Genomic DNA, 57,671 nt, shown 5'->3' with positions numbered 1-57,671 from the left:
GCTCACGATGCAGGACATTAGTCTTGCGACTGTCGAGCCGCGCGTATTGCGTGAAAGTATCAGCCTGCGTGCCAGTGCCGTACCACAGCAAACCGTATTTTTAGACCTTACCGATGGTGGCCGAGTAGAAGAACGTTTTGTGCAGCAGGGCAGCTACGTAGAAAAGGGCGAACCTTTGGTACAACTGAGCAATACCAATTTGCAGTTGGACCTTATTAGTCGGGAAGCTCAGGTCACTGAACAGATGAACTTTCTGCGTAACACCCAGATGACCATGGAAACCAACCGGCTTAACTTACAGCGCGACATTCTGGATCTGAAATATCAAATTCAGACGCTAAAACGCCATATTGCTCAAAGCGAGGAATTACACGCCCGCTCGATGGTGTCAGATGAAGAGTTGACCAGCCTGCGTGAAAAACTGGATTACCAGCAAGGCCTGCTCGAACTGGCTCGTCAACGTCAAAACACGGAAGAAACAATTCGCGAGCTGCAATTAAACCAGCTTGAAGACAGTGTCGGCATGCTGACCCGTAACCTGGAGTTTGCCCGCCAGAATGTCAATAACTTACTGATTCGTGCGCCTATTAGCGGTTATTTGAGTGAATTTAACGTTGAAAAAGGCGAATCGCGCGCAGCTGGTAGTCGCCTGGGTCAGATTGATTTACCTGAACGCTACAAGTTGGTCGCCAGCATTGACGAGTTTTATCTTAACCGGATTCAATTGGGTATGGCTGCCAGCGCTGAGGTTGGAGGAAAAACACTGGCTTTACAGGTGGATCGTATCGATAGTCGGGTCACTAATAGCCAGTTTCAAATCGAGTTTAACCTCACCGACGACATTCAGATGACCCGCGGCCAGTCGTTTAACCTGACGTTGCACCTGGAAAAAGATGAACAGCAACGCTTGGCGATTCCGCGTGGCCCGTTTTTACAGGAAGGTGGCGGGCATTTTGTTTATGTGTTTGACGAAGACTCGCTTAGCGCTGTGCGGACTCCAGTGCGTCTGGGACGTCAGACCCCGCAATGGGTTGAAATTTTAGAAGGTGTGTCTGAGGGCACAAAAATCATTACATCTAGCTATCGCGACTTCCAACAAGCCGATAGTATTCAGTTACAACAATAAGGATAACCGCCATGACAGATTCACTCATCAGCCTGGATAAAGTGTCTCGTGTATTTCGTACCGAGCAGCTTGAAACCACGGCTTTGAATGCCATTAACCTGAATATCCAGGCCGGTGACTTTGTCGCTATTATGGGGCCTTCAGGTTGTGGTAAGTCGACTCTGCTGAGTATCTTAGGCATGCTTGATTCACCAACCTCTGGTGCGTATCAGTTTAAAGGTACCGACATTGCTGCTTATAATGAGCGTAAGCTGGCAGATCTGCGGAAATCTGCGCTTGGCTTTGTGTTCCAGAGTTTTAACCTGATTGACGAGCTGAGCGTACGTGAGAACGTAGAGCTGCCACTGCAATATCTTGGCCAGCCCCGGCAACAGCGCCGCGCCCGTGCTGAGGAAATTCTTAAACGAATGAACATTGATCATCGTGCTGACCATCGGCCGATTCAGCTCTCCGGCGGTCAGCAACAGCGGGTGGCCGTGGCGCGGGCACTGGTGATTAATCCGGCGGTTATTCTCGCCGATGAGCCCACCGGTAACCTCGACTCGAAGAACAGTGACGATGTGATGCAGCTATTACGGCAGTTGAATAAAGAGGGCACCACCATTGTTATGGTCACTCACTCTGAGCATGAAGCCCGTTATGCCAGCCGCATTGTGCGTATGCTGGATGGACGTATTGTCTCTGAAAACGTGAGCGATAACGTTAGTTATAGCAACAATGAGGTCGCTGGTGAGGTGAGCCATGCGTGAGCAAGTCTCTATGTTTACCAGTTATATAAAAACCGGCTTGCGCGCGCTATTGCGCCAAAAAGTTCACCTAGCGCTGAATTTAATTGGACTATCGGTAGGTTTAGCCGCTGCTGTATTGATATTGCTTTATGTGCAGTTCGAGCGTGGTTATGACCAGATGCACCCAGAGGCCGAGCAGACCTATCGGGTTGAACAATTCTTTGTGCCGCTGGAGCAACGGTTCCCCATCAGCAGCCCGGCCATCATTGATGAGTTTCAGGCGTTTGACTCGCGCATTGAAGGCACCCGAATGTTTAAAGATTCGGTGAATGTACGTCCGCAAAGCGCACGGTTGCCACTAGAGCTTGATTCCCTCGCCATAGAACCTAACTTTGCTGATTATTTTACCTTTGACACTATCGCGGGTGATTTTGACCGGATGCTCAGTGACCCCGGTTATATAGCCTTGTCGCTCGAACAGTCCCGACGTTTGTTTGGGCGTAGCGACAGTGTTGGCGAAAGACTGACCAGTGAGAATAGGGTGTTCAAGGTGGCTGCTATTGTTGAGTTTCCGGAGCAAAGTCATTTTCACGTGGATTCCTTACGTTTAGTCTCTGACAAGAGTCTCAGCGAACCTTTGAGTCTGAACAACGCTTATGTGTATGTGCGGATTCCGGCTGATGTTCATCTTGAAAGGCTAGTGGAAAGTGTGTCGCAGGCGCTGAATAATAAGGCCTATAACGGTCGGACTATGTCGCATATTCGCTTACGCGGCCTCACCGACATTCACCTGCATTCGCAACTGGCGCATGAATTTAAAACCAATGGTTCGCAGGCAACCTTGCTAACGGCGTCAGTGCTGGCTGGGTTACTGCTGTTGGTCGCGAGTATTAATTTTATCAACATGAGTATTGCCCGCTCGGGTAACCGCGCCAAAGAGGTTGGTGTGCGAAAAACATTAGGCGCTAGCCGCTGGCAGTTATTTAGTCAGTTTATGGTTGAGTCGCTGATGGTGACTTTCATTGCCGGCTTTATTGCCGCGGTGATAGTAGAGCTCAGTGTTGGTGCCTTTAGTGGTTTGGTCAACCGGCCGATTAACCTTGAGTATTTTGGGAGCTTCGGCGCGTTGCTGTTGCTGTGCAGTACCATGATTGGTTTGTTAGCGGGTATTTACCCCGCGCTGTTTATCTCGGCGTTTAATGCCAAACGGGTACTTAGCGGCGATTTGCAGTGCGGTACCACTGCGGTGTGGGTACGCAAGGGGTTATTGGTGGCGCAGGGCGCTATTACCGTCGCGTTGCTGATTGGTAGCGCGATACTTCAGCAGCAGCTCGATATTCTGCTCAATCAGGACACGGGTTATCAAACCGAAACGCGGCTGATGGTGCATGGCATTAATAACGAGCAACTGTTGTGGTCAGACAATCAAAGCTTGATGACGGATATCGCCGCAGTACCTGGCGTGCAGGCAGCAAGTGCAATGGATATTGACCTTACCCAAACATACTCTCAAGTGTCATCGCTGCGCATTCCGGGTCAGACCGAAGCAGATAGCTTACCACCCGTGGCGAGTTTGGGTGCTGGCTACAATTTTGCTGAAACCATCGGATTGCGTTTACTGGCAGGGCGCGACTTCGATTCCGAGCGTCAGACAGACTGGTTTACCACGGGCGAATTGCGAGGCACCGCGTCGGCAATTATTACTGCGTCACTGGCGCGTCAGGCGGGCTACAATAACCCGGATGAAGTCATTGGTAAGCACTGGATGGTTGATGACATGATGCCGACGGAACTTCATATTGTCGGCGTTGTTGATGACTTTCAGGTTGGCACTGCGCTACGGCGAATGGAACCCGCGGTTATCATTGCCGGACGTTCACCGATGGCATTTGGCAATATGATCATTCACCTGGAACCCGCCACGGCGCTGAGCACACGCGCGGAAATTGAAACCATGTTGCAGCAACGACTCAACCGCATGGATATACGTACCTCCTGGCTCGGCGCTGATTTTACTGCCATGTACCACAACCAGGAGCGGCAGCGTACCATTATTATGCTGTTTGCGGGCTTAGCGATACTCCTCACTTGCGTTGGGCTCTTTGGTCTTGCTGCATTCAGCGCAGAGCAACGCTGCAAAGAAGTCGCGATGCGAAAAGTACTTGGTGCCAAGCGCATGCAAATCGTCAATACATTGGCTAAAGAGTATATGGTGCTTATGGCTATCAGCGTTTTAGTTGCATTGCCCGGCACCTACTTTTTAGTTGAGTGGTGGCTTTCTGGCTTTAATGTACGTGCAAGCCAAAGCGCATTTTTATATATAGGCGCCGCGGCACTTACCTTTGCTATTTGCTGGCTCACAGTGGCAGGTATTAGTATGCGGGTGGCTAGCCGTAAGCCCGGGTTGGTGTTGCGCCAGTTTTGATGAGGATTTTACCTGAAAAGAAAAATTAAGTTCTGCTCATTAAAGTGCAGGGAGCCAGCGGTAAAGGCTCCCTGAATTTTTCATAAAAATTCTGACGCCAGAAAAACGATAAGGGCTGCCACGCAGGGGAACAGCAGAAACCATTGCGGGCGCAGCAATATGCCAGTAGCAGTGCTGATATAAAACAACAGCCATAAAACCCATTGGCTTTCTGTAAAAATCCCTGATGCCAGAACAAGCAATGTTCCTGTCAGCGCTTTAAAAAAGGCGTAAATAACACTTTTTCCCAACTGCACCGATTGACTCTCGGGCAGGCTGGTGAGGTACAGTTGATACTGTTTTCTAAGTGCCTGGGTCCCGAATAAGCTACTTGCCAATAATAATGCGCTAACAAAGCTGACTAAATTGAGGAGATAAGGTTGTACCTCCGGCTCTAGCTGCGAGGCGCTGAGGCGGGTCAGGGCTATAAGCAGTAATAGCGACACCAGTCTTAATTTCTCCCCGTTAGGTGATGCGATGTCGGCTTGTAAAAGGAATCGATAAAACCCCTCTGGCCAGTTGCCGAGCTTTATTGAGAAGGTTGGTATCAACCGTTCGGCTACAATTACGGCACCCCATAGCATTAGCCATTCAGGTTTAGTCAGCTCATAAGGTAAGACGAAAGCAAGAAACGGAAAAATGAGCAGGCTGAGCCATGGCAGTTTATTTTTAACGGCTATAATGGCGTAATAAGCTGCGAGCACCACAACACCCGATAAAGGGATGAGCTCCTTCCAAAGCACCCAGTCGCCGGATATCAGTCTGCCGCTTTGCTGAAACAACACAATGAGCAGCAGTACTAATGGACCGAGGATAAAGAAGTTTGCGCCGTACATCATCAACCCAAGATTACTAGCGGATTTGACCACCGGCTTAATGGGAAGCGATTTCAGGTAAAGTTGGTAATGAGTGGCGCAAATGCCAGCACGCTGAAAACTCACCCAACTAAACAGCAAGAGCAGATAGCCCCATAGCGTGTTCAGAAAGACCGGAGCGCTGGTTTCAGGGCTGGCCATGACGCCTATCGACAGAAGCGGCATCATTATCAGAGCGGGCAGAGCAAGAGGAAACAAAGCCACTAAGCCCGTACTAATTTGCCGTAAGCTGTCGAGCCATTGCTTTAACGACTGGTGATAAACTCTAACCCGAAATAACCAGTAGCTCACATGCCACCGCTAATCAGGTTTTGCAGCGGAATATGCTGCACGTCACTATTATCCCAAAACTCACTTTCGTGGCTTGCCATGACAATCTGACCCGGATAATTGATAATAAGCTCTTTAAGTGTCTCGCGGGACCGCTCATCCAGCCCATTACTGGGCTCATCTAAAAGCAATAAGCCGGGTTGATGCATTAAAGCGGTGATTAAACTCAGTTTCTTATAATTGCCTAAGGATAAATTTGCCACTTTAGTGGTTAAATATTCCTCTAACCCGAATTTTGTTATCCACGTTTCGTAAGCACGACAACCGAACTGAAGCGCATGAAAATTCAGGAGTTCCTTGAGCGTCATAAAAGTGGGTAAGGCGACTTTGCTGGCGCTTATTCCAATGTTTTGCTTACTGCCCGGCAGAACAACACTTTGCTGTTGAAAGGTAATATTGCCTTCCCGGGGTGTGATCAGGCCTGCGGCCAATAACAACAGCGTGGTTTTACCCACTCCGTTGGGGCCGGTAACGCACACGCGGGGCGCTTCAATCGTTAAGGATAAATTGCGAAAGACACACTGATGTCCGTGGTACTGGCTGACCTGATTGAAAACTAACAAAGGTGTTAATCCCTTAACTGACTGATAATGCTTTTATATAGTGCCTTTTTGTAATAAGAAATAATACCCTAACGGTAGGGTTCAACCGGTTAATTGCTCTACTATGCGGCAACCAGCTTCTTAACCTTGAGTTCTTTGCGATGTTGCTCAGCATGCCAGAGTTCATATTGGGACTGTTGCTTTAGCCAGCTTTCTGCCGAAGTATTAAATGCAATTGAGAGTCTGATAGCCATTTCAGGGCTAATACCAGCCTTGCCGTTCAGAACAGCACTTAACGTTTTTCGGCTTACGCCCAAAGCTTCCGCAGCAGCGGTTACAGATAAGCCAAGAGGTTCGAGACAAAGCTCCCGTACAACTTCGCCAGGGTGGGGTGGATTGTGCATTAACATAGGAATACCTCAGTGATAATCTTCATAATTTACTATTTCGGCGTCTCCATCCTCAAATCGGAAGGTCACGCGCCAGTTTCCGCTAACTGTCACTGACCAAATTCCAGAGCGGTTACCGGAAAGCTCATGGAGTCGAAGACCTGGTAAATCCATATCTTGAGCGCTTGATGCCGCATTAAGCCTACCAAGAATAAGTTGGAGTCTCTTTTCATGAGCGGCCTGGATTCCTGCGGTGCTACCGAACCTGAAGAACTTAGCCAAACCTTTGTGTTTGAAGTTTCGGATCACAACTGAACTGTAACTTGTAACGTATCGGGTGTCAATTTTTCCAGCTTCTGCATATTACGCATGTGCACCTTGCCCGAAAAGTCATTCATCGTCGGGCTCTTCCCGAATTCGTAAAAAGCTGGCAAAGCGTGGCACTCCGTTATTGGTGTAGCCATGGTATTTGTAGGTTATTGTACTACCTATAGGCGGAGGGTTCGCCCGTTCGGCATCGGTGAATCCGGTGCCAATAGAAAACTCAATACCTTGTTGGTTGCGCACTCGCAGAGCGCCGAGCATATCTGTATATTTGCCTTTGCCGGGTAAATGCGAAATCACTACAGCTTCGTCGTCGAAATAGGGCTTTAACTTCAATAACGAACTGCTTCTGCCGGTTTGGTGAGTTGCCTTTGCCAAGTGCAGCATCAGGCCTTCCGCCCCATGCTCAACCACGGCCTGAAGATGTTCGCTTAGCGCATGGTTGGAATGAAACCGCTGTTGTTTTACCGCCTTAATGTGTTCTGCATCTATTTGCCCGATAAGGTTTGAGTAGTTTTTGTAACGCTGCTCAAATGGAAGCGCTTTATCGGGCATATCAAACACCATATAACTGACCTGACGCCAGGCGTTATTGTCAGGAATCTGAGTTCGCACAATTGAGCTTAAGTTTTCGAAGTTCTGGCGTTGTGTCCATAATTCTCCGTCTAGCCAGACCGCGGGTAATGGCGCTGTAAACCAATCAGGAGCTGATATCGGGTTGCCTTGCCGGGTCAGCAGTTGTTCGCCGGTCCAGATGGCCCTTATACCGTCATATTTTTCACTGACTAAGTAGTCTTTAACCGGGGTGGTCGTGTCCTGTTCATACACTTTTGCCAGCTGGGTTTGCGGTGAATCTTGTAAAGCCAGTGCCGGACAGGCGAAAAAGGCGGTGAGATAAAGAACAACTGCATAAACGAGATGAACTTTAAAGAGTTTTGGCATCCTTGCCTCCTTACTTTCCAGTTAGTTCCAGCGCCTCTGCGCCAGCGTTTCGTTTAGATACTAGCACTGGGTATTAAAGTTAGCAGCGTGGTAATGTCGTATTCTGAAAGAGGCAACATCTTAATGAACGCTGGTGGCTGTATCATAAAACGCCATTAACTCAGGTTGGTGTTCCCGAGCAGAGCTTGCAAACCGACTTTTGAACTACAGCATGAATCGAATACGAAAAAATACCGTATAAGAACATGAAACTCGAAAAACGGTGGTTCTAATGTCAGAGCAAAACTCGAAACTTGTTATTTTTTATGATGGCGGATGCCCCTTGTGCGTTAAGGAGATGCGGCATTTAAGGAAACTGGATGAACAAAGAAAAATCCAGTTTGAGAATATTAATGAGCCGGACTTTAATCAGCGCTACCCTGCGGTGGATGTCGCTAAAGCGAACCAGTATCTGCACGGGCAGAGCCGCTCTGGTGAAATGATTTACGGACTGGATGTCACCCACGCTGCCTGGTCGCAGGTAGATAAAGGCTGGATGATTGCGCCGCTGCGCTGGCCAGCTATTCGTTGGTTTGCTGATAAAGCCTACTTATTCTTTGCGCGCTACCGCAACCGCATTTCAAAGCTCTTAACAGGTAAAGAACGTTGCTCGCAGTGCTCTATTGACTGATATACTTGAACCGAAAAAAATTATAATAAGAGTATTTTCAACATGAAAAAGCGATATTTAGCCTTACTGCTAACACCAATAGCAGGCGTTGCAGCTCAACAACTCTCTGAGCAAGCTCCTAAAGTTACGGCACAGCAATTTGTGAATTTGCAGCAAGGAGAAACAGCACACCCTGGGTTTCGTCGAGCGCACGCGAAAGGCATTTGTGTCACGGGCGAATTCCGCTCTAATGGAAAATTAGTGGAGTATTCAGAAGCGTCGCTATTTGAAACCGGCGCAATACCTTTTACCGGACGGTTTTCGGTAGCCGGTAATAACCCAACCGCGCCCGATTTGAAAGCTCCGGTACGCAGTTTTGCTTTGAGCTTTGCCACGAGCTCGACCGAGCAATGGCGTATTGCAATGAATACTCCGCCAGTTATGGCGGTTAAAGATCCTCATACTTTTTATCAGCAAATTCAGGCCATTCAGGCTGGCTCCGAAGCAATACAAGCGTTTTTTGCGGAGCATCCGGAAACCAGCGAATTTTTGAATTGGAAAGCCCAGTACCAGCCTAGTGGCAGTTTTGCCGCCGAAATCTACAACAGCATTAACGCGTTTTATTTGGTTAACTCCGCGGGTGAAAAGCAAGCCGTGCGCTGGGCTATGCAGCCAAGTGTTGCTGTCTCAGCTGACAATTTAGAGGGCGTGGATGCGCTGCATGAAGAAATTACTCATCGGGTAGCGAAAGAAAATGTCGTTTTTGACTGGGTTTTTACCTTGGCAAATGATGAAGATGACGAGAATAATCCGACCCAGGCATGGCCGGACAGTCGAAAGCAGATTATTGCCGGGCAGGTAGTCATTACCGCAGTAACGCCACAGCTAGAGGGCGAATGTCATGGTATCAATTACGACCCACTGGTGCTGCCAACGGGTATTGAAGCAACGCGCGACCCGATACTTCGAGCTCGCTCTGCTGCTTATGCGGAGTCCTATCGACGCAGAGCAAAAGAAGCGTTAATGGGTGAGTTGGAGGAACCGGGCAATGAGTAATACACAAAAGTTTTCGTTATCGATGCGCTTGTTTCACTGGGCAATGGCAGCTTTGATTATTTCGATGCTGGCGGCGGGTTTATTAATGGTTCGTTCACTGGAACCCTGGCAGTTGACTATTTTGACGGTACATAAAGCCTTCGGTGTTGTGGCTGCCGTGCTGGTTATTGCCCGCTTAGTGAATCGTTTTTTTCATCAGATTCCGGCATTGCCAAATGATTTATCTAATCTGCAAAAATTTGTCGCTCAGGCTGCTCATTGGCTACTCTATTTACTGTTGTTCGCCATGCCAATTTCAGGGTATCTAATGCAATATTTTGCGGCGCGGCCAGCTGATGTCTTTGGCTGGTTCCGCTTGCCGGCGGCACTGAATGTGGATATCCAGACCTATGCGCTTTTTCGAGAGTTGCACGGCTGGCTGGCGTTAGCATTGGTTGCTTTAGTTGCCTTGCATATTGCAGCGGCTTTGCATCACCATTTTATTCGCAAAGATAATGTTCTGAAGAGCATGCTTTAGTCGGGTATAAACTACCGCTGTTTATACTGTGTTGGACAGTAGCCGCGGGACACTCCAGCGGGACGCAGTTTGCGATGCTTAGTATTGCGTCCCGAAACCCGTTCGCGCCAGAGTCGAAAGCTGCTGGGTTTTAGCTGAGAGCGCATAAACTTAATGACCTGTTTTTCTTTTAGGCCAAACTGCTCTTCAATGGCTTCAAATGGCGTGCGGTCTTCCCACGCCATTTCGATAATTCGGGATTGCTCCGATTCAGTAAGTTCCATAAACAGCCCACTTAAATGCTTTCATTGAGTTACGCTTACGCGCTTTAATCGGATCTTTATTTTGCTTAACGAAACCTCTGATTGAAGCTGACGACTGGGCGCTTTGGTGGTTAAATAAGACTAATCGATATCAGGAACAAGCAGTAACTGTCATGGCCGACACGCAGTACATAACCAAAAATCGCCTTTCTCAGGAAGTAAACCAAGTCCGTTTATGGGCTGCTATTATCGGCGCTCCTATTGCGGGCTTTTGGGTGTATCAATTGCCAAACTTCTGGTGGATTATTGGGTTAGTTTATCTATTCGCTATTATTGGTGCGGCATCCACTAAGCGCTCGAGTGCTAAAGGCGAATTAAAAACCCTGAAGCTTTTAAAGAAGCAGATTCATGTTTTGGCGGAGCATCTTAAGAAAAACCGGGCATCAACCTGGATAGATGGCGTAGTGTTTTTCTCTCACCGCAGCGCGCGGGTTAAGTTGTCTTCTCCGCCCAGTGTACCGGTTATTGAGCGCAAAGGCTTGGTTGAGTATATTTTGAATTATCAGCCTAAACGCCTGCCTGCGAATCTTGAGAAAGTTGTTCAGCAATTAATCACGCTTAAACAAGTGCTAGAGAAATGAATCAAAACCAAAGCTCCAAAGAAAAATTTAATCAATACATTATAAAAATTCCGAAATGGTTTCGATTTGCCCTGGTCTTTCTTCCCTATTTGGCCTTGTTTTATTTTGATTTAGGATTTTGGGGACAGTTATATGGGGCTATGCTGGTTTTGTTGGCTTTTTATATTCACCCTGACGCTTTTGCAAGTAACTCCCATAACATAAGCGAAGTAAAAAATATGATGGCCTTGCTTGATGTACAAGGTGAGCAATTGCGGGTCGGTCTTGAGCAAGTGCCAGCTAAAAAGTTAAAGCGAGTGGCTGTTGGTGAATACGATAAAAACTTCGCTATTTTGAGCTTCCCTTTTAATTACCAAATCAGCCATCATTATGTGTTTCCAATTCAGCAATTTGATTCCGTCCAGAACTTCTTTAAGACGAACTACCCTCAGGTTGAGCTAATCACCTAATTCTTCACACCTTTGCCATAACTTATTAACAAAACAGTAACAAAGTTCTTTTAATGTGGCCTTGCGTGTGGTAGTTATGAATTGTGGCTTTTTTGTTAAAAAACAGATTTGTCACAGCGCTAATACCATAATTAGAAAAGTTGTATCAAAAAGAACAGAGGTCATACCATGGATAATTCAGAAGAACTGCAAAAGGTAAATGACAAGTCTGGTAAAGGTCGCGCCGGAAAACGTAAGTGGCGTGAAATAGAACAACTGAAGGAAAAGTACCGGTTACGGGAAGAACTCTCTGATATGGACTACTCGCTAGATCTCGATTTGGAAGAAATCGAATTATAAAAAAGAACGCCGTCTGGGTAACCTCAGACGGCGTTTTTGCTTTTCGGCTTACTGCTCTTTAGTTATCAAAGAGCTCAGCGAATTTGTGCCAGCATTTGTTTTAATGCTTTCGGCGCACCGGCTGCTATGTTGCCTGACTGAATGTAGTTGTGGCCGCCCTGAAAGTCGCTGACGATGCCTCCGGCTTCGCGCACCAATAATTCGCCGGCCAACATATCCCAGGGCTTAAGACCCATTTCCCAGAATGCATCGTGGCGTGCGGCAGCAACGTAGGCTAAATCTAGTGCGGCTGCGCCCGCACGACGAATATCGGCGCAATGCTCAAACAAGGTACTGAACATTTCCAAATATTCGGGCATACGGCTTTTCATTTTAAACGGGAAGCCGGTGGCCAGAATGGCGCCTTTCAATTCTACTTTAGGTGAAATACGCAAGCGACGACCATTTAACTGCGCACCCGCGCCGCGAGTTGCGGTGAACAATTCTTCGCGCATAGGATCGTAAACAACGGCCTGTTGAACAGAGCCTTTGTGAAGCAAAGCTATAGAAATACAAAAGTGAGGGATACCGCGCATGTAATTGGTGGTGCCGTCGAGCGGATCAATAACCCATTGAAAATCGTTGTCTTTTCCCGTTTGAGTACCGCTTTCTTCTGCAATGATGCCGTGATCAGGATAAGACTTTTTGATGGTGTTGATAATTGCCTGTTCTGCGGCTTTATCCATATCTGTTACCCAGTCGTTTAAGCCTTTTGATTCGGCTTCAATGGGGCTTCCCTGGTCGAAATTTTTAACTAGAATTTTGCCGGCTGCACGCGCTGCGCGCACCGCAATATTTAACATCGGATGCATACCAATTACCTGTGCTGTAAAAGAACAATTTTCGGTCGCGGATCATACCAGTGTTACGGTATCATGCCAAACTTTTCCATAAGCCGAGAAAAACCTGAGGAAAACGCGATGCTTGATAACATACGTATTGTTCTGGTGAACACGTCCCACACCGGAAACATTGGTTCTGTTGCCCGCGCCATGAAAACTATGGGGCTGTCTAAACTTACTTTAGTTGACCCTGTGCAGGAGCCTGACAGCCATGCATCGGCGTTAGCAGCAGGTGCAACGGATATTCTGGCATCGGCGACTATTGTAGACACGTTGCAGGAAGCCATTGCTGACTGCGGGTTGGTTATTGCAACCAGTGCCCGCAACCGAACACTGGACTGGCCTTTACTGGGTCCGCGGGATTGTGCTACCAAGGTTTTAGATGAAGCAGGAAAACATCAGGTCGCTTTGGTCTTTGGCCGCGAAAACAGCGGACTGACTAACGAAGAGTTGCAGCTAAGCCAGTTTCACCTGCATATACCGACTAACCCGGATTACAGCTCGCTGAACTTAGCGATGGCGGTACAAACGGTGAGTTACGAGTTGCGCATGCAATGGTTGGCGTCGAAACAACGGGCTACCGGAGACTTGCCGGAATACCCGCGAGCTGAAGATTTAGAACGGTTTTACCAGCACCTTGAAACAACCTTAGGTGATACTGGATTTATTGTTCCTCAGCACCCCGGGCAGGTAATGACAAAGTTACGTCGTTTATTTAACCGCGCCCGGCCGGAGGAAAATGAAATTAATATTTTACGGGGTATGTTGGCTTCGATTGATAAATCGACAGGTAATACTTGACTAAAACAGTCGGGAATGTAGAATTTGCCAGTAATAATAATAATCAATTAAACAGCAGAGGAACTATCATGCGCCTGACGTCAAAAGGTCGATACGCAGTCACAGCTATGCTGGATGTTGCGCTTTTCACGGCGAATGGCCCCGTGCCGTTAGCGGACATTTCTGAGCGTCAGGGCATATCACTGTCTTATTTGGAGCAATTATTCGCACGTTTGCGCAAGCATGGATTAGTCGACAGCGTACGCGGTCCCGGTGGTGGTTATCGCTTAGGTTGTTTGCCGACAGATATTTCTGTCGGAGCAGTTATTCATGCCGTAGATGAATCCATTGATGCCACCCGCTGTCAGGGAAAAGCCAATTGTCAGGGCGGCGAGCGTTGTTTAACGCATTCTTTGTGGGAAGGTCTGAGTGAGAGAATTGCTGACTTTCTGGATGGAATTACGTTAGCTGAACTCATGAATAAGCAGGACGTTGGTAACGTTCTGCACCGACAAAGCTCGCTGCATAATCACAATGAAGAAGAGATTAAGTTAAACTCTCACCTATAATACCACCTTTAGATTGTCAGGAGCCTCCAGTGCCTAAGTTACCGATTTATTTCGATTATGCTGCAACTACGCCGGTTGATCCTGTTGTTGCAGAGAAAATGATGGGTTGTTTAACTCAGGACGGACTTTTCGGCAACCCGGCGTCGCGCTCTCATAAATACGGTTGGCAGGCTGAAGAAGCGGTTGATATTGGTCGTCATCAAGTGGCGGAGCTTATCAATGCCGACGCGCGTGAAATTGTATTTACCTCCGGGGCAACCGAGTCAGATAACCTGGCGATAAAAGGCGCAGCTCAGTATTACTCCGCTAAAGGAAAGCACATTATTACCTTGAAAACCGAGCATAAAGCGGTACTGGACACTTGTGCTCAGATGGAGAAAGAAGGTTTTGAAGTCACATACCTGGACGTTGGTAGTGACGGTTTGCTGGATATGGATAAGTTCCGCTCAGCCTTGCGAGAAGATACTGTGCTGGTCAGCGTTATGCTGGTGAACAACGAAATTGGCGTTATTCAGGATATAGCGGCTATTGGCGATTCATGCCGCGAAAATGGCACCTTGTTTCATGTGGATGCTGCGCAAGCCTCCGGTAAAGTGCCTATGGATATGGCCAAGCTGCCAGTTGATTTAATGTCTCTTTCCGCTCATAAAATGTATGGACCTAAAGGCATTGGTGCATTGTATGTGCGTCGTGCGCCCAGGGTTCGCTTGCTGGCACAAATGCACGGTGGCGGTCATGAGCGCGGTATGCGTTCAGGTACGTTACCCACTCATCAAATTGTTGGTATGGGTGTGGCGGCGGAAATGGCGCGTAATGAGTTGGAGCTGGAACCTGCACGAATTGAAAACTTGCGTCAGCGATTATGGACAGGAATTAGCCCGTTGCAAGGTGTGACCTTAAATGGCTCAGAGCAGCAACGCGTGCCACATATTACGAATATCAGTTTTGCCGGAGTCGATGGCGAACTGTTGTTAATGGCATTAAAAGATCTCGCGCTCTCTTCAGGCTCTGCCTGCACTTCGGCCAGTGTTGAACCTTCGTATGTCTTAAGCGCGTTAGGGGTTAAACACGAACTGGCAATGAGCTCGCTGCGTTTTAGTATCGGTCGTTACACGTCCGAAGATGATATCGACAGTGCAGTAGAACTCATCCTCCGCACTATCGGTACTTTAAGAGGTGCTGCTTAGTCTTTCAGCAGACCCGCAAAGGTTTTACGGAATTTAGCCAGCTTCGGTGAAATGACCGCCTGACAATAGGGGTTTTCCGGGTTTCTGGCGTAGTAGTTTTCGTGATAATCCTCTGCCGGATAAAACGTGCCCAGCTCCGTTACCTCGGTTACGATAGGGTCTGCAAATGCATTGTCAGCTTCTAGCTCTGCAATAATTTTTTCGGCTTCCCGCTTTTGCTCATCGTTATGATAGAAAATTGATGTGCGATATTGCGTACCGACATCATTGCCCTGACGGTTTACCTGAGTCGGATCGTGCAGGGTGAAAAAGATTTCTAAGATTTGACGGTAAGAGATCTGCTCCGGATCGTACTCGAGTTGTGCGACTTCGGCATGACCGGTTGCACCACTGCAAACCTGCTCGTAGGTTGGATCAGTTGTATGACCGCCAGTGTATCCTGACTTAACAGACTGAATGCCTTTTACTTGCAAGAAGGCAGACTCAACACACCAGAAGCAGCCGCCGCCGAGAGTGGCTTGTTCGTATTCATTGCTCGCCATGTAATAACTCCTTATCGTTAAATGGACGTCTATATGGCTAATTTGTAATATCATCCTAGCTTAGAGTCAGTGAAAAAACAATCACTGGGTATTCGATTTTTGTGCTGATCTCACGTATAATCCGCGCGACTAACTTATCCCTTATATTTATTGGAGTTTATAACCATGGCTTTAGAGCGTACTCTATCAATCATCAAGCCTGATGCAGTTGCAAAAAACTTAATTGGCGCTATCTACAACCGTTTTGAATCTGCGGGTCTTCGCATTGTTGGTGCTAAAATGATGCACTTAAGCAAAGAACAGGCGGAAGGTTTTTACGCGGAACATAAGGAACGTCCTTTCTTCGGTGCTTTAGTTGAATTTATGACTTCAGGTCCTATCGTTGTTCAGGTTCTGGAAGGCGAAGATGCGGTTCGTAAAAACCGTGACATCATGGGTGCGACAAATCCAGCAGAAGCACTGGCAGGAACTATCCGTGCCGACTATGCTGAAACTATCGACGAAAATGCGGTACATGGTTCAGATGCAACTGAATCTGCGGCGCGCGAAATTGCGTATTTCTTCAGTGACGAAGAAGTTTGCCAGCGCACTCGCTAAGACATAAAAAAGATGTAGCCTGATGCTATTGCATCAGGTCACATCCTGACGTAAACGTCAGGCTACACGTAAGAAAACCGGAGCTTTATGACCAACGCAATTGATAAAAAAGTGAACTTACTCGACCTGAATCGTGAAGGGGTTAAAGAATTCTTTCGTGAAATGGGTGAGAAACCGTTTCGTGCGGAACAGGTGATGAAATGGTTGTATCATTTTTGTGTCGATGACTTTGATGAGATGACCAATCTCAATAAAGCTCTGCGTGAAAAACTCAAGCAGGTTGCCGAAATACGTGCTCCTGAGGTTCGCGAACAACAGCAGTCATCGGATGGCACCATTAAATTTGCCATGACCTTGTTTGACGGTCAGGATGTTGAAACCGTTTGGATACCCGAAGGTGATCGCACAACCTTGTGTGTTTCATCTCAAGTGGGCTGTGCACTGGAATGCACTTTCTGTTCAACCGGGGCTCAGGGCTTTAACCGTAACCTGAGTGTGGCAGAAATCATTGGTCAGGTATGGCGGGTTAACCAGCTACTTGGTGCTTACGGCAAAACCGGAATTAAACCGGTTACCAACGTTGTCATGATGGGCATGGGTGAACCTTTGCTGAACTTGAACAATGTTGTTCCGGCAATGGAATTGATGTTAGACGACCTGGGCTTTGGTTTATCAAAGCGTCGTGTTACGTTGAGCACTTCAGGTGTTGTTCCGGCGTTGGAAAAACTGCGCGAACGTATTGATGTGATGTTGGCTATTTCGTTGCACGCACCAGACGACGAGCTGCGTAATGAGATAGTACCGGTCAACAAAAAGTACGATATTGAACAATTTCTGGCATCCAGCCGTCGTTATGTTGAGCAGTCAAAAGCTCAGCATAAGGTAACGGTAGAGTATGTCATGCTGGACCATGTGAATGATTCCACCGATCAAGCACATGCGCTGGCGAAAACTTTAAAAGATACCCCAAGCAAAATTAACCTCATTCCGTTTAACCCGTTTCCGGGCTCCGATTACGGGCGTTCCAGTAACTCGCGTATTGACCGCTTTGCTAAGGTACTGATGGAGTATGGTTTCACGGTGATGATCAGGAAAACTCGCGGTGATGATATTGATGCAGCTTGTGGGCAATTGGTTGGTGATGTCATTGATCGTACCAAACGCATACTGAAGCGTCAGGAGAAGCAGCGTGGTGGGGAATCAATAGCTGTAAAGACCGCGTAAATTAACAGAATCGCAGACACAGGGAGTGTGATAATGCGAGCCGTTTTATTATTGATAGCCGCAGCGCTATTCGGTTGTGCCGCTAACCCCGAAAAGCCAGTTGCTGAGGGTAAAGATGTACGGTTGCGGCTTGGACTTGCTTATTTAGCGCAAGGGAAACTAAAACTTGCCTATCCGCATCTGCAAACAGCATTAACGAAGAATCCTCAGTCTCTTGACGCTAATCTGGCGTTGGGGCAATGGTATTTGTCGACAAATGACATTGATTCAGCTTTGTCACTTTACCAACAGGCATTATCATGGCAACCTAAGAGCGGTGCATTGTACAATAACTATGCGGTTGCATTGTGTGTGGCTGGTGACTGGAAAACAGCACTAACGTATTTTGATAAAGTGACATTGGATCCAGCCTATTCACATCATGCCAGAGTTGATGCCAATAGGGCTGAATGTCTGGCTCAGATAAGTCACGATGCAGCTCAACCTTAACAGGGAAACCCCTTACAATCATGACTGCTGAAAACGAATCAACCAAAGATAACGAAAACACAGAACCAGAAGCGGCACAAGAAACAAAACAACAGCCGAGTAAAAGTCCTGGTGAAATACTCAAAGAAGCCCGCGAAGCTAAAGGTTTAAGCCCGCGTGAGGTGGCAGACCAGTTGCGTTTGCGAAAAGAAATTATTGAATTGCTGGAAGCCGACGACTACTCAAGTTTTTCTACGGCAACCTTCATTAAAGGTTATCTAAGATCTTATGCGAAACTGCTTGATCTGGATGACACTGAGCTGTTTAAAGCGTACAAAGCTAAAGGCTTTCAGGAAGTTGAAAGCAGCCAGATGCAAAGCTTCTCAAGACGAAAAAAGCATGAGGAAAATGATAACCGCTTAATGCTGATCACCTATGTGGTTATTATTATTGTTATTGCTCTGGTCATTTGGTGGTGGCAGGAGCCGGATCTTGGATTTAGTGAAGGCGCAACCGGAATGCAGGAAAGCTCCGAAGTTGCTCCCGCGAACGAAAATGACGAAGCTGGCAGTGTTGGTGGGATTAAAATTTCAAATCAGCCAACGGAGCCACAAATTCAACCGGATGAAGACGAAGCGGTTTTAGAATCAGAAGTGGAAACGGATGATACTAACGTTGCTGTAGAGTCAGTTCAGGAGCCGACAGAAGAAGCCGAAGAAGCTGGCGGTGAGTCTGGTAGTTCTGATCCAATGGCCGTTGAACCTATTGCTGACACAGCCGATACTGACGAGTCGCCGGCTGAAAATAACGAACAGACAGAAAACGAACCAGCAGAAGCTGATCAAGCGGCAACAGAACAAGCCGCGCCGGCAGAAGCCAGTGCGGCGAGTTTGGTGTTAGAATTTAATGAAGAATGTTGGGTCAAAATTGATGATGCTTCTGGTGAAACACAGGCTGTGGGCGTAAAAGCCGCTGGCTACCGGATGCCGGTTCCGGGCAATGCACCATTTTCAGTGACACTGTGTAAACCTGAAGCTGCTAAAATAAGTTTCAACGGTAATACAGTTGATATGGGTCAGTTTCGCAGTGGCCGGGTAGCCCGATTTACCGTACCGTCTGAAGAATAGTAGAGGTCAATTTAACGTTATGATGCACGAGAATCCAATTAAACGCCGTCCTTCACGCCGTTTGTACGTAGGTAATGTACCTATCGGCGATGGCGCACCGATTGCTGTGCAGTCCATGACAAATACTGAAACCACCGATGTTGATGCAACCGTCGCTCAAATCGAAGCATTGGCTCAGGCGGGTGCGGACATTGTTCGGGTTTCTGTACCGACAATGGAAGCCGCGGAAGCTTTTAAATTTATTAAGCAACGTAGTTCTGTACCGCTGGTTACCGATATTCATTTTGATTATCGCATTGCGCTTAAAGTTGCTGAATATGGTGCTGATTGTCTGCGTATTAACCCGGGAAACATTGGCCGTGAAGACAGAGTTAAAGCTGTTGTTGATGCCGCGCGCGAACGTAACATTCCGATTCGTATTGGTGTTAACGGTGGGTCGCTGGAAAAAGACTTACAAGAAAAGTATGGCGAACCGACCGCCGAAGCCTTGGTTGAGTCTGCAATGCGGCACGTTGATATTCTCTATAAACTCGATTTTTACGACTTTAAAGTCAGCGTTAAAGCATCCGATGTCTTTTTAGCGGTTGAGTCGTATCGCTTGCTGGCCGAAAAAATTGATCAGCCACTGCATTTAGGGATTACCGAAGCCGGTGGTAAACGTAGCGGTGCCGTAAAGTCCTCTGTTGGCTTAGGTATGTTGCTGGCGGAAGGTATTGGCGACACGTTACGGGTCTCGCTGGCGGCAGACCCGGTTGAGGAAATTAAAGTAGGCTTTGATATATTAAAGTCGCTGCGTATTCGGGCGCGCGGAATCAATTTTATTGCATGCCCAAGTTGTTCACGTCAGGAATTTGATGTTATTGGTACCGTTAATGCTTTAGAGGAACGGTTGGAAGATATTACTATTCCAATGGATGTATCTATTATAGGCTGTGTGGTCAACGGCCCGGGCGAAGCCCTGATATCCGAGGTTGGCCTTGCTGGTGCCAAAAACAAGAGTGGTCTTTACATTGGTGGTGCACGGCAGAAATTGAGATTGAATAATAATAATTTAGTGGATGAACTGGAAGCACAAATTCGCGAGCAAGTGAAGTTTATTGAAGCTCATAAAATTGACGTAAAAGAAATTAACGGTTGATTTTACCCGCATCGACAAAGTCCTTATAATACCCGCTTATTTTCTGTATCGATAACCAGACGAGAAGGTTCCGTGGCGAATACAATACAAGCAATTCGTGGCATGAATGATTTGTTGCCAGAGCAAAGTCCAGCCTGGCAGCAGGTTGAAGCAGCAATACGACGTGTTGCTGCAAGCTATGGTTATAGTGAAATTCGTATGCCGGTGCTGGAAAGCACGCAACTGTTTAAGCGCTCAATTGGTGAAGTTACGGATATTGTCGAAAAGGAAATGTACACCTTTGACGACCGTAACGGTGAAAGTGTCACTCTGCGCCCTGAAGGAACCGCAAGCTGCGTTCGCGCTGGGAATCAGCATGGTTTGCTGTACAACCAAATACAGCGTTTGTGGTACATGGGGCCTATGTTCCGTTACGAACGCCCGCAAAAAGGGCGTTACCGCCAATTTCATCAATTTGGTATTGAAACCTTTGGTTTAGAGAGTGCTGATGCTGACGCTGAGGTGATTTTGCTTTCGGCCAGATTATGGCGTGAGTTTGGCATTGCTGATCAAGTCGAGCTGCAATTAAACTCCTTGGGTTCTAATGAGGCTCGCGCTAACTACCGTGACGCCTTAAAAAGCTATTTGTCTGACTACAGCAGTGAGCTGGATGATGACAGTATGCGACGTTTAGAGAGTAATCCTCTGCGTATTCTGGATAGCAAAGATCAAAGCACCCAGAAGATTCTTGCGGGAGCGCCACGTTTATCCGAATACTGGGACGCTGAATCGAAAGAACATTTTGAGCAGTTAACCGCACGTTTAGAAGCCGCCGGCATTTCCTACACTTTGAATGAACGTTTGGTTCGCGGTCTGGATTATTACAACCGGACAGTGTTTGAGTGGGTCACTACAGCCCTCGGCGCACAAGGTACGGTTTGTGCCGGTGGTCGCTACGATGGCCTGGTTGAACAACTTGGTGGCAAAGCGACACCGGCGGTTGGTTTTGCCATGGGCATGGAGCGTCTGGTGTTGTTATTGCAGGAGCAGGGTAAACTGACTCCCAGACGAACCGTGGATGCTTACTTAATGCCGTTCGGGGAAGAGGCGGAACTAAACGCCCCGCGCATTGCCGAACAGCTGAGAAATGATTTACCGGAACTGCGGCTGGTTAGCCACTGTGGCGGTGGTTCCATGAAAAAACAAATGAAAAAAGCAGATAAGTCGGGTGCAGAAATTGCGCTGATTATCGGCGCTGATGAAATCGCACAGCAGCAGGTAACGGTAAAGCCATTACGTACTGCTGAAGAACAACAAACTCTGGGCTGGCAGTCTCTTCTTGAATATCTGCAGCCAATGACAAGAGGGTAATCCGGTGGATGAAGAACAACAAGTAGAACGTTTAAAAGACTTTTGGAAAGAACACGGCAAAGGTATTATTGCTGGCCTTGTTATTGGTTTTGGTTTGTTTTACGGCTGGCGTTATTACGATCAGCACACTCTGGAAACCCAAGAGCGGGCTTCGGCAAACTACCAGCAATGGACTACAGAGCTGTCTGAGGGTAGTGAAAATGCTGTGCTTGAGGCTCAGGAATTTGTTAGCGAAAACCCAGAAAATATTTACGCACAACTGGTCGCTTTAGAATTAGCAAAGCACGCAACTCAGCGAGCTGACTTGGCAACGGCTGTTACTGTTTTGCAGGCTGTAGTCGATAATACTGATGACAAAAATATGTCCGCGTTAGCAAGTATCCGCCTGGCTCGAGTGTTAATCGCTAAAGAGCAACTGGATACTGCTTTAAACTTGGTTCAGAAGTCTTTACCTGAAGCTTTTGTCGGGTTTGCGGCGGAACTGGAAGGCGATATTCTTGCTGAGCAGGGTAATACCGAAGAAGCCCGTGCAGCCTATGAACGCGCATTGCAGGCAGGTGAGTCACTGACTCCGGGGCTGCAAATGAAACTCAACAGCTTGGCTAAGTCATAATGCAATTGATTAAACGCTTTACTAAAGGCAGTTTGCTCTTTACTGCTGCAATTCTTGTTACTGGATGCTCAGTTTTTGGTGATGATGAAGAACCGAAATTTGCCGAATTACAGGCTGTTTCAGAGCAAGTTCAGCCCCGGGTTTTATGGGATGCTTCCGTTGGCAACGGCATAGGAGAGCATTTTTCGCGGCTTAATCCGGTAGTGGAGTATGGCAAGGTTTTTGCCGCAGACAGGAATGGAATTGTTAGTGCATTTGATCAGTCGACAGGTGAACGCTTGTGGCGTATTGACCTGCGCAAGTTGATTCAATTCGACGAAGCAACCGACGAAGGTTGGTTTAGCGGCATTTTTTCAACCCCTTTCCCGGCGCGTATATCCGGTGGTTTAGTGGCTCGTTATGAGCGTGTTTTTCTGGGGACAGAAAATGGTGATGTGGTAGCGCTTAACGCTGAAAGCGGTGAAATCGTCTGGCATACAGAAGTGAACAATGAAGTCATGTCCGATCCCGCTGTCGGAGAAGGACGGGTTGTTGTGCATACGGGGGGCGGAAAGGTTATTAGTCTGGATGCCGAAACCGGCGAACAGCAATGGGAATACGAATATCAGACACCTATGCTTACGGTTCGTGGCGCCTCGGCCCCCGCTATTATTAGTGGTGGTATTGTTGTCGGTGACAGCAATGGTGTCGGTATGGTGCTTATTGCGGAGAACGGTCAGCAAGCATGGACTCAGCCTATTGGTAAGCCAAGCGGAAGTACAGAGCTCGAACGTTTAGCTGATGTTGATGCGAAACCAGCAACTCAGGGAACCACCCTGTACATGGTTGCTTTTAACGGAGAGTTAGTTGCGCTGGAGCTGATGAGTGGCGAAGTACGCTGGAAACGTGACTATAAAGCGTTTGAAAATATGCTGGTGACTAATGGCCGCATTTTTTTAACCGATGTTAAAAGTCATGTTTACGCATTAGAGCAAAGCGGTGGTATTGAGCGCTGGAGTAATACTCAACTGTTCGGTCGTAAATTAAGTGCCCCGGCATGGCACCGCGATCATGTCGTTGTGGGTGATTTTGAAGGTTATCTGCACTGGTTAGATAGCGACAGCGGTAATATTGTCGGTCGCTATGAAGTGGGTGGTGACGGTGTTTATGTTGCGCCCGTTGTTGATGGCAACATTATGTATGTGCAAACCCGAGACGGTGATATCATCGCGCTCGACATTCAATCAGGAAGTTAATTAAAGATGTTACCTGTTGTCGCGCTGGTCGGGCGCCCAAATGTGGGGAAATCCACGCTTTTTAATCGTTTAACGCGGACACGCGACGCACTGGTAGCGGACTTTCCCGGGTTAACCCGGGACCGTAAATACGGTCAGGCAAATTACGATGGTTATCAATTTATTGCTATTGATACCGGTGGTATTCATGGTGATGAAGAAGGCATTGACGAGGAAATGGCTAAGCAGTCGTTGCTGGCCGTTGATGAAGCCGATGTGGTTCTTTTTATGGTGGATGCCCGCGACGGTGTAACCGTTGGCGATCAAGCTATTGCAAAACACCTGCGTAAACAAAATAAAAAAGTTTATCTGGTTTGTAATAAAATTGATGGTATTGATGCACACTCGGCGATGGCGGACTTTTATTCGTTGTCACTGGGGGAGCTTTACGGTATTGCAGCGGCTCATGGACGGGGGGTTGAGCAGTTACTTGAGATTTGTTTCAAGCCCATAGTAGAAGACTATCCCGATGTTATTGTGCCTAAAGAGAACGAGTCTGAAGAGCTCGACCACGATGAAATTGACTACGACAAACTGCCGTTAAAGCTAGCTATTGTGGGGCGACCCAACGTTGGTAAATCAACCTTAATTAATCGTATTTTGGGTGAAGAGCGGGTTGTTGTTTATGACATGCCGGGTACCACTCGTGACTCCGTTTACATTCCCATGCAGCGCAACGAGCGCGAATACGTTTTAATCGATACCGCCGGAGTGCGTCGCCGTGGGCGTATTGGTGAAGCTATTGAAAAATTCTCGGTGGTGAAAACGCTGCAGGCCATTGAAGACGCCAATGTTGTTCTGATTGTCATCGATGCGCGAGAAACCATCAGTGATCAAGACCTCAACCTCATCGGATTCGCGTTAAATGCAGGTCGCTCAATAGTTATTGCAGTGAATAAATGGGATGGTCTGGAAAGTGACCATAAAGATGAAATCAAGCGAGAGCTGGATCGCCGTCTAGGTTTTGTAGATTTTGCCCGACTTCACTTCATCTCGGCTTTACATGGTACTGGCGTGGGCCATTTATTTGAATCTGTTGAAGAAGCTTATGCAAGTGCGACTCAACGTATTAGCACATCAAAGCTCACCAAAATAATGGAAATGGCGCAGGAAGAGCATCAACCGCCGTTGGTCAGTGGTCGCCGTGTGAAATTAAAGTACGCACATGCGGGTGGTTATAACCCGCCCCGCATTATTATTCATGGTAACCAGGTAAAAGATTTGCCCGGTTCTTATCAGCGTTATTTAATCAATTACTTTCGTAAGGCCATGAAGGTTATGGGAACACCGATTAAAGTCGAGTTCCGCGAGCCGGTTAACCCCTATGAAGGTAAGAAAAACCAACTGACTCTTTCTCAGCAACGCAAGCGCAGACGACTGATGAAGTTTTTGAAGAAGAAAAAGTAATTGTGAATGACGAAAAGCCTGCTATTTACTGCAGGCTTTTCTTTATCCATTAATTGAAGTCAGAAGGGGTAAAGCGGTAGTCTGTCAGACAATAATCACAGGTCATTAAAATCTCGCCTTCCTCGGCTAAAATCTCACTAATTTCCTGCGGGCTTACTGAAGCCAGTGCTTCTAACGTGCGTTCACGCGAACAACCACAAACAAAACTGACCGCTTGCGACGGGTATAAATGCACTTTCTCTTCGTGATAAAGCCGGTGTAGCAATTGTTCGGCTGGCAACGTATAAATTTCTTTGGCGGTAATGGTATCGGTAAGCGTTGCTAAGTGCTCAAAGCCGCTTAAGTCTTGCCCGGTAGCCGGTAAGCGCTGCAACAACATACCGGCGGCGTGTTCACCATCGGCGTGTAACCAAACTTGAGTATGCAGTTGTTCTGACTGTTCAAAATAATTTTCGAGCATGGCTGCCAGAGAGTCGGCATCGGCACTGACAACGCCCTGGTAACGTTCGCCGGTATCCGGAGTTAAGGTAATGATCAGTTGACCTTTTCCTATCATCGATTGTATGTCAGTCGCATTAATCTCGGATTTTAATCGCGCTATACCTCTTAACTCCTGATTATGATTACCATTAACCGCAATAAAGTTAAGCGGGCCGTCCCCTTGGAGTTGCACCGCAATATGCCCCTGGAATTTTAGCGTTGCAGTCAGCAGTGATACGGCAGCCATCATTTGTCCCAATAACTCCTGAACAGCAGCTGGATAGTTATGACCACGTATTAAGGTTTGATAACTGCTGGTCAACTGAACCAGTTCACCGCGCACATCGTGCTCATCAAAGGTGTAACGTAACAATTGATCCGTTGGGTATTCCATGGACACTCCTGTTTATTAATAACTGATGGTTTACTCACCGCTGTCTTTCATTCTGATAAGCTGACGGCGCTGCTTTTTATCCGGCCGTCCATCCGGGTGCGGATTATACAGTGAATTGAGTTTCCTCGCTTCAGCATTTTGTTCGCGCTTTTCAATGCTTGCTTCGGTTTCCTGATAAAGTAACTGGGCTTCACTGGCACTGCGGCGCTGCTGGCTCAGAGCCATTACTTCTACTTCTTTAGTGTCGAAACCCTGGCGCAGTGTAATCAGAGCACCCACCTGGACTAATTTAGAAGGCTTGCTACGTTGTCCGTCATAATGTACTTTGCCGGATTGAACCATTTGTCGGGCAAGGGCTCTGGTCTTATAGAATCTTGCGGCCCAAAGCCATTTATCCAGACGAGTGGAGCTTTCTTTTTGAGTATTTGTCATAAAAACGCAACGAATTCGTTATAAACTGTGTGTTAATCGATTGTTGACTCATGTTGCCTGCGCTAGAATGCATGAATCGTCTTTTGTGAGTGTAACAAGAATAAGAATAAAGTGACTGTCCGACTCCAACAAATATTTACAGATCCACAAATGTGGCGCCGATTAATGCAGGCGCTAACGGCTTTTGCGTGGTTTTTAGTAGCCGTGCTGCTGGCGCGTTTCACCTGGTCCTTGGTCAATCCGGCTGAACCTGAGGTAAATGCGACGCTGCCTACAGTCACCGCGGATGCTTATGCTCCCGTCAATACCGACTTAAGTGCCTTAAAGTCGTTAAACTTATTTGGTGCAACAGAGCGGAGGAATCGTTCTTCAAATACCCGGAATGCGCCACAAACATCCTTAAATGTCCGCCTGATAGGCGTTTCTGCCAGTTCTAATCCGCAGCGTTCAGCCGCTATTATTCAGCAAGGTAGTCAGCAACAAACCTATATTATAGGCGAGAGTCTGGGAAGTTCATCGGTTACTGTAGAAGAGATTCACGCTGACCGTGTCATTCTTGACAATAATGGACGCTTAGAAACTTTGCAGATGGAAGATATTGGCGAGGATCGACCTGCGCTGTCACTTATTATTGATGATTCAGCTAACGCTGCTGAAGCTTCAGGCTCAGCTGATCGTGATGAGGCTACCACGACTGATGCTGCGGTTGAGCAGCAGTTGGCCGAGGTAGCCACTAACCCTTCGTCTTTGCTTGATTACGTAAGCATTTCGCCGGTGCAGAATAATGGTCAGTTAAAAGGGTATAAATTGAATTCAGGAAAGAATCCCGAATTATTCCGGGAGGCAGGTTTCCAAAACGGTGATTTGGCAGTGGCTATTAATGGCTATGATCTGACTGACATGGAGCAAGCAATGCTGGCCAGTCAGGAACTGTCCGGGCAAGAGCAGGTCATCATTGAAATTGAGCGCGACGGTGAACGGATGGAGCTGTCGCTTGAGCTACCGGTAAAACAGGATAATTAATATGACAGTGGCAAAGAGTGGCTTAAAAGCATGGCTGGGAGCGCTGGGGTTAGCATTGACTCTTATGAGCTCGCCATTAAGCAGCGAAGAATATGCCGCCAGTTTTAAAAACACGGATATTAACGAATTTATTCAGGTGGTTGGTCGTAATCTTGAGAAAACCATTATTATCGACCCGAACGTGCGGGGCAAAATCGATGTCCGCAGTTACGATGTGATGAACGAAGAGCAGTATTATCAGTTTTTCCTGAATGTACTCGAGGTCTATGGGTTCGCCATTGTCGAAATGGAATCGGGTGTGCTTAAAGTCATACGCGACAAAGACGCAAAAACATCGTCCTTACCTGTTCTGGACAGAGATGCCCGAGGTTATGGCGATACCATGGTGACCCGCGTAGTGCCGGTCGAAAATGTTTCGGTACGCGAGCTGGCGCCCCTGCTGCGTCAGTTAAATGATCAGAGTGGCGGCGGTATGGTGGTCAGTTACGATCCTTCCAATGTCATTATGATGACCGGGCGTTCGGAAACCGTACAGCGTTTGGTGGAAATTATTGAGCGGGTTGATCAGGCCGGTGATCAGGATGTCGACATGATCAGCCTTGAGTATGCATCGGCCAGTGAAATTGTCCGGATTGCTCAGTCGTTGTTTGAAAAGAATAATGACGGTGTGCCGGCGTTACTGATTCCTAAAATAGTTGCCGATGAACGCAGTAACAGCGTCATTGTCAGTGGTGAACCCCGTGCAAGAGCGCGGGTGGTTAAGCTGATTAGACAGCTTGATCAGGATTTAAAAACCGAAGGCAATACCCGGGTTTTCTATTTAAAGTACGCGAAAGCGCCTGAAGTGGTTGAAGTTCTGAAAGATGTCAGTCGATCTATTCAGGCCGAAGTTGAACAACAATCAAGTACTGGAAATACCACACAGCGTCGCCGTAGTGGTGGTGATGAAACTGTCAGTATCAGTCCGCATGAACCGACTAACTCGGTGGTTATTACGGCACAAAAAGACATGCTGGCGTCACTGGAAGAAGTAATTCGCGACTTAGATATTCGTCGGGCTCAGGTTCAGGTCGAGGCCATTATTGTTGAAGTTATGGAAGGCGACAACGTTAACTTTGGGGTGCAGTGGATCAGCGAAGACGGTGGTATGGTTCAGTACAACGACGGGAGCCAGGTACCTATCGGCAGTTTGGCCGCCGGCGCTTATCAGGCTCGCGATAGAGAGGGGTCAACGGTTGTCTCCGAAGGCGGGGCTGTTACGCAGAACCCTGATCAGCCAGGTGATATCTCATTGTTAGCCAATCTACTGGGTTCGGTAAACGGCATGATGTTCGGTACCATTAAAAATGACTGGGCCGCAGTTGTGCAGGCGGTTACTCAGGACTCCCGTTCCAACATTCTGGCAACACCCAGTATTGTCACCGTTGATAACGAAGAAGCCAGCTTTCTGGTCGGTCAGGAAGTGCCAACGATCAGCGGCTCTACTACGGGTGATAACAACGACAACCCTTTTCAGACGGTTAACCGCACCGAGATAGGTATTAAGTTAAAAGTAACGCCTCAGATTAACGAGGGGGATGCGGTGCAAATGACCATAGAGCAGGAAGTGTCCAGCTTAAGTGGTGCCACAGCCGTTGATGTTATTATCAATAAGCGTGAACTGAAAACGACAGTCATGGCTGACGACGGCGAAACCATTGTTCTTGGTGGTTTGATTGACGAAGACGTGCAGGAATCGGTTTCTAAAATTCCGTTGCTGGGCGATATTCCTATTGTAGGCAGGCTGTTCAGTTCAACCTCAACGTCTCAGCAAAAACGTAACTTAATGGTGTTTATTCGTCCGACGATTGTGCGTGACGGTAATCGGATGCGTGAATTGAGCTCAGCTAAATACAATTATATGCGGGCTTTACAGTTAGATGAGCGCGCGCGTGGTATTTCTCTGATGCCGACCGAGGACGCTCCGTTGTTAAACGACTGGGACAGTGCGTTAGCTCTTCCGCCGGGTTTTGATGAATATCTGGAAAGCCAGGAAAACGAAGACGCGGAAACAGCAACGAACGGACAAGAAAATGACTGAAGCGAGCGCTATTGCAACAACCCGCTTACCTTTTAGCTTTGCTAAACGCTTTGGTGTTGTGGTAGAGCACGGAGAGCCTATGGTGTTGCATTGTCGTGCCGGTATTTCCGCAGCAGCACTGCAGGAAGTGAGACGTGTTTTAGGACAGCCGGTAACATTACAAGAGCACGCCGCCAGTGACTTTGAAAGCTTATTAACCCGAGCTTATCAACGCGACTCATCCGAAGCTAAACAGTTGATGGAAGACATTGGTAACGAATCCGATTTATTTTCATTAGCTGATGAATTACCGCAAACGGAAGACTTGCTGGAAAGTGAAGACGACGCTCCTATTATCAAGCTGATTAACGCCATGCTGAGCGAGGCGATAAAAGAAGGGGCCTCCGATATTCATATCGAAACTTTCGAGAAAACACTTTTAATTCGGTTCCGTATTGATGGTGTGTTACGTGAAGTGCTGCGGCCAAATCGAAAGCTGTCCTCGTTGCTGGTTTCACGGATAAAAGTCATGGCGCAACTGGATATCGCTGAAAAGCGAGTGCCCCAGGACGGCCGTATTTCTTTGCGGATTGCCGGGCGAGCCGTGGACGTTCGGGTGTCGACCATGCCGTCGAACCATGGTGAGCGGGTGGTGCTTCGTTTATTGGATAAAAACAACGCAAGGCTGAATCTGACCGAACTGGGAATGACCGACGCGAATCGTAAAATTTTTCAGGAACTGATTTATAAGCCGCACGGTATTATTTTGGTTACTGGGCCTACCGGGTCCGGGAAAAGTACCACTTTGTATGCGGGGCTGAGTGAAATTAATTCGAAAGACCGTAATATTTTGACCGTTGAGGATCCAATAGAGTACGCCATTGATGGCATTGGTCAGATGCAGGTTAACCCCAGAGTGGACATGACTTTTGCCCGTGGCTTGCGGGCCATTCTTCGACAAGACCCTGACGTGGTGATGGTAGGTGAGATCCGCGATGTGGAAACGGCGCAAATCGCCGTACAAGCCTCGTTAACCGGTCATCTGGTTTTATCTACGTTGCACACCAACACAGCCGCTGGTGCTATTACCCGCCTGGAAGATATGGGGGTTGAACCGTTTTTGCTGTCTTCCAGTTTACTGGCTGTATTATCGCAACGTCTGGTGCGTACACTTTGCCCGGAATGCAAACAGCCGCATCAGCCCGACGACGAAGAGAAAAATATGCTGGGGCTTAGCGCTGCAGATGATAGTGTCATTTACCGTGCCGGTAGTTGTGAACGTTGTAATCATACCGGTTATCGGGGGCGTACGGGCATCCATGAATTATTGGTGGTGGATGATCACGTCCGCGAACTGGTACACAACGGTCATGGTGAGCAGTCTATTGAAAAGTACATTAGACAGTCGACGCCGGGTATTCGCCATGACGGTTTAGCAAAAGTACTGCAAGGCAAAACAACGCTGGAAGAAGTGCTGCGGGTTACCCGCGAGGAGTAAAGGGTGGCGGCATTTGAATACCAAGCTGTTGAAGCTAACGGCAAAAAGAAAAAAGGTGTACTGGAAGCCGATACTGAACGGCAGGTGCGCCAGTTATTGCGTGAAAAAGGCTTAATGCCTTTAACCATAGAACCGGCCGCAGACCAGGATAGGAAAAAAACTTTACGGCCGCGTTTTGGGCTTCCTCAGCGTAAGGTGAAAGCGCAGGATTTAGCCTTAATTACGCGACAGCTATCAACCCTGGTGAGCTCTGCTCTTCCTATTGAACAGGCGCTGTTCGCGGTAGCTGATCAAACCGATAAGCCACGTTTAAAAAAGCTGCTCATGTCGGTACGTAGCAAAGTGGTCGAAGGTTATGGGCTTGCTGAAGCCATGTCAGAGTTTCCGGGCGTTTTTGATTCGTTATATACCGCCATGGTTGCTGCCGGAGAAAAGTCAGGGCACTTAGATACGGTATTGGATGAGCTGGCAAACTACACGGAACAGCGGCAGCACATGAAAAGCCAGTTAACTCAGGCGCTTATCTATCCGCTTATGCTGACTTTGGTGGCGGTTGGTATTGTGGTGTTCCTGCTGGTGTCTATTGTGCCGCAGATAGTCGATAACTTCTCGACCATGGGTCAGGAACTGCCTCCAACGACCCTGGCTATGATAGCCATTAGTGAGTTTTTGCAGAACTGGGGTTTGTGGTTATTGATTGCAGTTGCAGCGGTGCTTGTGGCTTTTAATCAATGGGTCAGAAATGAAAAGAACCGCCTTAAATATCACCGGCGACTGTTAAAACTGCCGATGCTGGGTAAGGTCATTAGAGGAGTCAGTACCGCTCGCTTCGCCAGAACCCTGAGTATACTGACATCTTCGGCGGTGCCATTGCTCGATGGTTTGCGTATCACCTCATCAGTGATTGGAAACTTAGCAATAAGACAAGCGGTTGATGAAGCCGCAGATAGAGTGCGCGAAGGCTCGTCAATGCGGGGAGCCTTGCAGGAAACAGGCTTATTCCCGCCGATGATGCTGCATATGATAGCGGCCGGTGAAAAGTCTGGTGAGTTGGAACAAATGCTGAAGCGTTCAGCAGACAACCAGGACAGAGAGTTTGAGAATTTGGTGTCGGTCAGCTTAAAAGTGTTTGAACCGGTGCTGATTGTAACGATGGCCGGTATTGTCTTCTTTATTGTACTGTCTATCATTCAACCCATTTTACAATTAAATAATAGTGTAGGGCTTTAGCTATGAGACGTCATCAAACAGGTTTTTCATTGGTCGAAGTAATGGTGGTTATTGCCATTATCGGAATTTTGGCGACCATGGTGTTACCCAATGTGCTGGGTAACCAGGAAAAAGCAAATGAACAAAAAGTGATTGCCGATATTGTCGCTTTAGAAAATGCGCTGGCACAGTACCATTTAGATAACGGCATGTTCCCGACTACAGAGCAGGGCCTTGAAGCTTTAGTGAACGAACCGAATTTAGATCCGCAACCGCGCAGTTATCGTGGTGGTGGCTATATTCGTCGTTTGCCGCAGGACCCCTATGGGAATGAGTACTTATTACTGAACCCGGGTCAGTACAGCGACGTGGATATTTTCTCACCCGGGCCGGATGGCCAGCCGGGCACTGATGATGATTTTGGCAGCTGGATGATTGGCAACAACAACCGTGATCAATAAGCGTTGTCAGTTTGGTTTTACCTTAATTGAAGTGATGCTGGTGATGGCTATTCTTGGCCTTATTGCCAGTGCGGTTGTGTTTACTTTACCTGGTGGCGAACGGGGTAAAGACTCCCCTCATAATGCCGCTGTTACCTTACGCCAGCAGTTAAATTATGCCCGTGAATACGCAATGGTCCGGCAACAACCAACTGGCATAAAGTTTCATGAGGATGGTTATGAGTTTTTGTTCTGGCAGGATGAACAATGGTTGACACAAAGCCCGCGCGGTCTTCGCGCTCAAAAAACGGAATTTCCGCTGCGCTGGCAGTTTAGCAGCCAGGGCCTGCAAGTACTTGAGCAAAATGAATCGCTGAGTGATGGCTTGTTCTCGGAAGAGAGTGATGAAAATAAGCAGGTGCCCGATATTCTTATCCTCCCCAGTGGTGAAATGACCTTATTCAGTATTCATATTGAGCATTTAAATGACCCTCAGGCGGAACGCTGGTTGATTGCAGAAAATAGCTGGTTAATCAGTATATCCGCAGAGGCCCCGGAATAACTATGCGTTTTCTGCGGGGGTTTACCTTAATTGAGGTAATGGTCGCTTTATCGGTTTTCAGTCTGGCGGCACTGGCGGCCTTGCAAGCTGCCAGTGGCCATCTGACCGGGTTAAGCGCATTACAGGACAAAACCTTTGCTCAGTATGTTGCCTCTAACCGATTAGCCGAATTGTCTATTGAGAATAAGTGGCCTTTAAAAGATGGCCGGGAAGGTCAGCAAAAGCAGGCCGGAGTCACTTGGTACTGGCAGCAACAGGTAACCGAAACCGTAACACCAAACGTGGTTGCCGTAACCGTGAAAGTTCAGAAAAGTGAAGACGGACGAGAACATTTTCGGTTAACCCGTTATGTGCGTAAGCCGGATTCAGCAGGGGGGACGCGAAATGCACGTTAACCCTGCGACTAAGGGTTTTACCTTAGTTGAAGTGTTGGTAACTATGGTGATATTTGCAGTTATCGGTATTGCCAGCTTTCAGGTGCTCAACCAAATGGTCAGTACCGAGGAGCAGTCTCAGCAGCAACGTGAGCAATTAGAGCGTCTGCAGTTTAGTCAGTTACTGATGCAGCAGGACATTCGGCAAATGGTTGCAAAACCAACGCGTCCTTCCGGCACAGACGTTGTGCATCAATATTTGAGTAATGACCCGGGCTATTTTGATTCAGACGGCGGGGTATTGGCGTTTGTCAGAAGTGGCTTTGATAACCCGGGTAATATGATGCCCCGCAGTGAGTTGCAACCCGTTGTTTACCGTTTATGGGATGGCAATTTACAGCGAGTGACGCAGACTTTTATTAATGGCCGTTCAGCTGATCCGTCAGTGCAGACGTTAGTAGAGGATGTGAACGAGCTCTCTTTTCGTTTCTATCGAAGTGATACAGCCAGCAATGCGAACCAGGGCGTAGAGCAAGGCTGGAGTGATAACTGGGAAACTGAAGGTGATTTACCCAAGGCGGTTGAAGTGACGATTCGCAGTGAGAATTTTGGCACCATTAGACGCGTGTTCCTGATTGCTGCGGCAGGGGTGTCCGGCGACACCACCAGCGGAGGGTTGCGACGTGAAAATTAGTCAGAATTATCGCTCGCAACAAGGCGCTGCGCTTATCACCGTATTATTGGTTATTGCTCTGGTTTCAGTTATTGCCGTGAATTTGGGCGCGAAGTTACAGCTGCAGATTATACGTATGAGTAATTTGCAGCAGGCTGAACAGAGTTACTGGATGTGGTTAAGCGCTGAAGATGTGTTAAAAGAAGTGCTTCAGCGTGAATTAGATGAAAATGACGGTGTTGCTCATCTGGAGCAGAACTGGGCCGGTCAGAATGGACCTTTTCCTGTTGAAGGCGGACAAATTGCGGCGCGGGTGAATGACTTATACAGCTGTTTTAATTTGAACAGCCTGGTTTCTGACAGCGAAGACCCCGGGATTCTGGAGAAACGGAAGCGGCAATATAAAGCTCTGCTGCAAGCGCTTAATATTGATAGCTATCAGGCAGAGATTTTAACCGACAGTCTGGTAGACTGGCTGGATGAAGACAGTCAGTTATCCGGCAGCAATGGTGCAGAAGACCCTGATTATGAGAGCTTACCCAAGCCGTATCTAGCCGCCAATAGCCAGTTAATGGAGATGAGCGAGTTAAGGATGGTGCGTGGATATAGCGCTAAAGTCGTTAATACACTAGCGCCTGTTGCCTGTGTTATTCCTAATGAGTCGGATTTAACTCTCAATATAAACACTCTGGAACAAGAACAGGCAGCGGTATTAACCGGGGTAACAGAAGGTAAGTTAACACTTGCTGACGCTATGGCTTTTATCAGTAACAGGCCGGAGCAAGGCTATGAGTCTGATGAAGAAGTTGCACAGCTGGCGGAGCTTGCAAGTGTCCGCTCAGAGTCAAACAGTGAACTGTCAGAATTGACGGTACACAGTGAATACTTCGAACTGGTGGCATTGATCCAGTGGGGGGAGATAGAAATGAGAGCGCGCTCGGTATTACATTTAAATGAAGGTCGAGTACAGACATTGTACCGGGCGATGGGAGACTAGTTTATGCATGAAACATTGATTCTGCGTTTGCCGGCTTTTGGCACCGACGAACCCATACCCTGGCTGGTCTGGCATAACAGTCAGCAAGAGCTAATTGCCAGCGGCGAACTCAGTTCAGCGGCAGAGCTTTCTCAGTTAAAAGACAAAGCCAGCCGTTGCGAAGTGATTGTTGCCCTGCCGGGACAAGATGTTTTAATGACTAAAGTCACACTACCTGCCGGTACCAAAAGGCACTTGCAGCGCATTATTCCATTCGCACTGGAAGAAGAACTGGCAAGTGATATTGACGAGTTACATTTCGCCTGGCCGGATGTCAAAGGAACGGAATTGCCGGTTGCAGTGGTCGCAAAAGAGCGTATGAATGACTGGTTGCAAGTATTAACTCAAGCCGGTATTGATTCTGCTTATTGGTTACCTGACTGCTTTTTACTCCCGCATCAGGAAGGTGTTTGGCAGGCCATGGAGCTTGCCGACAGTGTGCTTGTCAGAACCGGAGTTTGGCAGGGCTTTACCATAGAGAAGAACCAGTTTGCACAACTCGCTCCGTCTTTTGCTGCTGAACAGGAAAATCCTACAGAGATTATTCACTATGGATCGCTTAACTGGCCGCAGGCTCCGGCACCGTTGAGCGCAGCGGATATTGAAGTCCCCTTTACCATTGCCGTGCAAAGTGTTGCGACAGGTAAAGGAATTAATTTGAGGCAGGGAGCTTATCGCTCGCAACGGGCCAAACGTTCTTTCGACTTACCATGGCGAGCTCTGGCTGCTGCGGCAAGCGCGCTATTTATTCTGGCCGTATTATTAAATGGTGTCCGTTACTGGCAACTGGACTCGCAGCGTGAAGTTTTAAAAGCTCAGTCTGAGCAGCTCTACCGGGATGCTTTTCCCGGCCAGACGCGTATTGTGAACTTAAAGGTTCAATTGCAACGTCAGCTGGAGAGTCTCGGTCTTGGCAATGGCGATAAAAGGTCAGTACTGACGGTATTGCAGCAATTGGCTCCGGCCTTTAAATCACAGCCCGATTTGCAACTTGAGTTACTACGTTTTCAGAATAATGAACTGCGTTTGCAGGCAACTGGCAAAAGTTTTTCTCAGTTTGAAGCTTTCCAACAAGCGGTAAAAGCTGAAGGTCTCAGCATTGAAACCGGCTCGATGAATAATCGCGGTGACCAAGTATCGGGCTCATTAACGGTTCAGCTCAATGGTCAGGGAGAACAATCATGAACCGATTCAAAGATTATTTAACCCCTTACCTCGATTTAGCTAAGCAGCGCTGGTGCCAGTTTAATAAACGAGAGCAAAGCTGGTTAGCGGTGTTGGGCGGAGTACTTTGTATTGCCGTGTTGTATTTTACTATTTGGCAGCCAGGCGCCCAGGCGGTTGCCAATGCTGAGCGAAAACTTGAAGCACAACAAAGTCAATATCAGTGGGTTCAGCAAGCAATAGCGCGTTATAAAAAACGGGAACAAAACACGGCTGAGCAACAGAGCGCTTCAGGTTCTGTGGTTCAGCGCATTAACCGTGCAGCGGCTGCACAAGATATTCAAATTGCGCGTTTGCAGCCACAGGGTCAGGAGTACTTGTTGAGTATTGACGATGTTGCGTTTTCAGACTTATTAAGTTTTCTGGCTGAACTGGAACAGCAGCAAGGCCTGGCGCTGAGCGCGGTGGATATAGCGAAATTAAATACGCCCGGGCAAGTGCGCCTGCGCAAATTACTGGTAAGAGAGGCTTCATGAATTTAAAACGCTGGATACCCTGGTTAGTTGTCGTGTATCTGGTGGCCATGCTGGTCATGCTGCCGGCAAGAGTGGTTTACTGGTTTCCGTTGCCGGATAACGTTCGGCTGTCTCAGGTGAGTGGTAGTTTGTGGCAAGGGGCTGCCGGGCAGGTTGCCGTCGATGGTATTGTTCTGAATAATCTCAGCTGGAACTGGCAGGTTTTTTCTGTGTTTTTGGGAGAGCTTGTAGTTGATGTCGATTTGCCTTCTCAGAATAACCCTTTTGCGTTGAACGGGCGGTTATTAGCGGGTTCAACCAAAGTTGGCGCTAAAGATGTAAAAGCCAGTGGTGATGTGAATGCGTTATTGAAGTTAGTTGGTACTCGCTTACCGTTGAAAACCGGCGGCAACTGGCGCTTATCATTAGATACCTTTGTGGTGACCGCTCCCGGACCGGTGCGGTGGTGCGATGAGCTGGAAGGTCAGGCAACAGGCGAGCAAATTCGTGTGCTGGTAAACAACCAATGGCAGTCGTTAGGAGATTTTCCGGTTGATTTGGGGTGTAGTGCTGACAACACTGTCAGCCTGGCGATGGATGGTAATAATAGCCTGGGATTAGAAATTAATGGCCGTATTAATAGCCAGAATTTCAGTGCGCAAGGCACGGTCAAACCCACGCCTGAAACCCCAGAGGGCCTGGCTGAAATGATGCAGTATATGGGCACGCCTGATGCCCGGGGGCGCTACTCATTCCGTTTATGATCTCACTTGTGGGTGAAGGCGTTTATAATTACTGTAATTAATTATTGGTTTAAGTTTCGGTGTAATAGGAATTTTATGGACAGCATTGTACAGTGGATTAATGACAACCAAGACATGCTAATCGGCTTCTCGATTAAGTTTATCATTGCTATAGCAATATTAATTATCGGTAAAATTGTTGCTAACACCGTTACCGGTATGATGAGCAAAGGCATGCGCAAACGCGAAGTCGATGGCGCGGTAATTAGCTTTGTTGGGGCTATTATAAAAACCGTCATCTTCATTGCTGCTATTATGATGGCGCTGTCGCATGTCGGCGTTGAAACCACGTCCTTCATTGCCATATTAGGTGCGGCCGGTCTGGCGATAGGCTTGGCTTTACAAGGTTCGTTATCCAACATTGCATCGGGTGTATTGCTAATTATGTTCCGGCCTATTCGTGCCGGCGAGTATGTTGACGCCGGCGGCGTATCAGGAACCGTTGAGCAGATTAATATCTTTCAGACCATTATGAAAACCCCCGATCGCAAGGTCGTTTTTGTGCCTAACTCCGAAATTATCGGTGGCCCAATTATCAATTATAACCGTGAAGAGTTACGTCGTATTGATTTGGTTATCGGAGTGAGCTATAGCGCTAATTTGCAGCAGACCAAAAAAGCATTGATGGATGTTATTACCAGCGATGAACGTGTTCTTAAAGACCCGGAGCCAATGGTGACGGTAACGAATCTGGGTGATTCATCGGTCGATTTTAACGTGCGTCCATGGACAAAAAATGAAGACTACTGGCCCACCCGATGGGATTTACTGGAACGTATTAAAGATCGTCTGGATGAAGAGGGCATTGGCATTCCCTTTCCGCAAATGGATGTTCACCTGAAGAAAAACGACTAATTTGCTGCAGCTTGTGTTTTAGTCTGAAAAAGGCCACCTTAGAAAAACGCGGTGGCCTTTTTATAAGCGTTTAACCTAACGCTTGTGAGAGATCCGCAATAATATCGTCCACATTCTCAATCCCTACGCACAAGCGTATGGCTTCAGGTTTTACACCAACTGACGCTTGTTCCTCTGTTGATAGCTGCCGATGCGTTGTGGAAGCAGGGTGGCAGGCCAAAGACTTCGCGTCACCAATATTCACCAGGCGCTTAAACAACTGCAGTTTGTCATAAAAAGTCACGCCGGCATCGTAGCCGCCTTTAACACCAAAAGTGAGTAACGAAGCTGGAACCCCTTTCTTAATATACTTTTGCGCTAACGGGTGGTTGGGATGTTCCGGCAACGCAGCAAAGTTAACCCATTCGACGTTTGGATGGGCTTTTAAATATTCAGCGACTTTTAGTGCGTTTTCACAATGACGCTCAATGCGCAAAGCCAGAGTCTCCAGACCCTGCAATAATAAGAAGGCGTTAAACGGCGATAAACAAGCGCCGGTGTTACGCAACGCCACAGTACGCACACGAGCAATGAAAGCGGCCGGACCAAAAGCTTCAGTGTAGACCACTCCGTGATAAGCGGGCTCGGGTGAACTGAACTGAGCAAAGCGCTGTTTTTCTTTGGTCCAGTCAAAACGCCCGCTGTCGACAATTAAGCCTCCCACCGAGTTGCCGTGCCCGCCAATGTATTTAGTCAGCGAATGCACAACAATATCCGCACCAAAATCTATCGGTTTGCAGAGTATCGGGGTGGCAACGGTGTTATCGACCACCAGCGGCACGCCTTGTTCATGAGCAACGTGAGCATAGCCCTCTAAATCAGCGATATTACCGGCCGGATTACCGATGCTTTCGCAAAAAACGGCTTTGGTTTTGCTATCAATGAGTTTGGCGATAGCTTCCGGCTTGTCTGAATCGGCAAAGCGTACGTCGATACCAAAGGAAGGCAACATGTGACGGAACAAAGTATAGGTGCCGCCGTAAAGCTGGGGGGTGGTGACAATATTGTCTCCCTGGCTGGCCAGGGTAATTAACGCATATTCAATGGCGGCCATGCCGGAACCGACGGCAAGCGCAGCCACACCATGTTCAAGTTCGGCTATCCGTTTTTCCAGAACATCGTTGGTCGGGTTCATAATGCGTGAGTAAATATTCCCTTCAACGGCTAAATCAAACAGGTCGGCGCCATGTTGTGCGTTATCAAACTCGTAAGAAACGGTTTGATAAATGGGGGTGGCAACCGACTTTGTGGTCGGATCGGTTTTGTAGCCATGATGTATGGCCAGTGTTTCGTCTTTCATGCGGACTCCAGTTGAGATTTGGTTAAAAAGTGCGTTAAAGCGGATTGGTATTGTTCGACATTTTTAATAAAACCGTCGTGACCAAAAGGCGTTTCAATTGTCAGCCGACCCATATTGTTGGGTAATAACTGTTCCAGTTCAGTGACCAGACTGGGCGGCGCAATGGCGTCATTACTGAAATCAATAAGCTGCACCTTTGCCTGAATCCCGGTTGGGTCAATGGCGTAGTCATTCAATATAGGCGTTAAATGCGTGAATAAGCTGCGGCAGCCATTACCATTTTGTTTTAACAGCTTTTCCCCCTGGTACAATAGATACTTAAACGCATCGTCAGTGTCATTAAAACGTTGCTCGAACTCGTCAGCAGTACGGTAACTCAGCGTTGCCAATGCCCGCGCCAGAATAATCCCCGACTGATCATCGCTACAACGTTGAACGAGCGCCTGCTGGAAGTAGCGCAATAAGGCGGAATGAACAGAGGGTCTATGGGCTGCGCTGATGACACACAAGCGGGCTAATTCAGTGGGACGGTCGGCTGCAAACTGAAGCCCGAGAACGCCACCAAATGATCCGCCAACCCAGGCTTGAAGATTGTCAGTCTGTTGGCTAATTGCCTGGCGTATGGCTTCACTGTGTTGTTTCACGGTTAAAGGAGTAGCCGGGCAGTCAGAACCTCCCAGTCCGCCAAGGTAATCGAAGCTAATAACTTGTACGTCATTCAATTCAGAAAATACCGGGTGAAGCGATTGCCACCAACCGCTCTTATCAGCTTTCCACAGACTGCCGCTGGCACTGATGCCGCCTTGAACAATAATGGCAGGGGCATCGGCAGGACCGTAGCGATAACCTTTAATGCGTCCGAAAGACGTTTCTGTATAAAAACTGCAGGCAACTGGCTGAACCATAGTTCACCTCACATTGATGAGTCATTTTCAGACTGTAATCAATAGAAATAGAGACGTCAAGACATTTAGACGTCTAAATGAATTTGTGTTTATTTTGATACGGAGTGAATGTGGTATGATTTGGCCATTAATTTCGAACAAGAGTAATGCTCATGGTGTATTCGGTCAGTCAATTGAATATTGAGATCCGCCAACTGTTAGAGCAGGGATTTGGTCAAATCGCTCTGGTGGGTGAAATTTCAAATTTTGCCGCGCCCGGCTCCGGACACTGGTACTTTACGTTAAAAGACGAACGCGCCCAGGTTCGCTGCGCCATGTTTCGTAATGCCAACCAGCGCGCCAAAGTTCGGCCGCAAAATGGTATGCAGGTACTGGTCAAGGCTAAGGTCACTGTTTATGAACCCAGGGGTGACTATCAGCTCATTGTTGAGCAGGTAGAAGATGCGGGTCAGGGGTTATTACAGCAGCGTTATGAGCAATTAAAAGAAAAATTGTCGGGCGAAGGATTATTTGCGGCAGAACGTAAAAGACCCTTGCCGGAGCACATTCACAAAGTGGGCGTATTAACGTCCCCGACCGGAGCTGCGGTAAAAGACATATTAGCGGTTATGAAGCGCCGTGACCCAAGTGTCGAGGTTATTATTTATCCGAGCACGGTGCAGGGCGAAGCTGCCGTGCCGCAACTGCAGTCGATGCTAAAAATAGCCTTTGAACGTAATGACGTGGATGTACTTTTAGTCAGTCGTGGGGGCGGTTCACTGGAAGACTTATGGTGTTTTAATGATGAGAATTTTGCGCGTCTTTTAGCGACAGCACCCATGCCTACCATCAGTGCAGTCGGTCATGAGATTGATTTCACCATTGCCGACTTTGTTGCCGATGTGCGGGCTCCTACTCCTTCCGCAGCGGCGGAACTGGTTACTTGCGATCAACAACAGCAACGACAAAAAGCGCAAGCGCTTCAGCAACGTCTGGCTCTGGCGCAACAACGACTGTTACAGCGTTTAAAGCAGCGTTGGCAGTTTATGCAAACCCGACTTCAGCAGCAACATCCTCAGCGTCAGTTGCAGCAGCAGTCACAACTGGCCGATGAATTGCAGGCTCGCGCATACCGGGCATTACAAAATCGGTTAGCACGTCAGCAACAGCAAGTGTCTCATTTGCACGGGCGGCTGCAGGCGGTTCATCCTCAAAGAAAATTACAGCGTTTAAAAGAGCAGTTGAACAGTCAACAGCAGCGCCTGCCACTGGTTATGCAACGGTTGCTCAAAGATAAGAAAACGCAGCAACAGCAACTGATGCAGTCACTGAATCTTGTCAGCCCGCTGAACACTCTGGAACGCGGGTACGCTATTGTCCGTACCGACGATGGTGAGGTCGTGCGCAGTGAGCAGCAGGTGCGGGTTGGTGACACCATAGAAGTCCGGCTGGCCGACGGCAGTATTGCCGCCAAACGGCAATGATCCTGCGGTTATTGTCATATTCCTGACATCTTGGCTTTGCTATACTGAGTCAGTTATTTAAAAAGGAGTTATGGTATGACACTTAAAGCATTAGTGGCTGGTATCGGGCTGGCTATAGCATCAACTGTGGTGCACGCAGAAGAGCAAAAACCCAATATTATTTATATTATCGGCGATGGTATGGGGTTTGAATTTATCACGGCCTACCGTTACGCCATGTCTGATCTGGATAGTAAAACCATCGCAAAAACTGAATTTGATGCCACGCTCAAAGGCGCATCAACCACTTACCCGGACGATGATACCTGGGTGACAGACTCGGCTGCGGCAGCAACAGCTTTGGCAACTGGTGTGAAAAGTTATAATGGTGCTATCGCTGTAAATTCCGACAAATACCCACTGCAGACCATTATGGAACTGGCGCGTGAAAACGGCTGGTTAACGGGCTCTGTATCCACATCGCAAGTGAACCATGCAACTCCGGCTTCCTTCTTCACTCACCACCCGTCTCGTTACGAATACAATCAAATTGCGGATAAAATTGCGACTCAGGTAGTTAAAGGCGACCCGTCATTTGATGTGATGCTAGGCGGTGGGGAAAGTTTCTTTAACCGTGACGAGAAAAACTGGCTGGAAATTTTGCCGCAACACGGTATGCAAATTGTTACCGATATGAGCCAGCTGAATTCAGTTAACACGCTGCCGGTTATGGGGCTGTTTGCGGAGAGAGGCCTGCCTTATGCTATTGATGGTAATGTTGACGCTTTGGCTGATATGACCAGCACCGCTCTGCGTTTACTGGGTAACAAGCAGCAACCTTTTGCCTTAATGATTGAAGGCAGCGAAATTGACTGGTGTGGTCATGCCAATGATATTGCCTGTGCAGTGCACGAAATGGATGGTCTGAATCGGGCATTGAAAGTTGTGCGCGAGTATCGTGAAAATAATCCGAATACGCTGGTCGTTATGACGGCGGATCACTCAACCGGTGGATTAACCATTGGACGTGATGGCGATTATGCCTGGTATTCTGACCGCGTCATGAATATTGAAAGCTCTATTGCTTATATGAGTAAAGAAATGCTTGGCATGGACTCAGGTAAATGGGCGGAGTATGTCGCTAATAAAGTCAACTTTGAACTGACTCAGGAATATATCGACGAATTAGCCATTGTAGCCGAACAAGAAGGCGAAGAGCGTGAAGATGCGCTGCACCAGGCACTGGTTTATATCACCGCAGATATTACCGGTACCGGCTGGACGACCAGCGGACATACCGGTGTTGATGTTCCTATCTTTGCAACCGGTCCGTACAGCGAAAACTTTGTTGGTTATATGGACAACACCGATATTGGTAAGCAGTTAATAAAAGTCGTTAAATAACCTTCCTTTAAAAGCTAACGTCGACAGTCGTGTTTTGTGACACGACTGTCATATTAATGTCATATAAATTGCATTCTAATACGTTAGGCTATCGATATGATGCGTTTTTGCCATTTTTAACCTATGAAATTTTTTAATAAAGAATTAAGTTGGCTTTCCTTTAATGAACGAGTGTTGCAAGAGGCGGCAGACAGTCATGTTCCGGCAATTGAGCGTATCCATTTTTTGGGGATTTTTTCCAGCAATATGGATGAGTTCTTTCAAGTTCGGGTGGCAGATGTAAAGCGTCGTATTTTCTTTAGTCAGGCAGTTGAAGAGCGTGAACATTACGAGCATTTGATGGAGCAGTTGCAGCAAAAAGTTGCACGGTTACAAAAGCGCTTTGATGAGGTACTGGAAGAGGTCCTGGAAACCTTGCGGGGAAATGGCATTTCTCTATTGAATATTGAGCAGCTTGATGACGAGGAAAAGTGCCGACTCAAACGATTCTTTAAAGACAAAGTACAGCGTTTTATTGTGCCTATATGGGTCAATGGTAAAGGAAACCTGGCTAATATTGTTCGTGAAGATGAAACCTACCTTTGTGTCGAAATCGTCAATGGCGATGAAAAGCATTATGCCTTGTTGGAAGTGCCCTCTGATCAGATAGATCGTTTTATTCAGTTACCCACAAACGGCCGCAGCAAACAACATAAAATTTTGTTTTTAGATGATGTGCTCCAGTTAAACTTAAACGTTTTATTTCAGGGGATCATTCCATTTGAACAATTGCGCGCGTTTTCGTTTAAAACCACTCGCGATGCCGAGTATCGACCCTCAGATGATATCGAGCAAAGCTTACTTGAACGCATGGAAGAGGGGTTAAAACAGCGAATAAAAGCAGACCCAGTGCGTTTAGTTTATGACCGGGCAATGCCTGAAGAAATGCTCGATTTTTTAAGCAAAAAGCTGGAACTCACTCAGTTTGATTCGTTCGTGGCGGGTGGGCGTTATCGCAATACCAGGGACTTTGTTAAGTTTCCACACCTGGGTAAAACCTCTTTAATTCACAAAGAGCTGCCGTCGTTATTTCATCCGAAGTTCTCTAATTTTGAGAATGTGTTTGCTGCCATCCAAAAAAATGATATCGCGTTGTACTATCCGTACTATCGTTTTTCTCACTTTACCGAATTTGTCCGACAGGCTGCTTATGACCCTAAGGTAACCCGAATTTCAATGTGTATTTACCGCGTGGCGCCAAATTCCCGGGTAATTCGCTCTTTGATGGACGCGGTACAAAACGGCAAACACGTTACGGTTATGGTCGAGCTTCAGGCAAGGTTTGACGAAGAGGCTAACATTGAGTGGGCTAAAGAATTAACCGACTCAGGTGTGCGGGTCAGCTTTGGTATTCAGGGGCTTAAAGTACATTCAAAATTGGTTCTGGTGCATCGAAATGAAGGTAACCTTGACCGTCGTTATGCAGTGATTGGAACCGGTAACTTTCATGAGGGAACCGCGCAAATTTATACCGACTTTAGCCTTTTTACTTGTCAGCCTGATATTTGTGCCGATGTTGAATCGGTTTTTCATTATCTTGAACAACCTTATCGAGCGCACAACTTTCATCATTTGATGGTAGCGCCGGTGAATATGCGCCAGAGAATTAATGAGCTTATTGAGTTTGAAATAGAGCAAGCCAAAGCGGGTAAGCCGGCTAAACTGTTTTTTAAAGTCAATAATCTGGAAGATGAACATTTAATTATTCAGCTTTACCGGGCATCCCGGGCTGGCGTTAAAATTCAGGGCATTGTCCGGGGTATGTGCTCTTTAAGACCGGGAGTGGAAAATCTTAGTGAGAATATCGAAATTCGGAGTATTGTTGATCGTTATTTAGAGCACGCCCGAGTGTATGTTTTTGAGCATGGTGGCAAAGAAGAAGTCTTTATAGCTTCTGCCGATTTAATGACTCGTAATCTTGATCATCGTGTAGAAGTTGCGGCTCCTGTCTATGACCCGGATGCCAAAGCTGATATTTTGAAGATAATTGCGTTGCAGTGGCAAGATAAAGCAAAATCTCGCCTAATTGACGCCGAACAAACAAACCGATACTGCTTTGAAGCTGAGCGCAAGGTCTTAAAACCGCGTGCTTTGGTTCCTTCTCAGGTGGCCATTCATCGTTGTCTTAAGCGGCGTGAGAGAGTGTATGAAAGCCGGAAAAAAGAATAATAAATCGTCGCCTCAGCAGTTTGCAGCTCTGGATATTGGGTCTAATAGTTTTCATTTAATTATTGCGCGGTTGGTTGAAGGGCAGCTTCAGCCCATTTTTAAATTCAAGCAACCCGTACAACTTGGAGAGGGCCTTTCTAATCGCCACTTGAGTGATGCTGCTGTTTACCGTGGTGTTGAAGCGCTTAGGCAATGTGCTGTGCGGCTAGAAGGTTTCGAGCGGGACACGGTTAAGGTTGTAGCGACACATACATTGCGTAAAGCTAAGAATCGTAAAAAGTTTTTAGCTGAGGCGGCAAAGGTACTACCTTTTCCTATAGAGGTTATTTCAGGCCGTGAAGAGGCCCGTTTAATTTTTTGTGGGGTAGCAGAAACCAGTTCTGAATCTGGCTCTCAGTTGGTTATTGATATTGGTGGCGGAAGCACTGAGTTTGCTGTTGGCAATAAGCGCCAGCCTAACTTTTTAAGCTCCAGAAGTATTGGTAGCCTGGCTTTTTCGCAAGAATTTTTTGCATCCGGAAAAATCACTCAAAAGCGTTTTCACAAAGCGATTGTATCTGCCCGACAACACGTTGAACCGATAGCGAATTATTTAGCGGATAACCCAATACAGAGCGTGTTTGGTACCTCAGGAACAATCAAAGCCATTTATCAATGGATTGTGAAACGCGATGGTGAACAATCAATGGGAATTACCCAAGCGCAGCTGGAAGCCTGCCGCAATGATCTTATCGCCGCTCAATCAATAAAAAACTTAAATAAAGAGTGGGTATCGGCCGAGCGGCGTCAGTCAATTGCGGGGGGCGTTGCTGTGCTACTGGGGATTTTTGAGGAACTTGAAATTGAACACCTGATTCCTCACGACGCGGCGCTAAGAGAAGGCGTTTTATACGAGTTAGCGGGTGAAGTTTTACTGCATCAGGATGTACGTGAACGCACGATTAGCAGTTTGGCACAGCGCTACTCGGTCGACTCTGCGCAAGCTCAACGGGTGCTGTCGACGGTTCAGCAAATCTGGCGTGGTGTGGCTGAAGGTTGGGGGTTGACCGGACACGATTTAGAAGTGCTGCTAGAAGGTGCTGCAAAGTTGCACGAGGTAGGCTTGAGCATTAGTGCCAGTGGCGTACAAAAACATTCTGGATATATTTTGGCCCACGCTTATATGCCAGGTTTTAACGCCGAGGAGCAACGCTTTTTATCGACTGTCGTCCGCTTCTTTCGCAAAAAAATTCAGACCACCGAGTTTCCTGATTTGATTCTTTTCAGCCACAACCAGCTGATTAAAATGGTTATTATTATGCGTTTGGGAGTTGTTCTAAATAGTGACCGGCAGAGCAGCATGTCGCTGGAGAGCGTGATTATCGACGGGGGTGTTTTGAAACTGGTATTGAACGGTCCGGCTAAAGAAGATTCAGTGTTAGCAATGCAGCTTGAGGGTGAAGCGAAGGTCATACAACAGCTGGGTTACGAGTTGTTGGTCTGTTAAAAAATAGAGGCACAAAGTCAGGTAATTTCTTTGTGCCTCTGTATAGATTAATGATGCGCTTTTAACCAGTTAGAATTTATACATCGCCATTAATTGCAGGCGGTTCAAATCACCATCGTCATTAGCTTCTGTCTCGCGGTTTGCCTGTGAAATTTCTGCGCCAAAAGTCAGGTTCGACGCGGGTGAATACATCAGGTTGAACGCCAGACGTTGTGTGTATTCGGTCATATCGCCTGCTAGCGCAAGTAGTTCACCATCGTTGTCGGCCCAGCCTCGCGAATAAACAACATTAGAGCGCAGTTTCTCGGTCCAGAAATGGCGGTAAGCGAAAGAAACACCGGTAGAATCAATAGCTTCTAGCTCGCCGTTACTGTCAATGTAGGCACCGTTCCAGGTGTTAAGACCTAAGTAGCGACCTAAACCATAACCGGTTGTGATTGAGGCACGAATGTCATCCATACCAAAAGTGTATTTAGCACCAAAGCTGACACCATATCCGAAAGTGGTTTCGTCGTCGCCAGTTTCAGTCACATCGTAAGCGAGTTGACGCAGGAGTGCCGACGCCTGCCAGGTTAGGTTGTCTGCTTTACCGGTATATTTAAAGGTAACATCCGGAATAAAGCCGTCGCTGGATACTATGCGGCCGCCGCCAGCAGGGGTTACTGTGGTTTCAGGGTTTTCGATTGAAGCACTGAAACCACCCGAGGTATAGCGTATTTGCGCCTGACGGTTAAAGATAATACCGTCGGTAATGCCGATGAAGTCGACCGATTCTGCCAAAATATTCAGATCCTGGAAGTTAGACCAGGTTTGACCAAAGGTCCAGTTACCATATTTAAGAAACGCCTGGCGCAGACGCGGGTTGTATGAGTTTGAAATACGTTCGTCGCCATCTGGAGTCAACTGAAAGTCCATTTCAATATGACCGGTCAGTGTTTCGCCATTATCTAGCTGGGTCTTGCTGGTCAGGAAGAAGCGTGACTGACGTGCATGGAAATCTGTGGCTAGATCATCGCCGTTACCATCAACAGGAGTAATACTCGGGATGTATTGTTGACGACCGATGTTTGCGCTGTCAGGGGCCAGTCCATCAGCGTAATCAGATACCAACATATCCAGTTTTACGTAACCGCCAAAATCGATATCTGTTTGGTCAGCCTGAGCCCCTAAGCTCATAACACTCAGAATAGCCGCGCTTGCTGCGGATAAAGTGAATTTCTTTGTGGTACTTGTTTTGGCCATAGTGTTCTCCCCTGTCAGCCAAGTGTTCGTTTTTTGATTGTAGATTTTATAATTACGCCGAATATACACGCCGCTAATTTTCGTTAACTGGTCAATTTTTATCAATCTAGACTATGGTCTAATAGTGTCTTAACGCTTTAAAACGTACAACGGTTACCATCTTGCGAATAAGGAGGAAGAGGTAATGTCGCAACTGTATTCAGTGCCTGAACATATCAAAACAAAAGCTAAAATTGACAATGACGGTTATAAAAAACTTTACCAACGGTCAGTTGATGATCCTGAAGGTTTTTGGAGTGAACACGGACAGCGAATGACTTGGTTCACGCCTTACTCCAGAGTTAAAAATACCAGCTTCGAATTGGGCAAAGTCAGCGTTAAGTGGTACCAGGACGGCACTTTAAACGCTTGTTATAACTGTGTCGACCGCCATCTTGCCGATAAAGCCGATGAAACCGCCATTATCTGGGAAGGCGATGACCCTAGTGTAGACAAATATATTAACTACCGCGAGTTGCATAAAGAGGTATCCCGTTTTGCTAATGGCCTGAAAAAATTAGGTATTGGCAAAGGCGATAGAGTAGCTATTTATATGCCGATGGTGCCCGAGGCAGCATACGCTATGTTGGCTTGTGCGCGCATCGGTGCGGTGCATTCGGTTATCTTCGGTGGCTTTTCACCTAATGCCATTGCTGACCGCATTAACGATTGCCAGGCTAAGGCTATTATTACTGCTGACGAAGGTCGACGTGGCGGCAGTACCATTGGCTTGAAAGCTAATGTGGATAAAGCAATAGCGGACGATGCCTGCCCATCGCTGGAGCATAGCATTGTGTGTCGAGTCACTGATGCCGATGTTGACTGGACGCAAGGGCGCGATGTTTGGTGGCATGAGTTAGTCGGCAGCGTGAGTGACGAATGCCAGGCCGAAGTGATGAACGCGGAAGATCCGCTGTTTATTCTGTACACCTCTGGTTCGACGGGTAAACCGAAAGGTGTGGTGCATACCACCGGTGGTTACATGGTTTATGCGTCAATGACTCATGAGTATGTGTTTGATTATCAGCAAGGTGACGTATATTGGTGTGCAGCCGATGTTGGCTGGATTACAGGCCATTCCTATATTGTTTATGGACCACTGGCAAATGGTGCGACAACTCTGATGTTTGAAGGGGTTCCGACCTACCCGGGGGTGGGTCGCATTGGTGAAATTATTGATAAACACAAAGTAAATATCTTATACACCGCACCAACGGCTATTCGCGCGTTAATGGCGAAAGGGGATGAAGCTGCTAAAACATCAACTCGTGAAAGCCTGCGTGTACTGGGGAGTGTGGGTGAGCCCATTAACCCTGAAGCCTGGGAGTGGTATCACCGGGCTATTGGTAACAGCAAGTGCCCTATTATGGATACCTGGTGGCAAACCGAGAACGGCGGTATTTTGATTACGCCATTGCCCGGAGCTACCGATTTGAAGCCGGGCTCTGCGACTCGCCCATTTTTTGGTATTGAACCGGCATTAGTGAACAGTGAAGGCATTATCCAGGAAGGCGAAGCTGAAGGCGGTCTGGTTATTAAAGAGTCGTGGCCGGGGCAAATGCGCACGCTGTGGGGCGATCATGAGCGCTTTGAAAAAACCTATTTCTCGACTTTTAAAGGTATGTACTTCAGTGGTGACGGAGCGCGTCGTGACGCCGATGGTTATTATTGGATAACCGGACGTATGGACGATGTACTGAACGTTTCCGGTCATCGTTTAGGTACCGCTGAAATTGAAAGCGCATTGGTGGCACATAAAGCAGTAGCAGAGGCCGCTATTGTTGGATACCCGCATGACTTAAAAGGTCAGGGCATTTACGTTTATGTGACGCCGGTAGAAGGTGTTGAAATAACAGACGAACTGACGAAGGAACTCCGTAACTGGGTGCGCTCTGAGTTGAGTCCAATTGCAACGCCCGACCTTATTCACTGGACAACCGGTTTGCCCAAAACCCGTTCCGGTAAAATCATGCGTCGTATACTGCGTAAGATAGCAGCTAATGAACATGAAAACCTCGGTGACACCTCTACGCTTGCCGATCCAAGTGTGGTAGATTCTTTGATAGAAAATCGAATGAATAAATAATGTCACTTAATTTGGAATCTCATGGCGAAATTTTTAATCGCAGATGATCACCCATTGTTTCGCGAGGCGCTGCAGGGCGCTCTCGCGAATTATTTTTCTGAGCTGACTTTGCGCGAAGCAGAAGATTTAGACTCAACCCTGGCGGCGCTAAACAAAGACGACGATGTCGATTTGTTGTTACTGGATCTGCACATGCCCGGTAGTGGCGATTTATACGGTCTTATTCGCGTAAGAGAAGACTACCCCTTGTTGCCTGTCGCTATTATTTCCGGCAGTGAAGAGTCCTCAATTGTTGCTAAGTGCATTGGTTTTGGCGCCTTGGGTTTTATTCCAAAGTCATTACCCTCTGCTGAAATTGCCGAAGCCATAGGCACTATCTTGCAGGGTGACACCTGGGTTCCGAAAGAAACCAGGGAACGGCTGGATACTATTTCTGATGAAGACCAGCAGCTGGCGCGTAAGGTTTCCGAACTCACACCGCAGCAATACAGAGTCTTGCACTTTCTGCACGAAGGACTACTGAATAAACAAATTGCTTATCAACTGGGAATAACTGAAGCAACAGTTAAAGCGCACATTACTGCAATTTTTCGAAAACTGGGCGTTTACAGTCGTACCCAGGCAGTTCTGGTGGCTGAACGCCTGCAGTTATGACCTGGTTACTGATATTCGCCTCACTGGCTTATGTGATTTTTCTGTTTGCAGTTGCCACCTGGGGTGACCGCACGGGGTCCTGGGCTAATAAAATGAGTCATAAGCCCTTTGTCTATTCCATGTCACTGGCTATTTACTGTACCTCCTGGACTTATTACGGTGCGGTGGGCAACGCAGCGGTTGATGGCTGGGCCTTTTTTCCCATACTACTGGGGCCCATTTTACTGTTTTTATTTGGCTTAAGCATTCTGGAAAAACTGGTTTTAATCAGTAAACAGCAAAATATCACCTCTATTGCTGATTTTATTTCTTCCCGGTTTGGTAAAAGGCGGCGGTTGGCTGTCGTGGTCACCGGCATTGCTGCGGTTGCCATCATTCCCTATATCGCTCTGCAATTAAAGGCTGTAGGTATTAGCTTTGCCGTACTGACGGAAAGTTCCGGAATGATGGCGGAGTTCTCAATCAAAGAGTTAGGAGCAGCGGCCCTGATGGCGGTGTTTGCTATGCTGTTTGGTACACGTCATGTTGAGGTGACTGAGTATCGCAGCGGCATGATGCTGGCAATTGTGGTGGAGTCCATGATTAAACTGGTCGCTTTGCTGGCGGCGGGTATATTTGCCTGGTCACTGATCCATGGTGATGCGCAGTCTGATTTAATCAGCTCATTTAATGATATCAGTAAACCTCAGTGGTCTTTTGCCGCGCTTGGCGAATTTGAATTCATCGTCCAAACCTTCATGGCGGCGGGCGCTATTCTCTGTTTACCCAGACAGTTTCACGTAGCGGTTGTGGACAACGTGGATGTTCGGCATTTACGTACTGCCCGTTGGGGGTTTCCATTGTATTTGGCGTTAACTGCCGCCGCTATAGTACCTATTGCTATCGCCGGTAGCTTTTATTTGTCAGCAAGCTCCGACGGTTCAACCTTTGCCTTGCAGCTACCACTGTTAAAAGATCAGTTGTGGCTATCTTTGGTTGTTTTCATCGGTGGTATATCGGCTGCTACGGCTATGGTAATTATAGCCTCCGTTACCTTAAGTACCATGATCACCAATGATGTGATCATGCCACTTTTGCTGCAGCGGGAATCGCGTTTGCCGCTAAAACACAGACGCCGTGAATACGACAGAGCTCTGCTACTCATTCGTCGGGTAGCTATTGCTGTGACCATGGTTCTGTCCTTTTTGTGTTACTACTTTTGGGCGGCACGAACAAATCTGGTTAGCATTGGTTTGCTGGCTTTTTCATTGGTTTTACAGTTGCTGCCGGCGTTACTGGCTGCACTGTATTGGCGTAAAGGTCATGCGCGCGGTGTCTATGCCGGGTTAGCTGCAGGCTCAGTAGGCTGGGTTATGGCGGTACTCATTCCTCTTTATACCAATACGCAGCTAACGGACGTTGAAATTATTACCCGCGGAACCGTGGTTTCACTGGGTCTTAATAGTTTCAGCCTTATTGTTTTTTCACTATTAGCAAAACCGCGTTTAGTGGACCGCATTCAGTCAACCGCCTTTGTTAAACCCAGAGCCGCGCTTCCCGACTTACATCTGAACAAAAATGGCAGTGCAACCAACGCAGATATGTTGTTGCTGTTAAAAACTTTTCTGGGGGCTGAACGTGCCCAACAACTTATGCAGTATTATCAACGCCCGGAGAATACCGAACTTAAGCTGGAAGACGTTGCTGAAAAGTCATTTATCAGCTTTGTTGAGCGGGCGATTGCCGGTGTGCTGGGGTCAGCGACTGCCCGTTCTTTGATCGACGCCGCGTTGCGCGATAAACAACTGAACCTGGAAGAAGTGGTTCACTTTTTTGATGATACAACCCAGGCACTGCAAACCCAGCAATCCATTTTGTTCAGTTCATTGGAGAACTTAGCGCAGGGCATTAGTGTGGTCGATGCGGAATTGCGTTTGGTTGCCTGGAATAAGCGCTATCTGGATTTATTTGAGTATCCGCCGGGCATGGTTAAACCGGGACAACCTATTGCCACGCTTATCCGTTATAACGCTGAACGTGGTGAGTGTGGCCCGGGCAATGTCGATGAGTTGATCAATAAGCGTTTAGGCTATATGCAGAGGGGCTCAGCGCATCGGTTTATTCGTCGAAGAGCCGACGGCCGGGTGATTGAAATGGTGGGGAATCCGTTACCGACCGGCGGGTTTGTTACCAGTTTTACTGACATTACCTCGCATGTTGAAACGCAGCAGGCACTGGAAGATGCCAATATTGATCTTGAGCAAAGGGTTGATGTTCGCACACAAGAAATCCGGGAGATTAACCAGGAACTCACAGCCGAGATTGACCGTCGACGTCAGGTTGAAAAGGAATTAAACAAAGCCAAAGGTGAAGCGGAAGCTGCAAATGCCTCGAAAACACGTTTTCTGGCGCTGGCCAGTCATGATATTTTACAACCTTTAAATGCAGCGCGGTTATACCTTTCGGCCATTCAGGAAAAAGAACTGTCGGAACGTAACTTATCTTTAGTCGGTAAGCTGGACACGGCATTAGGGTCAACAGAGCATCTCTTATCCACCTTGTTATCCATCGCTAAAATGGATCAGGGGGCATTAAAACCGCAGTTTCGCCATGTTCAGTTGAGTTCGGTGCTGGACCCATTAGTTGAAGAATACGCAGTGTTGGCAGAACAGCGAAAACTGGATTTTCGTGCTTTTTACAAAGACAGACCGGTGTCTACCGACCCGACCTATTTGCGCCGAATTGTGCAGAACTTTTTGTCTAATGCAATAAAATACACGCAGCAAGGCAGTGTTCTGTTGGGGGTACGTAAGCGCGGAGAACAACTTCAAATAGCGGTATGGGACACCGGGCCCGGCATAGCGGCACAGCAGCAAAATAAAGTATTTGATGCTTTTTACCGTGTAAAAAATCAGACGGTTGATGGGGTTGGTCTGGGGCTGAGTGTCGCTCAACGCATGGGTGAACAGTTACACTGTGAGGTGCAGGTTGAATCGGTTGAAGGTAAAGGTTCGTGTTTTTCAGTGAGGGTACCTTTAGGCAATGCCGCGCAAGTGCTCAGCAAGTCCGCTGCACAGCTTGAAGACGCACCTTCTGAACGTTTACAGTTGCTGGTGGTCGATGACGACAATGAAAACCTGAGCGCTCTTAGTGCCTTATTGAATAAGTGGGGATGCGAAGCTCTGACCTTTAACAGTTACCGCAAGGCGCGGGCTTATGCAAAAGAGCACCGCGGTGATAAAGCTCCTCAGGGACTCTTATTAGATTATCAGCTCGGCGATGGTGATGGTTTGAAATTGGCCGGGGAGTTACGTCATATTTGGCAACAGCAAATACCAGCAGCATTAGTAACAGCAATGCGTGACGATGCGGTTAAGCAGGCGGCGCGCAAAAATGATCTGCAATTTTTACCCAAGCCGGCGAAACCTGCCGCACTAAAAGCTTTTTTAAAGTATATCAGCACCCGAAAGTCATAAAAGGAGTCATAAGTTGATTGAACTTGCTGAGCGACACACATTCAGGCTGCCGACCAAAAGTCGCTCGTTAGTTGAACTGAACAGCAGTGATGATATTGAACAACTGTCATTTGAGGAGCCTTATTATTTGCTGGGCGAGGGCAGTAATACCTTGTTTGTCGATGACTTTCAGGGGACGGTTATTTGTAACCAGTTGCTTGGTGTTTGTATTGAAGAGCAAGATACGGACTACCTTGTAACAGCGGCTGCTGGTGAAAACTGGCATAACTTTGTTACTGATTTGCGGGCTCGTAACATTGATGGACTGGAAAATCTGGCTCTGATACCGGGTTCAGTAGGTGCGGCACCTGTGCAAAATATTGGTGCTTATGGGGTGGAGGTTTCGACCTTTATTGAGCGGCTTACAGCGTGGGATATTAAAGAAAAATGCTGGGTTGAAATGAGTCGGGATAGTTGTGAGTTTGCCTATCGCGACAGCGTGTTCAAGCAACATCCGGGGCGTTGGCTTATTACATCGGTGGTTTTTCGATTACCCAAAAACTGGCAGCCCGTTACTCATTATTCTCCTCTTACTGAATTGAGTGGTAGTGTGAGTGCGCAGAAAATTTTCGATAAAGTGATTGAGGTGCGCCAGCAAAAACTGCCGGATCCTAGAGTTATACCGAATGCCGGTAGTTTTTTTAAGAACCCGGTTGTTCCTAAAGCTCAGCTTGATGACTTACTGAAAAAATGGCCGGCTATGGTCTACTTTCCGGTTGCCGGAAACCAGGTAAAGGTTGCTGCAGGTTGGTTAATTGAGCATTTGGGATTAAAAACCGAGACCGTTGGTGAAGCTGCGGTGAATCCAAATCAGGCCCTGGTACTGATTAATTGTGGGCAGGCCATTGGTGGTGATGTTACTCAACTGGCTTTAAACATTATGAAACAAGTGGCTGATGCAAGCGGAATTATTTTGGAGCCTGAGGTTCGTTTAGTAGGAGAGCAGGGTCTTATCCAATTGGTGCTGGAAAAATGAAGCAGGCGGAACGTCTTGATCAGTTGATTCGCTTACTTGCCAATGGCGAATTCCACTCCGGACAGGCAATTGGTGAGTCATTGTCGATATCCCGCGCGGCGGTTAATCAGCACATTCATAAACTGGAAGAGCTGGGACTGGAGTTGTTTTCAGTCACCGGGCGGGGCTATAAGCTCGCCCGGCCTATTGAACTGCTGCAGGCCGCCGCTATTGAAGAGGAAACACCAACAAAGTGGCGCAAAAAACCGGGCTTTGAGGTGCGTTCAGTGGTTGACTCAAGTAACGACCAGGTCAAGCTATTGGCTCAGGATGGCACTGTAGACGCTGGCTTTTCTATTTTCGCGGAAGCGCAAACGGCGGGGCGCGGGCGTAGAGGAAAACACTGGTTTTCACCCTTTGGCAGTAACCTCTACTTTAGCGTTTATTGGCCATTGGAAGACGGTATTCATGGCGCTATGGGGTTGAGTCTTGCGGTCGGTATTGCTTTGGCGGAATGTTTTACCGAGTTAGGTATTGAAGCGGTAAGCGTAAAATGGCCAAACGACGTGTATATTAACGGAAAAAAAGTGGCCGGTATTTTGGTGGATTTGGAAACCTTACCGGAAGGCGCTGCGCACAGTATTATTGGTATGGGTATTAATTTAAGAATGCCGGAGTTTGTCGGAAGGAATATCGATCAAGCCTGGACGGATCTTAACTCTGAGTTACCGCAGTTGGTTTCACGTAATTGCATTGCAGCACAGGTCAGGTCTTCAGTATTGTCTGCGTTGCAGCAATATGAACAGTATGGGTTGGCTGCGTTTCAGCAAAGCTGGCGGCAGTACGATTGCTTTTTAGATAAACCGGTAAAGCTTATTATGGGACAGCGAGTGTGTTTAGGAACCTGTCGTGGCATTGACGAAAATGGTGCGTTGCTGGTGGAAGACGAACACGGCGTACGCCGTTATTTTGGTGGTGAAGTTTCATTAAGGGCTCAAGATGCTATTAATTGATGCAGGTAATACTCGCAGTAAATTTGCCTGGTGGAATACGCACACAGACGAGATTGAAATGCTGGGTGCCATCTCTCATCAGAGCTGGCTGAATGACCTGAGCCAACCGCTGAAAGACTTATTGCTGGAAGTGGTAAGTGGCCGGCAAATACAGCATGAACAACAGGCTATTGGCTGCAGTGTCGCGGCGGTTCAGGTAATGGATACATTGAACAGTTCACTGGCTGAGCTGGGCATCAACGTGCTCTGGCAAAAGACAAAAACAGAGCAGGCTGGGGTAATAAACGGTTACAACCAGCAACCTGAACGTTTGGGGGCTGACCGCTGGATGGCATTACTGGGTTGTCATGAGCAGGTAAAAGCGAATGCCTTGATAGTGGATGCCGGCACGGCTTTAACCATCGACTGGCTGACCGCTAAAGGTCAGCATATGGGCGGCTGGATAGTGCCCGGGCGGCAGTTAATACTCAATGCTCTGGGTCAGGGAGCGGCTAACTTAAAAGGCATAACGGTAGATGATATTGGGCGCGATGGGCTTGCTGCGGGTAAAAATACTTATGACGGTATTGCGCAGGGAACCGAAGCGGCATTGACCGGCGCTATTGCACAGGCCATTCATTTATCTGCCCGTTATTTTTCTGAAGAACCTTTTGAAATTGTTGTTACCGGGGGCGATAGCGAGCACTTAATGCGAACTTTGTCCTGGGCATTTCGTCGTTACGACGATTTGTTATTTAAGGGATTACGGCTCTGTGCCGATAACCTGAACATATAGCTGTTTAGTATATTCACAGAGCATGGGCAAACTTATGAAAACAGTCATTCCAATGCTGATTGCTGTAGCCGGACTGACCGCAGCAAATAACGTTCAGGCGCAGGATGTTGAAGCGGTGCAGCTCTACTCGGATGCCGAACTTATTGAGATGTTTGCAACTAATACGCACTTAACACGTGTGCGCGATACCGATCGCTGTCAACTGGCGCAGGATATTGAGGCTCAGGCTGAACTTGAACGTCGTCCTACGTATCAGTTTTTGTATGGCGACATGATGGCCTGGGGCATTTGTTACGACCGCGACCCTGAGCTTGGCCTGCTCTATATGGAAAAAGCAGCGCA

At 47.5% G+C, this 57,671-nt stretch carries 58 protein-coding genes (2 of these 58 cut by a window edge); 45 read left to right on the top strand and 13 right to left on the bottom strand.

From position 1 onward, the window contains the following. The 3 genes in view from L8G48_RS07395 to L8G48_RS07385 are tightly spaced (at most 11 nt apart) and all read left to right on the top strand, a layout consistent with a single transcriptional unit that may run on beyond the window. Window positions 1-1,126, top strand: partial view of an efflux RND transporter periplasmic adaptor subunit gene (locus tag L8G48_RS07395; RefSeq protein WP_248263966.1) — the 3' portion only. The gene continues 125 nt to the left of window position 1, outside the view; 1,126 of the gene's 1,251 nt are visible here — the last part of the coding sequence; its start codon lies beyond the left edge, outside the window; the stop codon is at window positions 1,124-1,126. Window positions 1,127-1,137: 11 nt separating this feature from the next. Continuing rightward, window positions 1,138-1,875, top strand: a complete 738-nt coding sequence (locus L8G48_RS07390; protein WP_248263965.1) for an ABC transporter ATP-binding protein — start codon at window positions 1,138-1,140, stop codon at window positions 1,873-1,875. Then, a complete protein-coding gene (locus L8G48_RS07385; RefSeq protein ID WP_248263964.1) occupies window positions 1,868-4,279 on the top strand; it encodes an ABC transporter permease in 2,412 nt (803 codons plus the stop codon). The genes L8G48_RS07390 and L8G48_RS07385 overlap by 8 nt, the downstream gene beginning before the upstream one ends. Before the next feature lie 80 nt (window positions 4,280-4,359). Here the strand turns inward: L8G48_RS07385 and L8G48_RS07380 are convergent, their stop codons facing one another. From L8G48_RS07380 to L8G48_RS07360, 5 genes are all read right to left on the bottom strand, one after another. Continuing rightward, a complete protein-coding gene (locus tag L8G48_RS07380; protein WP_248263963.1) occupies window positions 4,360-5,484 on the bottom strand; it encodes a DUF6136 family protein in 1,125 nt (374 codons plus the stop codon). Beyond that, entirely contained in the window at window positions 5,481-6,086 is a 606-nt protein-coding gene (locus L8G48_RS07375; RefSeq protein WP_248263962.1) for an ATP-binding cassette domain-containing protein, read from the bottom strand. The genes L8G48_RS07380 and L8G48_RS07375 overlap by 4 nt, the downstream gene beginning before the upstream one ends. Window positions 6,087-6,187: 101 nt before the next feature. Then, window positions 6,188-6,469 (bottom strand): HigA family addiction module antitoxin, encoded by a 282-nt coding sequence (locus L8G48_RS07370; protein WP_348983644.1) that lies wholly within the window; start codon window positions 6,467-6,469, stop codon window positions 6,188-6,190. 15 nt (window positions 6,470-6,484) lie between these two features. Further along, a complete protein-coding gene (locus tag L8G48_RS07365; protein ID WP_248263960.1) occupies window positions 6,485-6,763 on the bottom strand; it encodes a type II toxin-antitoxin system RelE/ParE family toxin in 279 nt (92 codons plus the stop codon). A gap of 81 nt (window positions 6,764-6,844) precedes the next feature. Beyond that, window positions 6,845-7,720 (bottom strand): DNA ligase, encoded by an 876-nt coding sequence (locus tag L8G48_RS07360; RefSeq protein ID WP_248263959.1) that lies wholly within the window; start codon window positions 7,718-7,720, stop codon window positions 6,845-6,847. 271 nt (window positions 7,721-7,991) lie between these two features. Here L8G48_RS07360 and L8G48_RS07355 point away from each other — a divergent pair, with 271 nt between their 5' ends. The 3 genes from L8G48_RS07355 to L8G48_RS07345 are packed head-to-tail and all read left to right on the top strand — an operon-like array spanning window position 7,992 to window position 9,942. Continuing rightward, window positions 7,992-8,390, top strand: coding sequence for a thiol-disulfide oxidoreductase DCC family protein (locus L8G48_RS07355; protein WP_248263958.1), 399 nt, complete (start codon window positions 7,992-7,994; stop codon window positions 8,388-8,390). Between the two features lie 42 nt (window positions 8,391-8,432). After that, window positions 8,433-9,425, top strand: coding sequence for a catalase family peroxidase (locus tag L8G48_RS07350; protein WP_248263957.1), 993 nt, complete (start codon window positions 8,433-8,435; stop codon window positions 9,423-9,425). Further along, window positions 9,418-9,942, top strand: a complete 525-nt coding sequence (locus L8G48_RS07345; RefSeq protein WP_248263956.1) for a cytochrome b — start codon at window positions 9,418-9,420, stop codon at window positions 9,940-9,942. The genes L8G48_RS07350 and L8G48_RS07345 overlap by 8 nt, the downstream gene beginning before the upstream one ends. Window positions 9,943-9,953: 11 nt before the next feature. Here the strand turns inward: L8G48_RS07345 and L8G48_RS07340 are convergent, their stop codons facing one another. Then, on the bottom strand, window positions 9,954-10,205 hold the full coding sequence (locus tag L8G48_RS07340; protein ID WP_282444714.1) for a TIGR03643 family protein: 252 nt from the start codon (window positions 10,203-10,205) through the stop codon (window positions 9,954-9,956). A gap of 152 nt (window positions 10,206-10,357) precedes the next feature. On the opposite strand from L8G48_RS07340, the gene L8G48_RS07335 reads away from it, so the two are divergent. From L8G48_RS07335 to L8G48_RS07325, 3 genes are all read left to right on the top strand, one after another. After that, on the top strand, window positions 10,358-10,825 hold the full coding sequence (locus L8G48_RS07335; protein ID WP_248263955.1) for a hypothetical protein: 468 nt from the start codon (window positions 10,358-10,360) through the stop codon (window positions 10,823-10,825). Continuing rightward, entirely contained in the window at window positions 10,822-11,274 is a 453-nt protein-coding gene (locus L8G48_RS07330; RefSeq protein WP_248263954.1) for a hypothetical protein, read from the top strand. Before L8G48_RS07335 ends, L8G48_RS07330 begins: the two co-directional genes overlap by 4 nt. A gap of 168 nt (window positions 11,275-11,442) precedes the next feature. Next, window positions 11,443-11,613, top strand: a complete 171-nt coding sequence (locus L8G48_RS07325) for a DUF3545 family protein (RefSeq protein WP_248263953.1) — start codon at window positions 11,443-11,445, stop codon at window positions 11,611-11,613. A gap of 74 nt (window positions 11,614-11,687) precedes the next feature. Here the strand turns inward: L8G48_RS07325 and suhB are convergent, their stop codons facing one another. Continuing rightward, a complete protein-coding gene (suhB, locus tag L8G48_RS07320) occupies window positions 11,688-12,464 on the bottom strand; it encodes an inositol-1-monophosphatase (RefSeq protein WP_248263952.1) in 777 nt (258 codons plus the stop codon). Window positions 12,465-12,572: 108 nt separating this feature from the next. On the opposite strand from suhB, the gene trmJ reads away from it, so the two are divergent. From trmJ to L8G48_RS07305, 3 genes are all read left to right on the top strand, one after another. Beyond that, window positions 12,573-13,295: a tRNA (cytosine(32)/uridine(32)-2'-O)-methyltransferase TrmJ gene (gene trmJ / locus L8G48_RS07315; RefSeq protein WP_248263951.1), complete on the top strand. Its 723-nt coding sequence runs from the start codon at window positions 12,573-12,575 to the stop codon at window positions 13,293-13,295. Between the two features lie 68 nt (window positions 13,296-13,363). Further along, a complete protein-coding gene (iscR, locus tag L8G48_RS07310) occupies window positions 13,364-13,843 on the top strand; it encodes a Fe-S cluster assembly transcriptional regulator IscR (RefSeq protein WP_248263950.1) in 480 nt (159 codons plus the stop codon). 29 nt (window positions 13,844-13,872) lie between these two features. Then, complete coding sequence (locus L8G48_RS07305) at window positions 13,873-15,030, top strand: IscS subfamily cysteine desulfurase (RefSeq protein ID WP_248263949.1); 1,158 nt, start codon at window positions 13,873-13,875, stop codon at window positions 15,028-15,030. Here the strand turns inward: L8G48_RS07305 and msrA are convergent. Next, window positions 15,027-15,572 carry a peptide-methionine (S)-S-oxide reductase MsrA gene (gene msrA, locus L8G48_RS07300; RefSeq protein WP_248263948.1) on the bottom strand — a complete coding sequence of 182 codons (546 nt, stop codon included), beginning with the start codon at window positions 15,570-15,572 and terminating at the stop codon, window positions 15,027-15,029. The genes L8G48_RS07305 and msrA overlap by 4 nt on opposite strands. Before the next feature lie 165 nt (window positions 15,573-15,737). On the opposite strand from msrA, the gene ndk reads away from it, so the two are divergent. From ndk to der, 9 genes are all read left to right on the top strand, one after another. Further along, entirely contained in the window at window positions 15,738-16,169 is a 432-nt protein-coding gene (ndk, locus tag L8G48_RS07295; protein WP_248263947.1) for a nucleoside-diphosphate kinase, read from the top strand. 87 nt (window positions 16,170-16,256) lie between these two features. Beyond that, a complete protein-coding gene (rlmN, locus tag L8G48_RS07290; RefSeq protein WP_248263946.1) occupies window positions 16,257-17,393 on the top strand; it encodes a dual-specificity RNA methyltransferase RlmN in 1,137 nt (378 codons plus the stop codon). Window positions 17,394-17,426: 33 nt separating this feature from the next. After that, on the top strand, window positions 17,427-17,882 hold the full coding sequence (locus tag L8G48_RS07285) for a tetratricopeptide repeat protein (protein WP_248263945.1): 456 nt from the start codon (window positions 17,427-17,429) through the stop codon (window positions 17,880-17,882). A gap of 20 nt (window positions 17,883-17,902) precedes the next feature. Continuing rightward, entirely contained in the window at window positions 17,903-18,988 is a 1,086-nt protein-coding gene (locus L8G48_RS07280; RefSeq protein WP_248263944.1) for a RodZ domain-containing protein, read from the top strand. 19 nt (window positions 18,989-19,007) lie between these two features. Then, window positions 19,008-20,126: a flavodoxin-dependent (E)-4-hydroxy-3-methylbut-2-enyl-diphosphate synthase gene (gene ispG / locus L8G48_RS07275; RefSeq protein ID WP_248263943.1), complete on the top strand. Its 1,119-nt coding sequence runs from the start codon at window positions 19,008-19,010 to the stop codon at window positions 20,124-20,126. Window positions 20,127-20,198: 72 nt separating this feature from the next. Beyond that, entirely contained in the window at window positions 20,199-21,476 is a 1,278-nt protein-coding gene (gene hisS / locus L8G48_RS07270; protein WP_248263942.1) for a histidine--tRNA ligase, read from the top strand. 4 nt (window positions 21,477-21,480) lie between these two features. Continuing rightward, window positions 21,481-22,089 carry a tetratricopeptide repeat protein gene (locus L8G48_RS07265; protein WP_248263941.1) on the top strand — a complete coding sequence of 203 codons (609 nt, stop codon included), beginning with the start codon at window positions 21,481-21,483 and terminating at the stop codon, window positions 22,087-22,089. After that, window positions 22,089-23,324, top strand: coding sequence for an outer membrane protein assembly factor BamB (bamB, locus tag L8G48_RS07260; RefSeq protein ID WP_248263940.1), 1,236 nt, complete (start codon window positions 22,089-22,091; stop codon window positions 23,322-23,324). The genes L8G48_RS07265 and bamB overlap by 1 nt, the downstream gene beginning before the upstream one ends. Window positions 23,325-23,330: 6 nt before the next feature. Next, window positions 23,331-24,770 (top strand): ribosome biogenesis GTPase Der, encoded by a 1,440-nt coding sequence (gene der / locus L8G48_RS07255; protein ID WP_248263939.1) that lies wholly within the window; start codon window positions 23,331-23,333, stop codon window positions 24,768-24,770. Window positions 24,771-24,819: 49 nt separating this feature from the next. On the opposite strand, the gene hslO is transcribed toward der, so the two are convergent. Together hslO and hslR are read right to left on the bottom strand one after the other, a co-directional pair. After that, entirely contained in the window at window positions 24,820-25,644 is an 825-nt protein-coding gene (gene hslO / locus L8G48_RS07250; RefSeq protein WP_248263938.1) for an Hsp33 family molecular chaperone HslO, read from the bottom strand. A gap of 30 nt (window positions 25,645-25,674) precedes the next feature. After that, the gene (gene hslR / locus L8G48_RS07245) at window positions 25,675-26,076 is read right to left on the bottom strand and encodes a ribosome-associated heat shock protein Hsp15 (RefSeq protein WP_248263937.1); all 402 of its coding nucleotides are present in this window, start codon (window positions 26,074-26,076) and stop codon (window positions 25,675-25,677) included. Window positions 26,077-26,226: 150 nt separating this feature from the next. Here hslR and gspC point away from each other — a divergent pair, with 150 nt between their 5' ends. The 13 genes from gspC to L8G48_RS07180 all read left to right on the top strand — a co-directional run bounded on the left by gspC (window position 26,227) and on the right by L8G48_RS07180 (window position 38,287). Next, window positions 26,227-27,099 carry a type II secretion system protein GspC gene (gene gspC / locus L8G48_RS07240; protein ID WP_248263936.1) on the top strand — a complete coding sequence of 291 codons (873 nt, stop codon included), beginning with the start codon at window positions 26,227-26,229 and terminating at the stop codon, window positions 27,097-27,099. A gap of 1 nt (window position 27,100) precedes the next feature. Then, entirely contained in the window at window positions 27,101-29,179 is a 2,079-nt protein-coding gene (gene gspD, locus L8G48_RS07235; RefSeq protein ID WP_248263935.1) for a type II secretion system secretin GspD, read from the top strand. Further along, window positions 29,172-30,656, top strand: a complete 1,485-nt coding sequence (gspE, locus tag L8G48_RS07230) for a type II secretion system ATPase GspE (RefSeq protein ID WP_248263934.1) — start codon at window positions 29,172-29,174, stop codon at window positions 30,654-30,656. The genes gspD and gspE overlap by 8 nt, the downstream gene beginning before the upstream one ends. 3 nt (window positions 30,657-30,659) lie before the next feature. Further along, complete coding sequence (gene gspF, locus L8G48_RS07225; RefSeq protein WP_248263933.1) at window positions 30,660-31,886, top strand: type II secretion system inner membrane protein GspF; 1,227 nt, start codon at window positions 30,660-30,662, stop codon at window positions 31,884-31,886. A gap of 2 nt (window positions 31,887-31,888) precedes the next feature. Further along, on the top strand, window positions 31,889-32,326 hold the full coding sequence (gene gspG / locus L8G48_RS07220; RefSeq protein WP_248263932.1) for a type II secretion system major pseudopilin GspG: 438 nt from the start codon (window positions 31,889-31,891) through the stop codon (window positions 32,324-32,326). Further along, the gene (gene gspH / locus L8G48_RS07215) at window positions 32,301-32,867 is read left to right on the top strand and encodes a type II secretion system minor pseudopilin GspH (protein WP_248263931.1); all 567 of its coding nucleotides are present in this window, start codon (window positions 32,301-32,303) and stop codon (window positions 32,865-32,867) included. Before gspG ends, gspH begins: the two co-directional genes overlap by 26 nt. 2 nt (window positions 32,868-32,869) lie before the next feature. Next, window positions 32,870-33,262, top strand: a complete 393-nt coding sequence (gspI, locus tag L8G48_RS07210) for a type II secretion system minor pseudopilin GspI (protein WP_248263930.1) — start codon at window positions 32,870-32,872, stop codon at window positions 33,260-33,262. Further along, window positions 33,252-33,935: a type II secretion system minor pseudopilin GspJ gene (gene gspJ / locus L8G48_RS07205; RefSeq protein WP_248263929.1), complete on the top strand. Its 684-nt coding sequence runs from the start codon at window positions 33,252-33,254 to the stop codon at window positions 33,933-33,935. The genes gspI and gspJ overlap by 11 nt, the downstream gene beginning before the upstream one ends. After that, window positions 33,925-34,911, top strand: coding sequence for a type II secretion system minor pseudopilin GspK (gene gspK, locus L8G48_RS07200; RefSeq protein WP_248263928.1), 987 nt, complete (start codon window positions 33,925-33,927; stop codon window positions 34,909-34,911). Before gspJ ends, gspK begins: the two co-directional genes overlap by 11 nt. A gap of 3 nt (window positions 34,912-34,914) precedes the next feature. Then, entirely contained in the window at window positions 34,915-36,135 is a 1,221-nt protein-coding gene (gene gspL / locus L8G48_RS07195) for a type II secretion system protein GspL (RefSeq protein WP_248263927.1), read from the top strand. Beyond that, window positions 36,132-36,650 carry a type II secretion system protein M gene (locus L8G48_RS07190; RefSeq protein ID WP_248263926.1) on the top strand — a complete coding sequence of 173 codons (519 nt, stop codon included), beginning with the start codon at window positions 36,132-36,134 and terminating at the stop codon, window positions 36,648-36,650. Before gspL ends, L8G48_RS07190 begins: the two co-directional genes overlap by 4 nt. Continuing rightward, window positions 36,647-37,393 (top strand): type II secretion system protein N, encoded by a 747-nt coding sequence (locus L8G48_RS07185; RefSeq protein ID WP_248263925.1) that lies wholly within the window; start codon window positions 36,647-36,649, stop codon window positions 37,391-37,393. The genes L8G48_RS07190 and L8G48_RS07185 overlap by 4 nt, the downstream gene beginning before the upstream one ends. Before the next feature lie 75 nt (window positions 37,394-37,468). Beyond that, window positions 37,469-38,287 carry a mechanosensitive ion channel domain-containing protein gene (locus L8G48_RS07180; RefSeq protein WP_248263924.1) on the top strand — a complete coding sequence of 273 codons (819 nt, stop codon included), beginning with the start codon at window positions 37,469-37,471 and terminating at the stop codon, window positions 38,285-38,287. A 70-nt stretch (window positions 38,288-38,357) separates the two neighbouring features. On the opposite strand, the gene L8G48_RS07175 is transcribed toward L8G48_RS07180, so the two are convergent. Both L8G48_RS07175 and L8G48_RS07170 read right to left on the bottom strand, forming a co-directional pair. Then, complete coding sequence (locus L8G48_RS07175; protein WP_248263923.1) at window positions 38,358-39,626, bottom strand: O-acetylhomoserine aminocarboxypropyltransferase/cysteine synthase family protein; 1,269 nt, start codon at window positions 39,624-39,626, stop codon at window positions 38,358-38,360. Beyond that, on the bottom strand, window positions 39,623-40,531 hold the full coding sequence (locus L8G48_RS07170; RefSeq protein WP_248263922.1) for an alpha/beta fold hydrolase: 909 nt from the start codon (window positions 40,529-40,531) through the stop codon (window positions 39,623-39,625). Before L8G48_RS07170 ends, L8G48_RS07175 begins: the two co-directional genes overlap by 4 nt. Window positions 40,532-40,683: 152 nt before the next feature. Between L8G48_RS07170 and xseA the strand changes: the two genes are divergently transcribed. From xseA to L8G48_RS07150, 4 genes are all read left to right on the top strand, one after another. Continuing rightward, the gene (xseA, locus tag L8G48_RS07165) at window positions 40,684-41,994 is read left to right on the top strand and encodes an exodeoxyribonuclease VII large subunit (RefSeq protein ID WP_248263921.1); all 1,311 of its coding nucleotides are present in this window, start codon (window positions 40,684-40,686) and stop codon (window positions 41,992-41,994) included. Window positions 41,995-42,069: 75 nt separating this feature from the next. Next, the gene (locus L8G48_RS07160; protein WP_248263920.1) at window positions 42,070-43,377 is read left to right on the top strand and encodes an alkaline phosphatase; all 1,308 of its coding nucleotides are present in this window, start codon (window positions 42,070-42,072) and stop codon (window positions 43,375-43,377) included. Window positions 43,378-43,500: 123 nt separating this feature from the next. Continuing rightward, window positions 43,501-45,585, top strand: a complete 2,085-nt coding sequence (ppk1, locus tag L8G48_RS07155) for a polyphosphate kinase 1 (RefSeq protein WP_248263919.1) — start codon at window positions 43,501-43,503, stop codon at window positions 45,583-45,585. Further along, window positions 45,563-47,071, top strand: coding sequence for a Ppx/GppA phosphatase family protein (locus tag L8G48_RS07150; protein ID WP_248263918.1), 1,509 nt, complete (start codon window positions 45,563-45,565; stop codon window positions 47,069-47,071). The genes ppk1 and L8G48_RS07150 overlap by 23 nt, the downstream gene beginning before the upstream one ends. Before the next feature lie 69 nt (window positions 47,072-47,140). Here L8G48_RS07150 and L8G48_RS07145 read toward each other — a convergent pair whose 3' ends face one another. After that, window positions 47,141-48,313, bottom strand: coding sequence for a DcaP family trimeric outer membrane transporter (locus tag L8G48_RS07145; protein ID WP_248263917.1), 1,173 nt, complete (start codon window positions 48,311-48,313; stop codon window positions 47,141-47,143). Between the two features lie 184 nt (window positions 48,314-48,497). Between L8G48_RS07145 and acs the strand changes: the two genes are divergently transcribed. The 7 genes in view from acs to L8G48_RS07110 are tightly spaced (at most 34 nt apart) and all read left to right on the top strand, a layout consistent with a single transcriptional unit that may run on beyond the window. Continuing rightward, on the top strand, window positions 48,498-50,438 hold the full coding sequence (gene acs / locus L8G48_RS07140; protein WP_248263916.1) for an acetate--CoA ligase: 1,941 nt from the start codon (window positions 48,498-48,500) through the stop codon (window positions 50,436-50,438). A 21-nt stretch (window positions 50,439-50,459) separates the two neighbouring features. After that, complete coding sequence (locus tag L8G48_RS07135; protein ID WP_248263915.1) at window positions 50,460-51,092, top strand: response regulator transcription factor; 633 nt, start codon at window positions 50,460-50,462, stop codon at window positions 51,090-51,092. Then, window positions 51,089-54,547, top strand: coding sequence for a PAS domain-containing hybrid sensor histidine kinase/response regulator (locus L8G48_RS07130; protein WP_248263914.1), 3,459 nt, complete (start codon window positions 51,089-51,091; stop codon window positions 54,545-54,547). The genes L8G48_RS07135 and L8G48_RS07130 overlap by 4 nt, the downstream gene beginning before the upstream one ends. A 13-nt stretch (window positions 54,548-54,560) precedes the next feature. After that, window positions 54,561-55,562 (top strand): UDP-N-acetylmuramate dehydrogenase, encoded by a 1,002-nt coding sequence (gene murB, locus L8G48_RS07125; protein WP_248263913.1) that lies wholly within the window; start codon window positions 54,561-54,563, stop codon window positions 55,560-55,562. Then, window positions 55,559-56,554, top strand: coding sequence for a bifunctional biotin--[acetyl-CoA-carboxylase] ligase/biotin operon repressor BirA (gene birA, locus L8G48_RS07120; RefSeq protein WP_248263912.1), 996 nt, complete (start codon window positions 55,559-55,561; stop codon window positions 56,552-56,554). Before murB ends, birA begins: the two co-directional genes overlap by 4 nt. Then, the gene (locus L8G48_RS07115; RefSeq protein WP_248263911.1) at window positions 56,541-57,329 is read left to right on the top strand and encodes a type III pantothenate kinase; all 789 of its coding nucleotides are present in this window, start codon (window positions 56,541-56,543) and stop codon (window positions 57,327-57,329) included. The genes birA and L8G48_RS07115 overlap by 14 nt, the downstream gene beginning before the upstream one ends. Window positions 57,330-57,363: 34 nt before the next feature. After that, window positions 57,364-57,671 carry the beginning of a tetratricopeptide repeat protein gene (locus tag L8G48_RS07110; RefSeq protein WP_248263910.1) on the top strand. 319 nt of this gene lie beyond the right edge of the window, so the window shows 308 of its 627 coding nt (coding positions 1-308); it begins with the start codon at window positions 57,364-57,366; its stop codon lies off the right edge, out of view.

This window comes from Idiomarina aminovorans, from assembly GCF_023155095.1.
Lineage (GTDB): Bacteria > Pseudomonadota > Gammaproteobacteria > Enterobacterales > Alteromonadaceae > Idiomarina > Idiomarina aminovorans.
Note: the sequence above shows the minus strand (reverse complement) of the source record. Positions and strands in the feature narration are given on the sequence as shown.

Bases quoted from the DNA above. Each gene is read 5' to 3' on its own strand.
- L8G48_RS07390 (WP_248263965.1), top strand. From the start codon at position 1,138: ATGACAGATTCACTCATCAGCCTGGATAAAGTGTCTCGTGTATTTCGT.
- L8G48_RS07385 (WP_248263964.1), top strand. From the start codon at position 1,868: ATGCGTGAGCAAGTCTCTATGTTTACCAGTTATATAAAAACCGGCTTG.
- L8G48_RS07370 (WP_348983644.1), bottom strand. From the start codon at position 6,469: ATGCACAATCCACCCCACCCTGGCGAAGTTGTACGGGAGCTTTGTCTC.
- L8G48_RS07360 (WP_248263959.1), bottom strand. From the start codon at position 7,720: ATGCCAAAACTCTTTAAAGTTCATCTCGTTTATGCAGTTGTTCTTTAT.
- L8G48_RS07355 (WP_248263958.1), top strand. From the start codon at position 7,992: ATGTCAGAGCAAAACTCGAAACTTGTTATTTTTTATGATGGCGGATGC.
- L8G48_RS07350 (WP_248263957.1), top strand. From the start codon at position 8,433: ATGAAAAAGCGATATTTAGCCTTACTGCTAACACCAATAGCAGGCGTT.
- L8G48_RS07345 (WP_248263956.1), top strand. From the start codon at position 9,418: ATGAGTAATACACAAAAGTTTTCGTTATCGATGCGCTTGTTTCACTGG.
- L8G48_RS07340 (WP_282444714.1), bottom strand. From the start codon at position 10,205: ATGGAACTTACTGAATCGGAGCAATCCCGAATTATCGAAATGGCGTGG.
- L8G48_RS07335 (WP_248263955.1), top strand. From the start codon at position 10,358: ATGGCCGACACGCAGTACATAACCAAAAATCGCCTTTCTCAGGAAGTA.
- L8G48_RS07330 (WP_248263954.1), top strand. From the start codon at position 10,822: ATGAATCAAAACCAAAGCTCCAAAGAAAAATTTAATCAATACATTATA.
- L8G48_RS07325 (WP_248263953.1), top strand. From the start codon at position 11,443: ATGGATAATTCAGAAGAACTGCAAAAGGTAAATGACAAGTCTGGTAAA.
- suhB (WP_248263952.1), bottom strand. From the start codon at position 12,464: ATGCATCCGATGTTAAATATTGCGGTGCGCGCAGCGCGTGCAGCCGGC.
- trmJ (WP_248263951.1), top strand. From the start codon at position 12,573: ATGCTTGATAACATACGTATTGTTCTGGTGAACACGTCCCACACCGGA.
- iscR (WP_248263950.1), top strand. From the start codon at position 13,364: ATGCGCCTGACGTCAAAAGGTCGATACGCAGTCACAGCTATGCTGGAT.
- msrA (WP_248263948.1), bottom strand. From the start codon at position 15,572: ATGGCGAGCAATGAATACGAACAAGCCACTCTCGGCGGCGGCTGCTTC.
- ndk (WP_248263947.1), top strand. From the start codon at position 15,738: ATGGCTTTAGAGCGTACTCTATCAATCATCAAGCCTGATGCAGTTGCA.
- rlmN (WP_248263946.1), top strand. From the start codon at position 16,257: ATGACCAACGCAATTGATAAAAAAGTGAACTTACTCGACCTGAATCGT.
- L8G48_RS07285 (WP_248263945.1), top strand. From the start codon at position 17,427: ATGCGAGCCGTTTTATTATTGATAGCCGCAGCGCTATTCGGTTGTGCC.
- L8G48_RS07280 (WP_248263944.1), top strand. From the start codon at position 17,903: ATGACTGCTGAAAACGAATCAACCAAAGATAACGAAAACACAGAACCA.
- ispG (WP_248263943.1), top strand. From the start codon at position 19,008: ATGATGCACGAGAATCCAATTAAACGCCGTCCTTCACGCCGTTTGTAC.
- bamB (WP_248263940.1), top strand. From the start codon at position 22,089: ATGCAATTGATTAAACGCTTTACTAAAGGCAGTTTGCTCTTTACTGCT.
- der (WP_248263939.1), top strand. From the start codon at position 23,331: ATGTTACCTGTTGTCGCGCTGGTCGGGCGCCCAAATGTGGGGAAATCC.
- hslO (WP_248263938.1), bottom strand. From the start codon at position 25,644: ATGGAATACCCAACGGATCAATTGTTACGTTACACCTTTGATGAGCAC.
- hslR (WP_248263937.1), bottom strand. From the start codon at position 26,076: ATGACAAATACTCAAAAAGAAAGCTCCACTCGTCTGGATAAATGGCTT.
- gspC (WP_248263936.1), top strand. From the start codon at position 26,227: ATGTGGCGCCGATTAATGCAGGCGCTAACGGCTTTTGCGTGGTTTTTA.
- gspD (WP_248263935.1), top strand. From the start codon at position 27,101: ATGACAGTGGCAAAGAGTGGCTTAAAAGCATGGCTGGGAGCGCTGGGG.
- gspE (WP_248263934.1), top strand. From the start codon at position 29,172: ATGACTGAAGCGAGCGCTATTGCAACAACCCGCTTACCTTTTAGCTTT.
- gspG (WP_248263932.1), top strand. From the start codon at position 31,889: ATGAGACGTCATCAAACAGGTTTTTCATTGGTCGAAGTAATGGTGGTT.
- gspI (WP_248263930.1), top strand. From the start codon at position 32,870: ATGCGTTTTCTGCGGGGGTTTACCTTAATTGAGGTAATGGTCGCTTTA.
- gspJ (WP_248263929.1), top strand. From the start codon at position 33,252: ATGCACGTTAACCCTGCGACTAAGGGTTTTACCTTAGTTGAAGTGTTG.
- gspL (WP_248263927.1), top strand. From the start codon at position 34,915: ATGCATGAAACATTGATTCTGCGTTTGCCGGCTTTTGGCACCGACGAA.
- L8G48_RS07190 (WP_248263926.1), top strand. From the start codon at position 36,132: ATGAACCGATTCAAAGATTATTTAACCCCTTACCTCGATTTAGCTAAG.
- L8G48_RS07185 (WP_248263925.1), top strand. From the start codon at position 36,647: ATGAATTTAAAACGCTGGATACCCTGGTTAGTTGTCGTGTATCTGGTG.
- L8G48_RS07180 (WP_248263924.1), top strand. From the start codon at position 37,469: ATGGACAGCATTGTACAGTGGATTAATGACAACCAAGACATGCTAATC.
- L8G48_RS07175 (WP_248263923.1), bottom strand. From the start codon at position 39,626: ATGAAAGACGAAACACTGGCCATACATCATGGCTACAAAACCGATCCG.
- L8G48_RS07170 (WP_248263922.1), bottom strand. From the start codon at position 40,531: ATGGTTCAGCCAGTTGCCTGCAGTTTTTATACAGAAACGTCTTTCGGA.
- xseA (WP_248263921.1), top strand. From the start codon at position 40,684: ATGGTGTATTCGGTCAGTCAATTGAATATTGAGATCCGCCAACTGTTA.
- L8G48_RS07160 (WP_248263920.1), top strand. From the start codon at position 42,070: ATGACACTTAAAGCATTAGTGGCTGGTATCGGGCTGGCTATAGCATCA.
- ppk1 (WP_248263919.1), top strand. From the start codon at position 43,501: ATGAAATTTTTTAATAAAGAATTAAGTTGGCTTTCCTTTAATGAACGA.
- L8G48_RS07150 (WP_248263918.1), top strand. From the start codon at position 45,563: ATGAAAGCCGGAAAAAAGAATAATAAATCGTCGCCTCAGCAGTTTGCA.
- L8G48_RS07145 (WP_248263917.1), bottom strand. From the start codon at position 48,313: ATGGCCAAAACAAGTACCACAAAGAAATTCACTTTATCCGCAGCAAGC.
- acs (WP_248263916.1), top strand. From the start codon at position 48,498: ATGTCGCAACTGTATTCAGTGCCTGAACATATCAAAACAAAAGCTAAA.
- L8G48_RS07135 (WP_248263915.1), top strand. From the start codon at position 50,460: ATGGCGAAATTTTTAATCGCAGATGATCACCCATTGTTTCGCGAGGCG.
- L8G48_RS07130 (WP_248263914.1), top strand. From the start codon at position 51,089: ATGACCTGGTTACTGATATTCGCCTCACTGGCTTATGTGATTTTTCTG.
- birA (WP_248263912.1), top strand. From the start codon at position 55,559: ATGAAGCAGGCGGAACGTCTTGATCAGTTGATTCGCTTACTTGCCAAT.
- L8G48_RS07115 (WP_248263911.1), top strand. From the start codon at position 56,541: ATGCTATTAATTGATGCAGGTAATACTCGCAGTAAATTTGCCTGGTGG.